Origin of the sequence: Nonomuraea sp. NPDC049504 (genome assembly GCF_040676845.1) — a bacterium.
Classification (GTDB): Bacteria; Actinomycetota; Actinomycetes; order Streptosporangiales; family Streptosporangiaceae; genus Nonomuraea; species Nonomuraea salmonea.
The window spans coordinates 1-56605 of the sequence record NZ_JBFAPT010000044.1 but is presented as its reverse complement, the minus strand read 5'-3'; the positions used below and the strand labels follow the sequence as shown (position 1 = coordinate 56605).

52 protein-coding genes (1 of these 52 cut by a window edge) are annotated in these 56605 nt (G+C 71.3%); 20 read left to right on the top strand and 32 right to left on the bottom strand.

Annotation, left to right across the window (positions count from 1 at the left end; genetic code table 11):
- Together AB0K28_RS47470 and AB0K28_RS47465 are read left to right on the top strand one after the other, a co-directional pair.
- A protein-coding gene (locus AB0K28_RS47470; RefSeq protein ID WP_364384105.1) for an NAD(P)-binding domain-containing protein crosses the window boundary here: on the top strand, positions 1-934 show its 3' portion. It extends 323 nt beyond the left edge of the window; 934 of the gene's 1257 nt are visible here — the last part of the coding sequence; its start codon lies beyond the left edge, outside the window; its stop codon occupies positions 932-934.
- 85 nt (positions 935-1019) lie between these two features.
- Positions 1020-1328, top strand: a complete 309-nt coding sequence (locus AB0K28_RS47465) for a YbaB/EbfC family nucleoid-associated protein (RefSeq protein ID WP_364384083.1) — start codon at positions 1020-1022, stop codon at positions 1326-1328.
- A 4-nt stretch (positions 1329-1332) separates the two neighbouring features.
- Here AB0K28_RS47465 and AB0K28_RS47460 read toward each other — a convergent pair whose 3' ends face one another.
- The 3 genes from AB0K28_RS47460 to AB0K28_RS47450 form a co-directional block, all read right to left on the bottom strand.
- Positions 1333-2283 (bottom strand): hypothetical protein, encoded by a 951-nt coding sequence (locus AB0K28_RS47460; protein WP_364384080.1) that lies wholly within the window; start codon positions 2281-2283, stop codon positions 1333-1335.
- Between the two features lie 10 nt (positions 2284-2293).
- The gene (locus AB0K28_RS47455; protein WP_345385227.1) at positions 2294-2695 is read right to left on the bottom strand and encodes a hypothetical protein; all 402 of its coding nucleotides are present in this window, start codon (positions 2693-2695) and stop codon (positions 2294-2296) included.
- A 297-nt stretch (positions 2696-2992) separates the two neighbouring features.
- Positions 2993-3943 (bottom strand): teichoic acid biosynthesis protein C, encoded by a 951-nt coding sequence (locus AB0K28_RS47450; RefSeq protein ID WP_364384077.1) that lies wholly within the window; start codon positions 3941-3943, stop codon positions 2993-2995.
- Positions 3944-4154: 211 nt separating this feature from the next.
- On the opposite strand from AB0K28_RS47450, the gene AB0K28_RS47445 reads away from it, so the two are divergent.
- The gene (locus AB0K28_RS47445) at positions 4155-5660 is read left to right on the top strand and encodes an alkaline phosphatase D family protein (protein ID WP_364384074.1); all 1506 of its coding nucleotides are present in this window, start codon (positions 4155-4157) and stop codon (positions 5658-5660) included.
- On the opposite strand, the gene AB0K28_RS47440 is transcribed toward AB0K28_RS47445, so the two are convergent.
- Positions 5650-6672 (bottom strand): zinc-dependent alcohol dehydrogenase family protein, encoded by a 1023-nt coding sequence (locus tag AB0K28_RS47440; RefSeq protein ID WP_345385226.1) that lies wholly within the window; start codon positions 6670-6672, stop codon positions 5650-5652. The genes AB0K28_RS47445 and AB0K28_RS47440 overlap by 11 nt on opposite strands.
- Before the next feature lie 181 nt (positions 6673-6853).
- Here AB0K28_RS47440 and AB0K28_RS47435 point away from each other — a divergent pair, with 181 nt between their 5' ends.
- From AB0K28_RS47435 to AB0K28_RS47415, 5 genes are all read left to right on the top strand, one after another.
- Complete coding sequence (locus AB0K28_RS47435; RefSeq protein ID WP_364384070.1) at positions 6854-8704, top strand: serine hydrolase domain-containing protein; 1851 nt, start codon at positions 6854-6856, stop codon at positions 8702-8704.
- Between the two features lie 60 nt (positions 8705-8764).
- Entirely contained in the window at positions 8765-9679 is a 915-nt protein-coding gene (locus tag AB0K28_RS47430) for a hypothetical protein (RefSeq protein WP_364384067.1), read from the top strand.
- A gap of 132 nt (positions 9680-9811) precedes the next feature.
- Complete coding sequence (locus AB0K28_RS47425) at positions 9812-11035, top strand: Ig-like domain-containing protein (RefSeq protein WP_364384064.1); 1224 nt, start codon at positions 9812-9814, stop codon at positions 11033-11035.
- Positions 11036-11060: 25 nt separating this feature from the next.
- The gene (locus AB0K28_RS47420; protein ID WP_364384061.1) at positions 11061-11351 is read left to right on the top strand and encodes a hypothetical protein; all 291 of its coding nucleotides are present in this window, start codon (positions 11061-11063) and stop codon (positions 11349-11351) included.
- Positions 11352-11827: 476 nt separating this feature from the next.
- On the top strand, positions 11828-12448 hold the full coding sequence (locus tag AB0K28_RS47415) for an SLATT domain-containing protein (protein WP_364384058.1): 621 nt from the start codon (positions 11828-11830) through the stop codon (positions 12446-12448).
- 303 nt (positions 12449-12751) lie between these two features.
- On the opposite strand, the gene AB0K28_RS47410 is transcribed toward AB0K28_RS47415, so the two are convergent.
- Together AB0K28_RS47410 and AB0K28_RS47405 are read right to left on the bottom strand one after the other, a co-directional pair.
- Positions 12752-13027, bottom strand: a complete 276-nt coding sequence (locus tag AB0K28_RS47410) for a hypothetical protein (protein ID WP_364384055.1) — start codon at positions 13025-13027, stop codon at positions 12752-12754.
- The gene (locus AB0K28_RS47405) at positions 13024-13659 is read right to left on the bottom strand and encodes an SPFH domain-containing protein (protein WP_345385215.1); all 636 of its coding nucleotides are present in this window, start codon (positions 13657-13659) and stop codon (positions 13024-13026) included. Before AB0K28_RS47405 ends, AB0K28_RS47410 begins: the two co-directional genes overlap by 4 nt.
- A gap of 215 nt (positions 13660-13874) precedes the next feature.
- Here AB0K28_RS47405 and AB0K28_RS47400 point away from each other — a divergent pair, with 215 nt between their 5' ends.
- Together AB0K28_RS47400 and AB0K28_RS47395 are read left to right on the top strand one after the other, a co-directional pair.
- Positions 13875-14645 carry an alpha/beta fold hydrolase gene (locus AB0K28_RS47400; protein ID WP_364384052.1) on the top strand — a complete coding sequence of 257 codons (771 nt, stop codon included), beginning with the start codon at positions 13875-13877 and terminating at the stop codon, positions 14643-14645.
- Complete coding sequence (locus AB0K28_RS47395; RefSeq protein ID WP_364384049.1) at positions 14638-15546, top strand: GIY-YIG nuclease family protein; 909 nt, start codon at positions 14638-14640, stop codon at positions 15544-15546. The genes AB0K28_RS47400 and AB0K28_RS47395 overlap by 8 nt, the downstream gene beginning before the upstream one ends.
- Here AB0K28_RS47395 and AB0K28_RS47390 read toward each other — a convergent pair.
- Positions 15543-17036 (bottom strand): phosphoesterase, encoded by a 1494-nt coding sequence (locus AB0K28_RS47390; protein ID WP_364384046.1) that lies wholly within the window; start codon positions 17034-17036, stop codon positions 15543-15545. The two genes, AB0K28_RS47395 and AB0K28_RS47390, sit on opposite strands and share 4 nt — an antisense overlap.
- Positions 17037-17189: 153 nt before the next feature.
- On the opposite strand from AB0K28_RS47390, the gene AB0K28_RS47385 reads away from it, so the two are divergent.
- Positions 17190-17984 (top strand): GNAT family N-acetyltransferase, encoded by a 795-nt coding sequence (locus AB0K28_RS47385; protein ID WP_364384043.1) that lies wholly within the window; start codon positions 17190-17192, stop codon positions 17982-17984.
- A gap of 104 nt (positions 17985-18088) precedes the next feature.
- Positions 18089-18520 (top strand): nitroreductase family deazaflavin-dependent oxidoreductase, encoded by a 432-nt coding sequence (locus AB0K28_RS47380; protein WP_345385208.1) that lies wholly within the window; start codon positions 18089-18091, stop codon positions 18518-18520.
- 106 nt (positions 18521-18626) lie between these two features.
- Here the strand turns inward: AB0K28_RS47380 and AB0K28_RS47375 are convergent, their stop codons facing one another.
- From AB0K28_RS47375 to AB0K28_RS47340, 8 genes are read right to left on the bottom strand one after another with little or no spacing between them, the layout of a single operon-like run.
- Positions 18627-18911 carry a YciI family protein gene (locus AB0K28_RS47375; protein ID WP_345385207.1) on the bottom strand — a complete coding sequence of 95 codons (285 nt, stop codon included), beginning with the start codon at positions 18909-18911 and terminating at the stop codon, positions 18627-18629.
- A gap of 31 nt (positions 18912-18942) precedes the next feature.
- Positions 18943-19836: an amidohydrolase family protein gene (locus AB0K28_RS47370; RefSeq protein WP_364384039.1), complete on the bottom strand. Its 894-nt coding sequence runs from the start codon at positions 19834-19836 to the stop codon at positions 18943-18945.
- A 5-nt stretch (positions 19837-19841) separates the two neighbouring features.
- Positions 19842-20993, bottom strand: coding sequence for a VWA domain-containing protein (locus AB0K28_RS47365; RefSeq protein WP_364384036.1), 1152 nt, complete (start codon positions 20991-20993; stop codon positions 19842-19844).
- Entirely contained in the window at positions 20986-21870 is an 885-nt protein-coding gene (locus AB0K28_RS47360) for a MoxR family ATPase (protein WP_364384033.1), read from the bottom strand. The genes AB0K28_RS47365 and AB0K28_RS47360 overlap by 8 nt, the downstream gene beginning before the upstream one ends.
- Positions 21860-22870 (bottom strand): molybdopterin cofactor-binding domain-containing protein, encoded by a 1011-nt coding sequence (locus AB0K28_RS47355; protein ID WP_364384030.1) that lies wholly within the window; start codon positions 22868-22870, stop codon positions 21860-21862. Before AB0K28_RS47355 ends, AB0K28_RS47360 begins: the two co-directional genes overlap by 11 nt.
- 10 nt (positions 22871-22880) lie before the next feature.
- Entirely contained in the window at positions 22881-24263 is a 1383-nt protein-coding gene (locus AB0K28_RS47350) for a molybdopterin cofactor-binding domain-containing protein (RefSeq protein ID WP_364384027.1), read from the bottom strand.
- Complete coding sequence (locus tag AB0K28_RS47345; protein WP_364384024.1) at positions 24260-24823, bottom strand: (2Fe-2S)-binding protein; 564 nt, start codon at positions 24821-24823, stop codon at positions 24260-24262. Before AB0K28_RS47345 ends, AB0K28_RS47350 begins: the two co-directional genes overlap by 4 nt.
- Before the next feature lie 11 nt (positions 24824-24834).
- The gene (locus tag AB0K28_RS47340; protein ID WP_364384021.1) at positions 24835-25632 is read right to left on the bottom strand and encodes an FAD binding domain-containing protein; all 798 of its coding nucleotides are present in this window, start codon (positions 25630-25632) and stop codon (positions 24835-24837) included.
- 83 nt (positions 25633-25715) lie between these two features.
- On the opposite strand from AB0K28_RS47340, the gene AB0K28_RS47335 reads away from it, so the two are divergent.
- The 4 genes from AB0K28_RS47335 to AB0K28_RS47320 all read left to right on the top strand — a co-directional run bounded on the left by AB0K28_RS47335 (position 25716) and on the right by AB0K28_RS47320 (position 30335).
- The gene (locus AB0K28_RS47335; protein WP_364384018.1) at positions 25716-26417 is read left to right on the top strand and encodes a GntR family transcriptional regulator; all 702 of its coding nucleotides are present in this window, start codon (positions 25716-25718) and stop codon (positions 26415-26417) included.
- A 258-nt stretch (positions 26418-26675) separates the two neighbouring features.
- Entirely contained in the window at positions 26676-27071 is a 396-nt protein-coding gene (locus tag AB0K28_RS47330; RefSeq protein WP_364384015.1) for a hypothetical protein, read from the top strand.
- Positions 27072-27133: 62 nt separating this feature from the next.
- On the top strand, positions 27134-27475 hold the full coding sequence (locus AB0K28_RS47325; protein WP_345385197.1) for a hypothetical protein: 342 nt from the start codon (positions 27134-27136) through the stop codon (positions 27473-27475).
- A gap of 118 nt (positions 27476-27593) precedes the next feature.
- Positions 27594-30335 carry a toll/interleukin-1 receptor domain-containing protein gene (locus AB0K28_RS47320; protein ID WP_364384012.1) on the top strand — a complete coding sequence of 914 codons (2742 nt, stop codon included), beginning with the start codon at positions 27594-27596 and terminating at the stop codon, positions 30333-30335.
- Here AB0K28_RS47320 and AB0K28_RS47315 read toward each other — a convergent pair.
- Positions 30326-31156, bottom strand: a complete 831-nt coding sequence (locus tag AB0K28_RS47315) for an alpha/beta fold hydrolase (protein ID WP_364384009.1) — start codon at positions 31154-31156, stop codon at positions 30326-30328. The two genes, AB0K28_RS47320 and AB0K28_RS47315, sit on opposite strands and share 10 nt — an antisense overlap.
- An 81-nt stretch (positions 31157-31237) precedes the next feature.
- On the opposite strand from AB0K28_RS47315, the gene AB0K28_RS47310 reads away from it, so the two are divergent.
- Complete coding sequence (locus tag AB0K28_RS47310) at positions 31238-31957, top strand: hypothetical protein (protein WP_364384006.1); 720 nt, start codon at positions 31238-31240, stop codon at positions 31955-31957.
- A 139-nt stretch (positions 31958-32096) separates the two neighbouring features.
- On the opposite strand, the gene AB0K28_RS47305 is transcribed toward AB0K28_RS47310, so the two are convergent.
- From AB0K28_RS47305 to AB0K28_RS47290, 4 genes are all read right to left on the bottom strand, one after another.
- Positions 32097-34589, bottom strand: coding sequence for an Hsp70 family protein (locus AB0K28_RS47305; protein WP_364384003.1), 2493 nt, complete (start codon positions 34587-34589; stop codon positions 32097-32099).
- Positions 34586-35011 (bottom strand): hypothetical protein, encoded by a 426-nt coding sequence (locus AB0K28_RS47300; RefSeq protein WP_364384000.1) that lies wholly within the window; start codon positions 35009-35011, stop codon positions 34586-34588. The genes AB0K28_RS47305 and AB0K28_RS47300 overlap by 4 nt, the downstream gene beginning before the upstream one ends.
- A gap of 4 nt (positions 35012-35015) precedes the next feature.
- A complete protein-coding gene (locus AB0K28_RS47295; protein WP_364383997.1) occupies positions 35016-36917 on the bottom strand; it encodes a hypothetical protein in 1902 nt (633 codons plus the stop codon).
- Between the two features lie 127 nt (positions 36918-37044).
- Positions 37045-37656: a tetratricopeptide repeat protein gene (locus tag AB0K28_RS47290; protein ID WP_364383994.1), complete on the bottom strand. Its 612-nt coding sequence runs from the start codon at positions 37654-37656 to the stop codon at positions 37045-37047.
- Positions 37657-37826: 170 nt separating this feature from the next.
- On the opposite strand from AB0K28_RS47290, the gene AB0K28_RS47285 reads away from it, so the two are divergent.
- Positions 37827-38642, top strand: coding sequence for an FHA domain-containing protein (locus AB0K28_RS47285; protein WP_364383991.1), 816 nt, complete (start codon positions 37827-37829; stop codon positions 38640-38642).
- A 30-nt stretch (positions 38643-38672) separates the two neighbouring features.
- Here the strand turns inward: AB0K28_RS47285 and AB0K28_RS47280 are convergent, their stop codons facing one another.
- Both AB0K28_RS47280 and manD read right to left on the bottom strand, forming a co-directional pair.
- Complete coding sequence (locus tag AB0K28_RS47280) at positions 38673-40223, bottom strand: glycoside hydrolase family 31 protein (protein ID WP_364383988.1); 1551 nt, start codon at positions 40221-40223, stop codon at positions 38673-38675.
- A 45-nt stretch (positions 40224-40268) separates the two neighbouring features.
- Positions 40269-41477: a D-mannonate dehydratase ManD gene (gene manD / locus AB0K28_RS47275; protein ID WP_364383985.1), complete on the bottom strand. Its 1209-nt coding sequence runs from the start codon at positions 41475-41477 to the stop codon at positions 40269-40271.
- A gap of 623 nt (positions 41478-42100) precedes the next feature.
- Between manD and AB0K28_RS47270 the strand changes: the two genes are divergently transcribed.
- On the top strand, positions 42101-42847 hold the full coding sequence (locus AB0K28_RS47270; RefSeq protein WP_345385186.1) for a class I SAM-dependent methyltransferase: 747 nt from the start codon (positions 42101-42103) through the stop codon (positions 42845-42847).
- Positions 42848-42852: 5 nt separating this feature from the next.
- Here AB0K28_RS47270 and AB0K28_RS47265 read toward each other — a convergent pair whose 3' ends face one another.
- The 10 genes from AB0K28_RS47265 to AB0K28_RS47220 all read right to left on the bottom strand — a co-directional run bounded on the left by AB0K28_RS47265 (position 42853) and on the right by AB0K28_RS47220 (position 50449).
- The gene (locus tag AB0K28_RS47265; RefSeq protein ID WP_364383982.1) at positions 42853-44304 is read right to left on the bottom strand and encodes a dihydroorotase family protein; all 1452 of its coding nucleotides are present in this window, start codon (positions 44302-44304) and stop codon (positions 42853-42855) included.
- A 16-nt stretch (positions 44305-44320) separates the two neighbouring features.
- Complete coding sequence (locus tag AB0K28_RS47260) at positions 44321-45097, bottom strand: ABC transporter permease (protein WP_364383979.1); 777 nt, start codon at positions 45095-45097, stop codon at positions 44321-44323.
- On the bottom strand, positions 45094-45879 hold the full coding sequence (locus AB0K28_RS47255) for an ABC transporter permease subunit (protein WP_345385182.1): 786 nt from the start codon (positions 45877-45879) through the stop codon (positions 45094-45096). Before AB0K28_RS47255 ends, AB0K28_RS47260 begins: the two co-directional genes overlap by 4 nt.
- Positions 45876-46853, bottom strand: coding sequence for an ABC transporter substrate-binding protein (locus tag AB0K28_RS47250; RefSeq protein WP_364383975.1), 978 nt, complete (start codon positions 46851-46853; stop codon positions 45876-45878). The genes AB0K28_RS47255 and AB0K28_RS47250 overlap by 4 nt, the downstream gene beginning before the upstream one ends.
- Before the next feature lie 115 nt (positions 46854-46968).
- Positions 46969-47730: an ABC transporter permease gene (locus tag AB0K28_RS47245; protein WP_345385180.1), complete on the bottom strand. Its 762-nt coding sequence runs from the start codon at positions 47728-47730 to the stop codon at positions 46969-46971.
- Positions 47727-48503: an ATP-binding cassette domain-containing protein gene (locus AB0K28_RS47240; protein ID WP_364383971.1), complete on the bottom strand. Its 777-nt coding sequence runs from the start codon at positions 48501-48503 to the stop codon at positions 47727-47729. The genes AB0K28_RS47245 and AB0K28_RS47240 overlap by 4 nt, the downstream gene beginning before the upstream one ends.
- 1 nt (position 48504) lies before the next feature.
- Complete coding sequence (locus AB0K28_RS47235) at positions 48505-48909, bottom strand: DUF1048 domain-containing protein (RefSeq protein WP_364383968.1); 405 nt, start codon at positions 48907-48909, stop codon at positions 48505-48507.
- A complete protein-coding gene (locus AB0K28_RS47230) occupies positions 48906-49241 on the bottom strand; it encodes a PadR family transcriptional regulator (RefSeq protein ID WP_345385177.1) in 336 nt (111 codons plus the stop codon). Before AB0K28_RS47230 ends, AB0K28_RS47235 begins: the two co-directional genes overlap by 4 nt.
- 130 nt (positions 49242-49371) lie before the next feature.
- A complete protein-coding gene (locus AB0K28_RS47225; RefSeq protein ID WP_364383965.1) occupies positions 49372-49956 on the bottom strand; it encodes a hypothetical protein in 585 nt (194 codons plus the stop codon).
- A gap of 13 nt (positions 49957-49969) precedes the next feature.
- On the bottom strand, positions 49970-50449 hold the full coding sequence (locus AB0K28_RS47220; RefSeq protein WP_345385175.1) for a hypothetical protein: 480 nt from the start codon (positions 50447-50449) through the stop codon (positions 49970-49972).
- 502 nt (positions 50450-50951) lie between these two features.
- Between AB0K28_RS47220 and AB0K28_RS47215 the strand changes: the two genes are divergently transcribed.
- Positions 50952-56605: RHS repeat-associated core domain-containing protein (locus tag AB0K28_RS47215; RefSeq protein WP_364383961.1), on the top strand; the 5654-nt coding region annotated here is incomplete at its 3' end.

The window sequence follows — 56605 nt, the reverse complement described above, 5'->3', positions numbered from 1 at the left end:
CGTACGGCCGTCCGGTGACGGCTACCACGTCACCACGGACCGCGGCGAGATCGCCTGCCGCACGGTGGTGATCGCCAGCGGCGCCTGCAACCTGCCGTCGGTGCCGTCCTTCAGCACGGCGGTGCCGCCGCAGGTGAAGCAGCTCACGCCGTACGACTACCGCGAGCCCGGCAGGCTGCCCGAGGGCGGCGTGCTCGTCGTCGGCGCCTCGGCGACCGGCGTGCAGCTGGCCGCCGAGCTGCGCGCCTCGGGCCGTCCGGTCACGCTCTCGGTGGGCGAGCACGTCCGGCTGCCCCGCACCTACCGCGGGCGCGACGTGCTGTGGTGGATGGACGCCTCCGGCGTGTGGGACCAGCGCCACGACGAGCTGGACGACCTGACCAGGGCGAGGCGGCTGCCGTCGCCCCAGCTCGTGGGCACGCCCGAGCGGGCCACGCTCGACCTCAACGCGCTGACGGCGACGGGGGTCGAGCTGGTGGGCCGCTGGGCCGCCCTGCGCGACGGGAAGGCGCTGTTCTCCGGCGGGCTGCGCAACGTGTTCTCGCTGGCCGACCTGAAGATGAACCGGCTGCTGGACGCGTTCGACGCATGGGCGCGCGAGAGCGGCCGCGACGGCGAGGCGGGGCCGCCCGAGCGGTTCGAGCCGACCCGGGTGCCCGCCTCCGCGCGCTGGCAGCTCGACCTGAACTCCGGCGAGATCGCCACGATCGTCTGGGCGACCGGCTTCCGTCCCGACTACGGCTGGCTGGACGTGCCCGTGCTCGACGAGAAGGGTTTCCTGCGCCACGACGGCGGCGTGGTGGACGCGCCTGGACTGTACGCGCTGGGCCTGCCGGTGCTGCGGCGGCGCAGGTCGACGTTCATCAACGGCATCGAGGAGGACGCGCGGGAGGTGGTCGCGCACCTCGCCGGCCACCTGGCGGAACGGGCGTGACCGAGAGGGATGTCCGTTCTCACACCCGCTGATGCCCGATATTTACTCATTGCCACCTATATGGGTGTTCTGTAGATAATGCGGGATGGCAGAACGCGATCTACGGACCGGTGACCCCCAACTCGACCGGGTCATGGCGGAGTTCAAGGCGAACTCGCGCGAACTCTCCGACGTCATGGGCCTCGTCGGCGACGTCTCCGGTGAGGCGGCGAGCCCCGACGGCAAGGTCAGGGTGCGCGTCACCGCGTCCGGCCAGCTGACCGGCCTGCGGATCGACCCCCGTGCGATGCGGCTGGGCTCGCAGGAGCTGGCCGAGGCCATCCTGGAGGCCTCGCGGCGGGCTACGGAGGACGCGGCCCGCCGCGTCATGGAGGTCACCCGCCCCTACCTGTGAGGCGTCAGACGCGGGGGATGAGGCTGCGGGTGCCGTGCACGATGAACTTCTGGTACATCTCCTCCTCGGTCAGCCCGTGCTCGGTGCCCGGCAGCGGGTTGTCGCCGTGCTGGACGTCCACGGTCATCGAGTACGCCGTCGAGGCCGTCATCCTGGGCAGGAAGTTGCCGGTGTTCAGCGTCACCCCGTTCGGCAGCTCGACGTTCTGGGCGACCGCGCGCAGGCCCGGCACCTTGGTCATCAGCGCGGAGCCGCCGTCGACCACGCTGTCGAAGATCATGTTGGCGTAGAAGTGCTCGCTGAACGTCGTGAGGTTGTGCTCCAGCGACTGCACTTCGTTGCCCGACATGTCGGTCTTGATGCCGCCCAGCTTGTTGATGGCCAGCGGCAGCACCACCTGCCCGGTGGCGTAGGTGGCGCTGTCGAGCACCCAGTACAGCCACGTCGGGATCAGCATGGCGATGAACCAGTGCGCGGTCTGCTGGAACAGCAGCGCCTGCCGCTTCATGATCGCCTGGAAGATCTTCCAGGTCAGCACCTGGTAGCCGATCGTGAACATCATGTCCACGGTCAGGATGTAGCACAGAACCTTGATCGCGTGGTTGACCTTCTCGATCACGTCGGCGTAGGCGCGGCAGGCGACGGCGGCCTTGCGGTGCCTGAGCGACACCTCCAGGACGACGGGGCCGTACTGCTCGGTCCAGAACTTCTTGAACTGCGACACCGCGGGGCCGGCGCTGGTGGTCCACACGGCGGTGGCGGCCGCGTTCGCGGTTCTGAAGTGCTCGTCGATGGTGTCGGCGACGTCGTCGAGTACGTCGGCCGCCTTCCTGATCGTGGCGGGGTCGCCTTCGAGGTAGGAGATGCCGAACAGGAACTCGGGCGCCAGGATGCCCGCCGCACCCGCGCCGGCCATCCCGCCCGCGGCGACCTTGGTCGCGAGTCCGATGGGCACGCGCGGCTCCTCAGTCGCGCTCTACCGGAGTGGACGGCACGGCGAGCGGTCGGTCCTCGCGCTCCGCGAACTCCTTGAGCGCCTTGAGGTGCTCGTTCCTGACCATCATGCTGGCCCACTCGGCGTCCTTGACGTTCGAGCTCATCGCCACCACGGCGTCCCCGATCGCCTTGTACGACTCCGTCAGGTCGCGCAGCGCCGTGCCCAGGTCGTCGCAGGCGGCGTCGAAGCCCGGGTGACCGTCCTGGCCACGGCGGAAGATACGGGCCGCCTCGTCGCTGTCGGGATTGCCGAAGTAGGGGACCAGCGGCCCGAGCGTCTGCCAGGCCCTGTTCACGGCCTCGCCGAACTCGCCACCGCCGTCGTGGATCGCCCGGCCGCTCTTGCGCATGCTCGAATGATCGATGTCCACGTGGTCTCCTCCCCGTACAACGCCTGAGCGGCCAGTCTCTGCACTCTTCGTTTCGGTCAGATGACCATTTGGTTGCCGTTCGCGCAGTTTGATGATCGAAGGGGCCTTGTGACGCCTGGTCAGAGAGCCGGCCGCGCTGCGTTCGCGGACGCTGGCCACTCGCGTCCGCGAACGCCCGGGCGTCAGGTGGTGGGGTCGACGATGACCTTGCCCACCGCGTGGTTCTGGACCGCGTTCTGGGCGGTGGCGGTTTCCGACAGCGGGGCCGGGCGGCGGTCCGCCCGGCCCCGCAGCGGGTCAGATCAGTTCGCTCTTGTAGAAGATGTTGGCCACCCGGGCCCCTGACTCGCCCGACGCCAGCCCCAGGCACAGCCGGGGACGGCCGGCGGCGATCTGGATGCCCATGCCCTCGGGCTCGCGGAAGTCGAGTGACCGGCCCGCCTCCGTGCGGGCCCGCTGGACCTGCTCGCCGGTGCGCAGGTCGAAGCAGGTGACGTGGGCGTTGCCGGGCGGCGGGTTGCTGTCGCTGTAGGCGGTGCCGTCCAGCATGTAGGCGAAGTTCCCGTAGACGGCGTACCCCTGGAAGGTGCCGAGCCCGCCCGGCTGGGCGACGTGGAAGATCGGTTCGTACCGGCCCGCCTTGAACTGCCCCAGCGGGTAGACGGCGTAGCGGAAGGTGCCGTTGTCGTTGTAGCGCATGACGATGCGGTTGGTGGAGGGGTCGATCGTACAGGTGACGTTGCGGACCCCGGCGATCGGCTCGTGCTTGGTGAGCTCCGGCGACGAGGGGGTCAGCGTCTGCCCGTCGACGAACCTGAACCGGGCGAGCTTGGTGCCGCGCGAGCTGGTGCCGTCGGGGATGCCGTCCGTCTCCGTCCACAGGTACGCCGACGTGCCGGACGGCTCCACCCCGCACTGCACGCCGTGCCCGAACCCCATGAGGTACATGTGCCCGAGGATCGCGCCGGACAGGCTGAGCTTGGTCAGGCAGAGGTCGCCGGCCGCGTTGGAGCCGGAGCCGTTCTTCACCTGCAGCGTGTAGATGTGGCCGTTGCGGTTGTCGAAGGCGAAGGACTGCAGGACGGTCTCGTCGTACAGGGCCTTCTTCCAGATGAGGGAGGTCGAGGGGGCGGTGAGCTGGAAGCGGCCTTCTGCGGCGAGCGCCGGCTGGGAGGCCAGCGCGGCGGCAGCGGCCGTACCTGCGCCGATGGTGAAGAGGCTCCTACGGGAAACGTTTACAGGGGGCATGCGTAACGGTCACCTTCCTGGTGCTGGAAGCCGAGCGGACAGGCGCGCCGTCAGGTTAACACCGGGGTGTCAGAGGGGGGAGGGGTTGGAGTTACCTCTGTAACATTCGTGACATATACGGCGAAAGAGGTCGGGTGGAGTGTCCAGATCTCGGGTGGCTGGCGTGTCCTCGTCCGCATAGGCGGTGGCCGCGGCAATCATGCTTGCTGTGTTGAGCAGGAGGTCCTTCCTGGCGGCGGGGTTCACGACCGGCCTGCCGTCCCTGGTGCCGTCAGCCGATTTCGGCGAGCCGTTCACGCTGGGCGTCGCCAGCGGCGACCCCGACCCGGGCGGGTTCGTGCTGTGGACGCGGCTCGCGCCGGACCCGCTGGCCGAGGACGGGTTCGGCGGGATGCCGCAGGAGCCGGTGCCGGTCCAGTGGCAGGTCCTCGCCGACCCGGCGGGCAGGACCGTCGTCCGCAGCGGCACTGAACTGGCCGTCCGCGACTGGGCGCACAGCGTGCACGTCACGGTGACCGGGCTGCGGCCCGGCCGTCCGTACTGGTACCGCTTCAAGGCCGGCCCGTACGTCTCGCCCACCGGCCGCACGCTCACCGCCCCCGCCCCCGGCACGATCGGCCGCCCGCTGCGCATGGCGGTCTGCTCCTGCGCCAACTACCAGCACGGCTACTTCACCGCCTACGCCGCAATCGCCGCCGAACAGCCCGACCTCGTGCTCAACCTCGGCGACTACATCTACGAGCAGGGCAGCGACCACCTGCTCGGCCCCGGCGGCAACGTCCGTGACCACGGCGGGCCCGAGGCCGTCACGCTGGCCGACTACCGGCGCCGCCACGCCCTCTACAAGACCGACCCCGACCTGCGCGCCGCCCACGCCGCCGCGCCCTGGGTGGCCGTCATGGACGACCACGAGGTGGTCAACAACTGGACCAACCTGATCCCCGCCGAGCGCCGTCAGGCCGCCTTCCGCGCGTACTACGAGCACCTGCCGCTACGCCCCGCCGCCCGCCCCGGTGGCACCGCCGTCCAGCTCTACCGGCGGCTGCGGTGGGGCGGCCTGGCCACCCTGCACGTGCTCGACACCCGGCAATACCGCGACCCGCACCTGTGCGGCGCCGGCTTCAACGACTGCCCGGCGCCGGACGGGCCCAGCCGCACGATGCTGGGCCTGGACCAGGAGCAGTGGCTGCTCGACGGTTTCCACCGCTCGCGCGCCCGCTGGGACCTCGTCGGCCAGCAGGTCTTCTTCGGCCAGCGCGACCGCGACCCCGGCCCGGGAAGGCTCGTACGCCAGGACGCCTGGGACGGCTACACCGCCGCCCGCATGCGCGTCAGCGAAGGCTGGGTGGAGGCAGGCGCGCGCAACGTCGCCGTGCTGACCGGCGACGTGCACGCGCATTGGGCGGGCGACCTCGTCCTCGACTACGACGACCCCGCGGCCCGCCCGATCGGCGCCGAGTTCGCCGTCACCTCGATCACCACCGGTGGCGACGGCACCGACGTCGACCCGGTCACCGATCCGCTGCCCGCCGTCAACCCGCGCCTGAAGCTGCATCTGCGCCACCGCGGCTACCTGATGCTGGAGATCACGCCGAGCACGCTGACCGCCGCCTTCAAGATCGTGCGGTACGTCAGCCGCCCCGGCGCGACCGCCGAGACCGCGGCCACCGTCCGCCTGCACGACCGGGTCCCCGGCCTGGGCGCGGCTACGGCGTGAGGAGCACCTTGACGGCGCGGCGCTCGTCCATCGCCCGGTAGCCCTCGGCGGCCTGCTCCAGCGGCAGGGTCAGGTCGAAGACCTGCCCGGGGTCGATGACGCGGCGCCAGATGAGGTCGATGAGCTCGGGCAGGTACTCGCGTACGGGGGCGGGGCCGCCGTGCAGGTGGACGAGGGAGAAGAACAGCTCGTCGCCCGGCAGCGCCACGTCGTGGGCGTACCCGACGAACCCGATGTGGCCGCCGGGCCTGGTGGAGCGCATGGCCTGCGTCATCGAGCTCTGTGTGCCGACCGCCTCGATGACGCTGTGGGCGCCGAGCCCGTTCGTCAGCTCCATGATCCGCGCCACGCCCTCGTCGCCGCGCTCGGTCACGATGTCGGTGGCGCCGAACCGGCGGGCCAGCTCCTGGCGGGACTCGTGGCGGCTCATCGCGATGATCCGTTCGGCGCCGAAGTGCCGGGCGGCCAGTACCCCGCACAGGCCGACCGCGCCGTCACCGACGACCACCACGGTCTTGCCCGGGCCCGCCGCGGCGGCGACGGCGCCGAACCAGCCGGTGCCCAGCACGTCGGAGGCGGCCAGCAGGCTCGGGATCAGCTCGGGTTCGGGCATGCCCGGGGTGGCGACGAGTGTGCCGTCGGCGAGCGGGATGCGGGCGAACTGCGCCTGGGTGCCGATCGAGGCCATCAGGACACGGTTGACGCAGCCGCTCTGGTAGCCGGCCCGGCAGATCTCGCAGGTGTTGTCGGAGGCCCAGAACGAGCCGACCACGAACTGGCCCGGCCGGACCGTGGTGACCTCGGGGCCGACCTCCTCGACGACGCCGACGTACTCGTGGCCCATGGGAGCCGGGTCGCCGTTCTCCTCCAGGCCCCGGTAGGGCCACAGGTCGGAGCCGCAGACGCAGGCCGCGGTCAGGCGGATGATCGCGTCGGTGGGCGCGACGATCTCCGGGTCACGGCGCTCCTCGACGCGGACGTCGCCTGGACCGTGCAGCACTGCTCCGCGCATCGTGGCTCTCCTTCGGACGTTCTGCCCTACGCCGTACTTGTTTCCGTACGCGGCCGGCCGGTGGCCGGGAAAGGCGAAGTTTGGCCTGTTCGAGGGGCTTCGCCGACCTGTGCGTGACAGACGCCGGGAGCGGGCGTTCCGCCCAATAGGATCATGGTCTGCCCCGAAGGGAGTCATTGTGATGGATCGTCGTCGTTTCCTGGCCCTGGCCGGCGCCGCCGCCGGTGCGGGCGTCGCCGGCCCCGCGTACGCCGCCGCCCCCGCGTACGCCGCCGGCTACCCCTCTTACGACAGCGGCGTCCCCGCGGAGGCGCACGGCAAGCTCGGCGAGCTGGCCCCGTACGGCATCACGGCGCTGGCCTTCACGCCGTCCGGCGGCTGGGTGATCGTCACGCAGGACGGCCGCTACTTCGCCCGCGGCATCCCCGACGCCTGCTTCACCGAGCTGGGCGCGCTCGTCAAGGCCGGCCGGCGCATCCACTGCGTGGCCTTCCCGCCCGAGGGCGGCGACCGCTGGGTGATCACCACCGACAAGGGGCTGTCGGCGCGCGGACTGCCCGAGGAGTGCCGGCAGCGCATCGCCGCCTACTATGACGCCGGGCAGCAGGTCATGTCCGTCGCGTTCCCGCCGGCCGGCGGCAACCGCTGGGTCGTGGCCGCCACGAACGGCTTCTACGCGCGGGGGGTGGACGACGAGTGCTACCAGATGATGCGCAACCTGACGCAGGGCGGGCGGCGCGTCACCCACGTCGCCTTCCCCAAGGCCAAGGGCTGGGTGGTCGTGGCGCAGGACGAGTACTTCGCGCGCAACATCCCCGACGCCTGCTACACCCGCATGAACACCCTGCACGGCGGCGGCTGGCAGGTGCACGCCCTGGCCTTCGCCCCGTCGGGCGGCTGGGCGCTCGCCACGCGCGGCAAGGTGCCGTCCCTGCCCGCCGACCGGGTCAGGCAGGTCGAGAACGCGGTCGCGGGCGGCACGATCTGGCAGCGGATGAGCGCGTACAACACGCCCGGCGTCTCCGTCGCGGTGGTCACCGGCAACAAGACCACCTGGTCCACCGGCTACGGCTGGCTGGAGGCCGGCAGCGGCGCGGCGGCCCACCCCGAGACGGCCTTCCAGGCCGCCTCCATCAGCAAGGCGGTCGCGTCCGTCGGCGTGCTGCGCCTGCTGCAGACCGAGAAGATCGCCCTGAACGCGGACGTCCGCCCCCTCCTCAACTGGACCCTGTCGCGCCGCTCCTGCCTCACCTCGACCGCCGTGCCGACCATCGACCGGCTGCTCACCCACCGCGCCGGCGTCATCGGCCGCAGCTCCACCTCGCCCGCGGACGTCTGCTCCGGCTTCGACGCCGGGGGCGGCGGCTTCGCCGGCTACGGCCCGGGCGCCACCGTGCCGACGCTGCTGCAGGTCATGAACGGCGCGGGCAACTCGCCGAAGATCGAGCTGACCACCGCGCCCGGCGCCGAGTACCACTACTCCGGCGGCGGGTTCGTCCTGCTGCAGCGCATGGTGGAGGAGCAGAGCAGCATGCCGTTCGACCAGTACATGACCGAGCAGGTCCTCGCCCCGCTCGGCATGAGGACCAGCTCGTACGCCGCGTCCCCCGGCTTCGAGCTGGCCGCCGGACACACGACCACCGGCGCCGTCATCGCCGGCAAGCGCAACCGCTACCCCGAGTCGGCCGCCGCCGGCCTCTACACCACGGTCCTCGACCTGAGCCGCCTCATCTCCTACCTCAACCGGGCCTGGAAGGCGTCCGGCGACATCGCCGGCCCGCTGACCAGGGCCTCGGTGCGTACGCTGCTCAGCCAGGGCCCGCAGCCCGGCATGGGCCGCGGCCTGTTCATCGCGAACGCCGGCACGAACCGCTTCTCCTACACCCACGACGGCTCCAACTACGGCTTCAGGTCGCTGTTCCAGGGCTATCCGGAGCTGGGCGCCGGCTACGCGGTGCTCGCCAACGGCAGCGACACGGCCCTGGTGACCGAGATCGGCGCCGCCATCAGGAAGGTGTACGGCTGGTCGTGACCGTACGCGCTGGATTCCCCCCGTCCCATCCGTGATCTTCTCCTCGTCCGGAGGTCCCTCATGCATGCCGTCAACGTGGCCTTAGCCCTTGTCACCGCCTTCCCCGCGCACGCCGTCGCGGCCGAGCCCGACCCCGTCGCCGCCCTGCGCACCCTGCTCGCGCGCGGGGCCGGGGCGACGACCGAGTTCTACGGGCAGGCCTCCACCGACATCTCGCGGGAGGTGGTGCGGAACGGCAGGCGGACGTTCATCGGCAGCGGCATGGCGCTGCGCGGCACCGGCAAGGTGAAACTGGGGCGAGCCGGCGTGGTCGCCTCCGAGCACGTCCGTCACCTCAGCATCGGCAACAGGCACCTGGTGGTGGACGAGGCCGCCAAGGACCCCTATTACGCCGGCCTGCTGCCCACCGTGGGCACGCTGCGCACGATCAGCGTGGGCGGGCGGCAGTACCAGCTCGCGCCGGGGAAGAGGTCGTGGGTGCGGGTCGGGCGGGCGAGCGGGGCCGCCGCCGCGTTCGGCGACCAGTTCGTCAATGTGCTGGAGCCCGCCACGCTGCGCAAGCTGCTGTCCGGGAAGGTGAAGAAGACCGTCTCGTCCTGGCAGAAGGACCATACGACCGGCCGCCGCCAGCGCATCTACAACTTGACTGGGACGATCACCCTCAAGGAGCTCTACCGCGTCTCGCCCAGCTTCCGTGAGGCGGCGGGGTCCGGGGCGGGGCTGGGGACGGCCGAGGTGACGTGGACGTACATGTACGACGACCGCGGCTGGCCGTACCGGGTCGGCTGGCGCTTCTACGCGCATCCCCGGCCGCAGGTCAAGGGGCTCGGCGACGACCGGATCCTGCGCGGCCACTTCGCCACCCAGTACCGGTACTGGGAGAAACCGATGCGGATCACCGCGCCCAAGGCGCGGCCGGGCCGGGGGCTGGAGACCGACGACCTCGCCGACGTCCTGAGCGCTCCCAAGCGCTGACCTGTACGGGATGTACGCCGGCATCCCACATGATCGCCTACCCGATCACAGAATGTCAGCATGATTACTCTCAGTCACGGGCATAACGCTCATCGTCTCACCAAGGGGCTACCTAGTCGGACATATGCCTAAGTGTCGGGGAAATCGGAGGCGTCGGCGATGCGGAACGGCGGCACCCTACTCATCAGCACGTGCGCGGTGGTGCTGCTCTGCACCGCCGCGTGCACGTCCTCGAGCGGCCCGGGCGGGCCCGGCGGCGCTGGCGGCGCGCTTGAGCGGGCGCCCCTCCCGCCGCCCCGGCTGGTCATCACGCCGGCGCACGGGGCCAAGAAGGTGCCGCCGGACACCGGGATCGGCGTCAAGGTCACCGGCGGCAAGATCACCGCGGTGTCCGTCGTCGATGCCAAGGGCCGCGCGGTCGGCGGCGCCCTGACCTCCGACGGGACGTGGCGGCCGACCTGGCCGTTCAAGCCCGCCGCCGCGTACACCGTGCGCGTCCAGGCCGCCGCGCCCGACGGCGGGAACGTGATCACCGAGCGGGCCGCGTTCACCACCCTGAAGCCGAAGCGCGTGCTCGAGACCGGCATGTCGCCGCTCGACGGCGAGAAGGTCGGCATCGGCATGCCGATCCAGCTCCTGCTGTCGAAGCCCGTGACCACGCAGAAGGACCGCGCGGCCGTCGAGCGGTCGCTCACCGTCCACATGTCCAAGCCGGTCGAAGGGGCCTGGAGCTGGGTGAGCGACCGGGAAGTGCAGTACCGGCCGCGCATGTACTGGCCGACGGGCGAGAAGGTCACCGTGGTCGCCCACCTGGCCGGCCTGCGGATCGGCCGCGACCTCTGGGGCCTCAAGAACCGCACCGTGCACTTCACCGTCGGGCCCCGGCACATCACCACGATCAACAGCAACACCCACCGGGCCGTCGTCCGTGACAACGGCAAGGTCGTCAAAAGGATCCCGGTCAGCCTCGGCAAGCCCGGCTACGAGAGCTGGTCAGGCACCATGATCGCCCAGGAGAAGGCGCCCGACTTCCTCATGGACTCCGCGACCATCGGCATCCCGGGCGAGTATCTGCACCACACCAAGTGGAACGTCCGGATGACCTACAGCGGCATGTTCTTCCACGCCGCGCCCTGGTCGGTCGGCGACCAGGGCCGTCGCAACGTCAGCCACGGCTGCGTGAACGCCAGCACCACCAACGCCCACTGGTTCTACAACTTCACCCAGCGCGGCGACATCATCCGCGTCACGGGCACCTCGCGCAAGCTGCAGTTCGGCAACGGGCCGACGCCCTGGACCAAGTCGTGGCAGGAGTGGCTGGCCGGCAGCGCACTCAAAACCTCAACCGACGCCTGACCAGCCTTTCTCTTGGAGTGCCACGATGCTCAGAACCATCACCGGCGTAACCGCCCTGGCCTGCGCCCTCACCCAGACCCCGGCCTGGAGCGCCGCACCGGCGGGCAACGCCCCGATGTGCGTCGCCGTCTGGCAGACGACCGGCCGCATCACACAGACCGGCTACGCCCGCAACGACTGCCAATCCCGCCTCCGCCTCAAAATCATCTGGGGAAGAGGCGGCGACGGCGACTGCCAGACAGTGGACCCAGGCAAGACCATCTCCTCCCAGGTGTTCAGGGGAGTACGCGCCTTCGACGGCGCGAACACCTGCTGACACTGGGGCGTGGCCTCGTCCTGGCCGCCTTTGGGGCCGCGTCACCGTCGGTGACCGGCCCTCGGCGAATCGTGCCTGATGGCTCCGACGTTTGCTCACCGCGGCCTCTTGATATCACCGTGCAGGAGACATGGTTATCCACCATAGGCAAGCGCGGGCCATGGACGGCGGGACCGCCTGCTTCGCTGGCCGGACAGGGTGCGGTAGAGCTCGGATGGTCATCGAGCTGCGGAAACGGGCGTCAGTATGCATCAGACTTGCATGGGAACAAAGTGTACGATCACTGCTATCGTTGAATGCGGCTCGGCCGCTTGCCCATGCGCCCGCCGCTTCGGGGGATGTATCCGCATGGGTGGCAGTAGTAATATGCCGTAATACTGCGGTATTACGGTTTGCCCTCGATCTTGATCTAGGGCAATGCTCGCGCCCATAGGATCGCGGGTGATTGTGTCGAGAGGTCGGTGCAAGGGAGACCAGTGGCCGGGCTGTCAAACGACATCTCGCCGGCGATCGAACGGCTGGAGAAAAGAAGTTACATCACATATTTGAGTCGACTCAACGCCTACCGCCGACTGGCTCATGCGAACATAGCTTGGAATGCTGCGCTCGTTGCGTTGTCGACCTCGACGGTAATCGCTTCCGTTGGGATGCTCGTCGAGAAGAATATGTACGGCAAGGGCGGCGACGCCCTGATGGTCGCTTTAGCAGTGTTTTCTTTATCGATCTCGCTCGTGGTTTCCAGTGTTGGGTATGGAACAAGGGCGAAGGCGATGGAGGAGAATTATAAGAGAATACAGCAGATCTCTGTCCTTGCGGAGAATTTGAAAGAATACACCGGCCCGGACAGGTCTGAAAAATATCAGAAGTTGCTGGACGATTATCATGCGGCGATGGCGTCTTCGGAAAACCATACCGAGCATGATTATCGAAGGGTCCAGCCCGTGCCGCCCCACGCCGGATCTGGCTTCTGGCGCCGCGCGCGTGGGCTCTTCGTCTGGCTGAGGCATTTCACCGCCATGGCCTTTCCATATGTGACCCTGGTAGTTCCGGTCGCACTTCTGATCCCATTCGGCGTTTGGTTCGCCAATGGTCTATGAAGTAGCCGGCGAAGGTGTCCACACCGCCGGCCACTTCGCTGATCGGGCGGTGCCGGGTGTAATGGAGGTCATCGTCGTCCTGTCGTCTTGACCGGGGGGCAGGGCGGCACGCACCGGCCGGGCAGCGCGGACAAGACAGTGATGGGGCCTCTGGCCAGGCTCCTATGAAGTCACCGACGCCGCGTCCGGTGAGCGCACTTGAGCGCTTCCCGGCCAGGGCCGACAGATCCCGTTGAGGACCCGAGGTCAGTCAGTCGCTGGGCCGAACTCTGGCGGGAAGCGCTCACCCCTCCATCGTCACTGTCAGTCGCGGACGCCCTGGAGGAGGCTCTCCAGGCGTTGTTCGACGGCGGCGAGGCGCTCGGCCAAGGGGCGGCTGTGCAGGAGGCCGGCCACCTGGTCGGCCTCCTGCTGGTCGAACTCGACGGTGGCGATCGGGGTGTCGGGGACCTGCCGGTCGTACACGATGAGGGAACGCTGTCCCGTCGGGCTGATGATCACCGCGAGGTGGTCGCCTCGGTGGGTGTCGAAGTGGTGGATGACCCCGCCGCCTGGGACGGGGGTGTGGGTGATGTTCACCGGTGGATGTCTCCTTCCTTGAGGGGTACGGCTGCCGCGGGACGCGGGGGCTCCCTGCGCCGGACGCGGGCGATCAGCTCACCCCGGAGCGGGACCTGGACGTCGGCGACGTCGAGCAGGGTGACCTGGACGCCCCACCGGCGGGTGCTCCGGCTCACCCGCTCGGCGAGCTCGGCGCCGGCGTGGGCGACCAGACCGGGCAGGTCGGCCAGGTCCCGTCGGCCGACCTCCCGGCGCAGCTCCGCCTCGGCGGCGATGGTGGTCGCCGTCAACGGGTCGTCCGCCGTCGTCGCGTACCGGACGGGGTCGTCCACGGCCGCCACGGCGGTGGCCTTGACCCGTACGCCCACGCCGTCGCGGGTGACCAGCTCCTTGGCGAACAGGTCCAGGTACGTCAGCCGCAGCGACACCCGTACCCCTCGTTCCAGGACCGGCCACACGACGACGAGGCCGGGGCCGCGCACGCCGGCCGCGCGCCCCAGCCGGCGCACCACGAGCCGCTCGTCCTCGCCGACCACGCGCAGCGTCCGCGCCGCGAGCGCCGCGAGCGGCAGCAGGCCGAGAACCAGCCACATCACGGGCTCGGCCACCGTGAACGCCTGCCAGAGGGAGGCCGTCCGGCCGTTCGTCATGCCCTCTCCCCTCGACCGCTCGTCCGATGGGCCCGGAATCGGGTTCGCTCACTTACCAGCTTGGCCGCCGCCCCGCCCTGGCACCATTGGGCGCAGCACCCATCTCCACGGGTGGACACCATGCAGAGGCGTGGCCCCTGACTAGGGGGTCTACGGACGGAAGCGCTCCCGGTGAGGCGCGCGTCGGCGAGGGACGGTGTGCCAGCATGGCCGGTATGACGATCTTCGTCCACGAGGCCGGCCCGCACGACGCCGACGCCGTGGTGCTCCTGCACGCCGTGGGCACCACCGGCTGGATGTGGGAACGGCAGGTCACCGCGCTGAAGAGCGACCTGCGGGTGCTGGTGCCCGACCTGCCGGGACACGGGCGCAGCGCCGCCGTCGCCTGGGAGTCGATCGGCGGCACCGCCGCTCTCGTGGCCGAGCTGATCGCGGCGCGGGCGCCGTCCGGCCGGGCGCACGTCGTCGGGCTCTCGCTCGGCGGCTACGTGGCCGCGACCCTCGCCGCGACCGCCCCCGACGTGGTGGCGAGCGCGATCGTGAGCGGGGTGAACGTGCTGCCGTTCCCCAACCCGGGCCGGTTACGCCTCATGGGCGCCCTCATGGCCCCTGTCATGAAGTGGGGGCCGGTGCTGCGGGCCAACGCCCGCGCGCTCAACGTCCCCGACGCCGACGTGGACGGCTACCTGACCGCCGCCCGCACCACCGACCGCCACGCCTTCCGCAAGGCGAGCAACGACGCCATCGACTTCCGGCTGCCGCCTCGGACGTCGCCGTGCCGGGTGCTCGCGGTCGCCGGCGCGAACGAGCACGACCTCACCAAACGCTCCCTGGCCGAGATCGCCACGGCCTTCCCGAACGGCGAGGCCCGCCTGGCGCCCGGCGTGGGCCACGCGTGGAGCGGCGAGAACCCGGACCTGTTCACCGCCATGATCCGCGCCCACCTCTCCGGCTCCGCCCTCCCCGACGCCTTGACGCATGCGTGACGACTGGGGGCAGCGGGGGCGCGAGGTGCTGCGTGTCGCGGCGGGGGAGGCGCCGCGCGGTGCCGGGGTGTACTTCTTCCTGGGGGAGGGGGACGAGCTGCTGTACGTCGGCAAGGCCGGCGATCTGCGGCAGCGGCTGCGGCAGCATGCGGGGGTGCGGGTTCCGGTGTCGCGGCTGCATCAGCGGTACGACCTCGTGCGCCGGGTCGCCTGGGAGACCACGGTGGATGAGGAGGCGGCGGCCTGGCGGGAGGCGGATCTGATCTTCGCCCTGCGTCCGCCCTACAACGCCGATCCCGGGTTGCGCGCGACGGATCCACTCGGGAAGGACGCGCCGGTGCCGTACGTGGTGGTGAGTGAGGAGGCGGACGGGCGGGTGCGGTTTCACCTGACGCCCGACCCGGGCAGACACGGCCGGGCTTATGGGTGTTTTCCGCATCTCGGCAAGGGGGTGGCGTCGCGACTCGGGGTTGCGTGCAGTGACGGGTACCCGGCTCTGCTGCGGCTGCTCTGGGCGGCCGGGGGTGAGGGGGAGCGGGTGCCGGGGGCGATCACCCGGCCGGCGCCCGCGTCGTTCGCGGTCGTGGTGGCGGACGAGGTGCGTGAGAAGGTGCACCGGTTCCTGGCGGGGGCGCGGGCGCGGCTGGTGGACGAGCTGTTCGACGCGGCCTCGGAGCGGCCGGCGTTCATGCGTCCCGCGCTGCGCCGCGACAGGGAGGCGGCGCTGGGGTTCTTCGCGGCGGGGCCCGCGCTGGTGCGGGCGCGGCGGCTGCGGCACGGGGTGCGGGCGAGGGCGCTGGACGCCGGCACGTACCGGCGGCTGGTCGCGGCCGAGGTGGAGACGCTGATCGGGCCGGTGGGGGCGGCCCGGTCTGGGGCCGCCCCACGTGTGGAGGGCTAGCGGACGCGGATGAAGACCGGGTTGGAGTAGAACCACAGGTCCTCCCAGGGGCTCTCCTTCCCGTCGGCCTGCGGCTCCATCTCGTCCGTGCTGGTGCCGCGCACCCGCAGGTAGCTGTCGTGCCCGACGTCGCGCAGCGTGTACCGGATGACGCGGTCCTGGCCCTGGCGGCGCCAGTCGTTCGGGCCGAAGCGGGCGACGACCTTGGTGGTGGGGTTGGTGTCGGCGTCCAGGTTCGAGCTGACGCCGGTGACCTGGCCGACGATCAGGTCGACGCGCCGCACCTCGGGGTGGTCGCCGTTGCCGTTCTTGCCGTCCAGCGGGCGGAAGCGGATCTCCACCTCCACGTCGTTGCGGCCCCGGCTGGTGACGACGAGCGTCTCGCTGACCGTGGCGCTGCGGCCCTGGCTGCTCGCGGTGACGTCGAGCGCGGTGACCAGGTCGCCGGTGGTGACGAAGATCCGGCCGTTGCGCAGGGCGTCCATGATGTCGCCGTAGTCCTGGCGGGCGGCCACGTACGTCTTGCTGTACTCGCCGGGCCAGAAGTCGGAGCCGCCGCGCGTCCAGTGCACGTGCGAGTCGGAGGTGGCGGTGATCCACCAGTGGCGTCCCTCGCCGAGCAGGGAGTCCCACAGGCCGCCGACGCGGGCGGTCATCTGGTCGAAGCCGCCGTACGTGGGGTGGTTGCCGTAGCCGCCGCGGGCGCCGCCGTTCAGCGGGCCGGCCTGGTGCCCTGGCGCGCCCTCGAAGCCGACGTACACGTCGGGGGCGACGTTGTTGCCGTTACGGAACTCGCGCGGCGTGTCCTGGCCCCACACGCCGAGCCCGGTGGCCGACCGGGAGCCGTGATGGGCGATCACCAGCGGTTTGCGCGGCATGCCGCGGGCGGCCTTGAGGAACTCCACCATCTTGGCCTCGGTGTCGTGGCCTGGGTCGTTCGGGAAGGCGTCGAACTTGGCGAAGCGGCTCTCCAGCTCGAACAGCTGCTGCGCCTCACCGTCGTGGTGCGGGATCATCAGCGTGTGGTGGTCGAGTGCGGGCGCGTCGAACTCCATGCCCCAGAACTGCAGCACCTCGGGCACCAGCACGCGCGAGCGCAGCAGGTCGGGGTAGGCCTGCTCGAGGTTCACCTTGGAGTGCGTGGGGCCGCCGTGGTCGGTGCACATCGCCCAGGTCAGGCCGAAATGCTTGGCCATGATCGCGTTGGTGACGATCGGGTAGACGGCGTCCGCGCCCTTGTGGAAGGTGGGCGGGTTCGTCTTGGTGTCGAACTCGCCGCTGTACTCGGAGTGGACGTGGTGGTCGCCGGCCCGCCACATGCGGCCCTTGTTGCCGCCGTTGCCGAACCTGCGCTCGTCGTCGGCCTGCGCGGGGGTGCCGCCGACGAGGGGTGCCGCGGCGGCGAGCGTCGCGCCGACGCCCGCGTACTTGACCAGCCGGCGGCGGGAAAGCCCGGAGTGCTCGGTCTCCTCGGCCTTCTTGTTCTTCACAGTGCTGCCTTTCCTGCAAATGAGGGTGACAGCCGACAAACCTCCAAGACGGGCATGAACGCCGCATGAACCACCATCGGCGGCAGCGAGAACAGTGCACGCAGGGTGAAATGCGTTTGAGGAGGTACGGGGGCGCCGGTTAGCGTGCCGTTCATGACCCCCCTCGTACGGCACCGCCTGACCCGCGAGCAGACCGGCCCCGCGCTGCGCGCCCTGAGCGAGTGGACCCCGGCCGACCTGCCGGGCGGCGGCCTCCATCCCGGCGACGTGGGCTGGTACCTCCGCTTCGACGACGCGGTCGTGCACCTGTGGAGCGCCGGCGGGACGCCGGTGGCCGTCGGGTTCCTCGACGGGCACGTGCTGCGCGTGACCGCCGCGCCGGACGCCGACCTGGCAGCCGTCGCGGCGGACGCCGAGGAGGTGCTGGGGCCGGACGACGACCGTACGGACGGGCTGCCCATGCCCGGATGGACCCGCGACACGGACGAGCCCTGGACCGCGCTGACGTGGACTCCGCGCCCGGTCACCACCCGCGCCGAGCTCGTCGGCCCCGGCACCGCCGCCGACCGGGTGCTCGTGCAGCGCGCCGCGTTCGCCGGCTCCACGTTCACCGTCGAGCGCTGGCAGGCGATGAAGCGCTCGCCGGCGGGCGGGCTCGTGGTGGAGACGCTCGTCCGCACCCCGTCCGGAGCGCCCGCCGCCGCCGCGACCGGCTGGTTCGCCGGCGAGGGCAGGTGCGGGCTGCTCGAACCGGTCGGCACCGACCCCGGCCACCGCGGCCACGGCTACGGCCGCGACGCGGTGCTGGGCGCCTGCGCCGCGCTCGCCGAGCGGGGCGCGAGCGCGGTCGCCGTCGTCACCCCGTCGTCCAACGAGGGCGGGGTGGCGTTCTACCGCTCGGTCGGCTTCACCGTCGTCCGCGAGAACCTCGACTGGGCACGCGCCTGACGAAAACGCGCCTCGGCGGGCCGAAGGTCTCTGGGGCGCGCGGGCTTTCGGCCCGTCGTCCAGCGGCGGGAATGAGCGCGGCGGGCCCGTTGTTGATCTCGGGCATGGCTGATCAGAGCGTTGAGCTGAGCCCCACCGACTGGGTACGCGACCAGACGAAGAAGATCCTGGAGGCGGGCACCACCGAGGTGGCCGACATCCGGGGCTTGAAGGTGGTGCTGCTGACCTTGCGCGGCGCCAAGACCGGCAAGCTGCGTTACACGCCGCTCATGCGGGTGGAGCACGAGGGCAGCTACGCAGTCGTGGCCTCCAACGGCGGCGCCGCCGAGCACCCGACCTGGTACCACAACCTCAAGGCCCACCCGGAGATCGAGCTCCAGGACGGCGCCGTCACCCGCACCTACGTCGCCCGCGAGGCCGACGGCGACGAGCGGGCGGCCTGGTGGGAGCGGGCGGTCGCCGCCTTCCCGCCCTACGCCGAATACCAGGAGAAGACCGACCGGCTCATCCCGCTGTTCGTGCTCGACCCGAAGTGACGGTGACCGCCGCCGTCGCCCGTCCGGCACTAGGAGGCGACGGCGGCGGAGCTCATCAGGCGCCGGCGTTCATCAGGTGCCGGCGTTCATCAGGTGCTGGCGTTCATCAGGTGTCGGCGGCGAGCGCGCCGACCGTCACCCGCCACTCGCGCAACCGGCGGTCCTTGGTGACGTCGAGCTGTGTGTAGGGGTCCTGCTCGACGAGCGCCTGCGCCGCGCTCTCGTCCTCCGCCCGCAGCACGATCATGCCGCCCGCCAGGTCCGTGTACGGGCCGGCGGCGACGAGGCTGCCCTGCTCCCTGAGCTTCTCCAGATGGGCGACGTGGTCATCGCGGCGCTCGGCGCGCAGCGGGGTGTCGTGGTAACCGTAGGTCAGAACGAACAGTGCCATAACGGTGCCATTCCTTTCAGCGTTGTACCTGTCAGCTCTCCAGCCCGTACACCCGTCGGGCGGTGCCGGCGAAGACCGCCTCCTGGTCGCCGGGCGGGAGGTGGGCCAGCGCGTCCTTCCACGCGCCGACCAGTGGGGGCATGGTGGTCCAGAGCTTCTCCACGGGGAAGTTGGTGCCGAACATGGCGCGCCCGGCGCCGAACCGGCCGATCACCTCGTCGGCGACGAGCGAGATGAGGCCGGGGTCCACCCGGTGCACGAACGTGCCCTGCCCGGTGAGCTTGACGACGACGTTCGGCAGCCCGGCCAGCGCCGCCAGCCCGGAACGCCACGACGGCACGTCCGCGTCGCCGATGAGCATGCCCGCGTGCACGAGCACGAACGTGACCTCGGGGAAGTCCGCCACCAGCTCGGCCGCGTCCGCCATCTGCTCAGGGAAGACCTGCAGCTCGAACAGCCAGCCGAGACCGGCGAGCGCGCCGACGTTCTTCCTGAACACCGGGTTCTTCGTCCGGTCGGGGGCGTCGGCGAAGCGGAACTCGGGCCGCTCGTGCCAGTGCAGCTGCTGCCGCACGCCCCGCACCAGCGGGGTGAGCGCGGCCTGCCGCCGCATGACCTCGGGGGCGTCGTCGGCGAACATGTCGGCCGCCGCGACGACCGCCGTCGGCCAGCCGCTCTGCTCGTGCACCTCGCGCAGCCAGCGCACCTCGTCCTCGACCCGGTCGAGCGGCCAGTTCGTCTGCACGTAGACGGACTGGGTGATGCCGCAGGCGGTGGCCTCGGCGACGTACTCGTCGATCAGGTAGTCGCGCCTGATGGGCTCGTACGGGCCGAAGATGCGCGGCACCATCGGCCCGGACAGCCACGGCTGGTCGGCCACCCGCCAGATGTGGTGGTGCGCGTCGACGATGGGGCCCGTGTACATGACCATCACTCCCTGCCCAGAAGCCGTACCTGCTCGTACGCCGTGCGCAGGTCACGGACGCCGGCCAGCGCGTCCAGGTGGCCCAGCACGGCCGACATGCCGCGGGTGACCGGCCGGTACGCCGGGTCGCAGGCCAGCGGCGACCACCACAGCAGCCGGTGGCCGAGCAGCGACAACCGCCGTACGGCCGCCCGCATCGGCTCGCAGTCGCCGCGTTCCAGGCCGTCCGACAGCACGATCACCAGGGCGCCGCGCGCCATCGTGACGTAGCGGGCGTTGCCCAGGAACTCCTGCAGCGCGGCGCCGATCCTGGTGCCGCCCTCGGCGTCCAGGACGACCTCGCTCAGCGCGGCGACGGCGGTGTCCACCTCGCGGGCCCGCAGCGCCGCGGTCACCCGGGTCAGCCGGGTGCCGAACGTGAACACCTCGGCCCGCTCAAGCCGGGCGGTCACCGCGTGCGCGAAGCGCAGGTAGGCGGCGCTGTGCTGCTTCATCGAGCCCGACACGTCGATGAGCAGCAGCACCCGGCGGTGCCTGCGCGGCCGGTCACGGCGGCGCAGCGTCACGATCTCGCCGTGGGTGCGCCAGGACTCGCGGCAGATCCTCGCCAGGTCGATCCACGGGCCGCGCCTGGCGGGCCTCCTGCGGCGTGAGCGTACGGACGGCACCGCGCGGGGCAGTTCCCTGCGCAGCAGCGTGAGCAGCGCCCGCTCGTCCTCGCTCGCCGCACCGAACATCGGACGCCGCTCGCGCTCGGCCCGCCCTGCCTCGCGGCCCGCCCGGCCGCCGAGCGCCGCCGCGAACGGCGACTCGTCCCCCTTGCCCTGCGGCGCGGGCGTCTCGTCCTCGGGGGACTCCTCGTCGGGGACGTGCCGGGTCCCTGCCGTCCCGAACCAGCGCTCGAACGTGGGGGTGTAGACGTCGAGGTCCTCGCGGGCGGCGGTGAGCGTGCTCGCCCCGATCCAGTACAGGTGCGTGACGTCGCGCGGGCCCACGGCCTCGATCGCCCGCAGGAACACCAGCCGCTGGGGGACCGGCACCCGCAGGCCCTGCTCGTGCAGGTCGCGCAGGAACCCGTGCACGTGCTCGGCGACTCCTTCGGCGAACTCGGGCCCAGTCGCGGGTGCTGTCGCCGGCCCCTTTCCGGGGTCAGTCACAGAACACCTCCGCCGCGTGCCGTTCGACCAGGGCCAGGTCCTCCTCGTGCTTGACGAGCAGCCCCGCCGACCTGCGCATCGCCTCAGGCCAGCTCGCCCCCTCACCGGCCAGCGTGCGCACGCCGCGCGCCCACGACGTGGACTCCGCGATGCCCGGCCGCTTGAGCAGCGCGAGCGCGCGGATGCGGTGCACGGCGTCCACCAGGCGGGCGGCGCTGCGCTCGTCCAGCCCCGGCTCCTGCGCCCGGATGATGGCCCGCTCGCGGTCCGCGTCGGGGAAGGGGATCCAGTGGTAGAGGCAGCGGCGCTTGAGCGCGTCGTGCAGCTCGCGGGTCCTGTTGGAGGTGAGCACGACGAACGGCACGCTCGCCGCCCGCATGGTGCCGAGCTCCGGGATCGTGATCTGGAAGTCGCCCAGGAACTCCAGCAGGAACGCCTCGAACTCGCTGTCGGCCCGGTCGATCTCGTCGATCAGCAGCACCGCTCCGGACGCCGCCCGCAACGCCCGCAGCAGCGGCCGCTGGAGCAGGAACTCCTCGCGGTAGAGCCGGCCGACCTCGCGCCCCTCCACCTCGGCGGCCCGCAGTGACAGCAGCTGCTTGGGGTAGTCCCACTCGTACAGGGCCTGGGAGGCGTCCAGGCCCTCGTAGCACTGCAGCCGGATCAGCTCGCGGCCGAGCACCCGGGCCAGCACGTTCGCGATCTCGGTCTTGCCGACGCCCGGCTCGCCCTCCAGCAGCAGCGGCAGCCCGAGCACGCCGGCCAGGTGCACGGCGGTCAGCAGACCCTCGCCCGCGAGATAGCCCTCCGCGCCGAGCCGGCGGCCCAGCTCGTCCTGGTCGGAGAGCAGCGCGTCAGCCGGCCCCTCAGGTCGCACGGCCGGCCCGCAGCTCATCCAGCCCGCGCAGCACCTTCTCCGGCGTGAACGGCATGCTCGTCAGCCGTACGCCCACCGCGTCGTACACCGCGTTGGCGATCGCGGGGATCGGCGCGTTCGCCGTCATCTCCCCGATCCCCTTCGCCCCGAAGGGCCCGTTGTCGGCGGGCCGTTCGAGGAGCACGCTGGTCTGCGCCGGGATGTCGGCGGGCCCCGGCATCAGGTACTCGGTGAAGTCGAGCGGGCCGTGCTCGCGCGAGTGCGGATAGTACGGCTCCGTCGACTCGAACAACGCGTGCGACAACCCCATCCAGGCGCCGCCCTCCACCTGCTGCGTCGCGATGGCCGGATTGAGCGCCCTGCCCACCTCGTAGGTGTTGTAGAGCCGCAGCACCTCGATGACGCCGGTCTCGTCGTCCACCTCGACCTCGGCCACCGTGCACGCGTGCGCCTGGCAGGAGTCGGGGTCCATCTCCCCGGTCTCCGGCACCACCGGGCTCGGCTCCTTCAGGAACATGCCCCGGCCCGAGATCGTCCGGCCCTGGCGGAAGTGCGCGGCCAGCGCCACCTCGCTGACGTGGATCTTCTTCTCCGCCGAGCCCTTGAGCCGGACGTAGCCGGTGCCGTCGGTCTCCAGGTCGCCCGCGTCCACCTCCAGCTCGTCGGCGGCCACCTGCAGCATGACCTCCCTGGCCTCGCGCGCCGCCATGATCACCGCGTTGCCGACGCGGTGCGTGCCGCGGCTGGCGAACGTCCCCATGCAGTGCGGTCCCGTGTCGGTGTCGGCGGTGTCGATGATGACGTTCTCGATGGGGATGCCCAGCGTCTCGGCCGCGCACTGCGCGACGACCGTCCGCAGCCCCTGGCCGAGGTCCACCGAGGAGAGCGTCACCACGAAACCGCCCATGGTGGTGGCGTGCACCAGGGCCTGGGACGGGTCGCCGCCCAGGTTCATCCCGGTCGGGTAGTTGACTGCCGCGTACCCACGTCCGCGCCGCAACGCCATCTGCTCAGCCCTCCGCTCGCTCGGTGGACGACATCGCCCGGTACTCGGGTGGCAGCTCGTGCCCCACCAGGTCGGCGGCTCGCTGGATCACCTCGACCAGCGCCGTGCCCGACGCGATCTTGCGGTGCGCCTTCATGTCGCCGTCGCGGTAGGCATTGAGCAGCCGCAGCCGCAGCGGGTCCATGCCCAGCTCCCTGGCCACCAGGTCCATGTGCGACTCCAGCGCGAAGTCGCCGATCGTCACGCCGAAGCCGCGCATGGCGCTGGACGGCGTGCGGTTGGTGTAGACGCAGTAGCAGTCCACGTGCACGTTCGGGATCGTGTACGGGCCCGGCATGTGCGCCGCCGCCTTGGTGACGCCGTAGGGGCTGTGCCGCGAGTACGCGCCCGCGTCCACGTACAGCCTGACCTGGCGGGCGACGATCCGGCCGTCGTCCATCACGCCGTCCTTGATGTAGATGCGCTCGGCGGCGCGCGTGGACGACACCTGCATCTCCTCGGCGCGGCTGTAGACGTACTTGGCGGGCCGGCCGGTCAGCAGGGCCGCCAGGCAGGCCAGCGGCTCCACGATGACGTCCACCTTGCCGCCGAAGCCGCCGCCCACGGTGCCGCCGACGACCCGCAGGTCGGTGGGCGGGACACCGAGGATGAGCGCGGTGTTGTCGAGGGTGAAGAAGGCGGCCTGCGTGTCGCTGTGGATGCGCAGCCGGCCGTCCCCCTGCGGGACGACCACGCAGCCGGTCGGCTCGGTCGGCGCGTGCTCGATGGGGGAGGAGTCGTAGCGGCCCTCGATGATGCGGTCCGCCTCGGCGAAGCCCCGCTCGACGTCGCCGAAGCGGACCCGGCGGCAGTGGTGGCCCTCGTAGACGAAGTGGTTGGTGCCGGCCTGCTTGATGATCGGCGCGCCCTCGGCCAGCGCCTCCTCGACGTCGAGCACGGCCGGCAGGTCGGTGTAGTCCACCACGACCCTGGCGGCGCCCTCGCGGGCGGCCTCCTCGGTCTCGGCGACCACGGCGACGATCGGCTCGCCCCGGTACAGCACCCGGTCCTCGGCCAGCACCGGCTCGTCGTCGGGGCCGACTCCGATCAGGCGGAGGACGACGTACCAGTTGTTCGGCACGTCCTCGTGGGTGATGACGCGCAGCACGCCCGGCACCTGGAGGGCGGCGGAGACGTCCACGCCGTTGATGCGGGCGTGGTGGCGGGTGGAGCGGTGGATCTTGACGTGGGTGAGGCCCGGCGGGGTCATGTCCTCGAAGAACGCCGTGCGGCCCGTGACGTGGGAACGGGCGTCAGAGCGCTGGACGGGGGCGCCGATGACGGTGAAGTCGCCCGTCCGCTCCTGGGTGAAGTACGCGGTGTCGATGGGGGTGAGGCGGGGCGTCATCGGTCGGCCCCCGCGGTCTCGGGCGTCGCGGTCTCGGGTGTACCGGGCCCGGGTGTACCGGTCTCGGGTGTACTGGGCTCGGCGGTCGCTTCGCGGCGGCGTTCCGCGGCCGTCAGGACGGCGGTGATGATCGGCTCGTAGCCGGTGCAGCGGCAGACGTTCCCGCAGATGGCCTCGGCGACCTCCTGGCGGCTGGGGTCCGGGTTACGGTCGAGCAGAGCGGTGGCGGACATGATCATCCCGGGGGTGCAGAAGCCGCACTGCGTGGCGAACCCGTCCACGAACGCCTGCTGCACGTCGCTGAGCCGCTCGCCGTCCGCCTGGCCCTCGATCGTCTCCACCGCCGCGCCGTCCACCGTCACGACGGGGATCAGGCAGGCGACCACCGGCCGGCCGTCCAGCAGCACCGTGCAGCTGCCGCACCCGCCCTGCGCGCACCCGCGCTTGGCGCCCATCAGCCCTAACGTCTCACGCAGCGCGGCCAGCAGCGTGGTCGAGGGCCGGGCGATCAGCTCGCGTTCGGCGCCGTTCACCTTGAGCGTGACGATCCTTGACGGCATGCGTTCCCCTTTCAAGCCCCGAGCAGGGCGCGACGCAGGTGGACGGGGTAGACCCTGGCGCGGTACCAGGCCGAGGCGTAGGCGTCGCCGACCGGCTCGAAGGCGTCCGCCTCCGCCGCGCGGGCGACGGCCTCGGGGGTCAGCGGCTCGCCGAGCAGCGCCCGTTCGGCCCCGGTGGCGCGTACCAGACGGTGGGTGAGCCCGCCGACGGCCAGCCGTACGTCGGCGACCACGCCGTCCTCGACCATGACCCTGGCCGCGACCGTGACGATGGAGCCCGAGTTGAGCCGCCGCCTGGCCGCCTTGTGGAAGCGGAACGTGCCCGGTGCCGGGGCGGTGAACCGGATCCGCGTCACCAGGTCGCCCTGGGGCAGGCCCTCGGCCGCGACGCGCTCCAGGGGCTCGCGGCGGGCGCCGTCCGCGCCCAGGACGTCCAGCTCGGCGTCCAGGGCCAGCAGGGCCGCCGCGAGGTCGCCGTACGGCTGCGGCACGAAGAGGTTGCCGGCCACGGTGGCGAGGTTGCGGACCGGCGGTGCGGCGATCGAGCGCACGCAGGGGGACAGGTAGGGGAGCCGGGGGTCGTCCTCGACGTCGGCGAGCGTGGTGGCCGCCCCCAGGGTGACCACGCCGTCCTCGGCGTCGATGCCGCGCAGGCCGGCCTTGCGCAGGCTGACCAGGCGTACGTCGGTGCCGGCGGTGTCGTCCAGCTTGGCCATCAGGTGGGTGCCGCCGCCCAGGGGGAGTGCGCCGCCTCGGAGGTAGGCGTGCGCCGCGTCGGCACTGTCCGGCATCTCGACCGATATCAGCATCTGCGCTCCAATTATCGATATCGATAATTTGAACGTAGATGAGATGATTCGAGAGTCAAGAGGGGATTTTGGAGGGAGGTCTGGTGCCAGAACCCACGGCCCGCACAGCCCATCCGTCCACCGCGCCGCGCTCCGCCCGGCCGACCCTGAGCCGGCAGATCCGCGACGGCCTGCTGCGCAGCATCGTCACCGGCGAGCTGGGCGAGGGGGAGCGGCTGATCGAGACGAAGATCGCCGCCGAGTACGGCACCAGCCAGGCCCCGGTCCGCGAGGCGCTGCGGCAGCTCGAAGGGCTCGGCCTCATCGAGAGCAGGCCCCGGCAGGGCAGCCGCGTGCTGCCCTTCGCCGAGCAGACGATCCGCGAGGCGTACATCATGCGGGCGGCCCTGGAGGAGACCGCGACCCGGCTGGCCATGCTGGCGGGGGCGCTCCCGTTCGACCTGCTGGAGGCGGCGGTCGGGGACATGTACGCCTGCGCCCGCGCCGCCGACATGACCGGCATCGGCCTGGCCAGCGCCCGCTTCCACCGCCACGTCGTCCAGGCCGGCGGCAACGGCCTGCTGACCCGCGCCTGGGAGGCCCTGCAGATCGAGGCCCGCACGGCCATCGCCCTGATGGTCACCGGCCCCGAGCTGGAAGGCGTCGCCGACGAACACCGCGACCTCCTGGACGTCATGCGCACAGGGGACGTCGAGTCGGCCTGCCGCCACGCCAGGGACCACCAGTGGGCCTACGCCGACACCCCCCACGACGCCTACGGCACCCCCCGCCCCCAGAAAACCTGACCCCACCCAGACGTGAACGGCCAGGACGAGGGCCGGCTGTCCGGCTTCGTCGCCAACGGCCAGGACGTGCTGCGCCGCAACCCGCTGAGCTCGTTCCCCGCGGGCCCGCCCACGCCGCCCTGCTGGTGACGGCCGACGTGGACGAGCGGTTCCGCGTCGCGGCCGACGTGGTGATCGACGGCTTGCTCGCCCGATCCGGCCGGACCGACTGTGGAGGTTGAATGCCCTTTTCGTACGGTCTGGGCTATGGTCGGGCTTATGACGGGACCGTGGGGCACCACGACACCACGAGGCTCCCTCGCGCGGTGCGGCGTGATGGGCCTGCTCCTGCTGTCCCTGCTGGCGGCCGGCCTGATGACCGGCGCCCACAACGGCTGGTACGAAGCCGACCAGGTCCCCCGATCGGCCCTGGCCCCCAGCAAGACCAGCGACGAACACGCCGGCGACGACGGCCTGTCGAGCCTGCCACCGCAGGCGTCCAGCGTCCGCGAACATCCCGTGCTGACGCTGTGGCCGCCCCTGCGCGGCATGCGGCACGCCGAGGCCGCCCACCTCGCGCTGCTGCCCGCGCCACGTCCCGAAGGGGACCTGACCGGCGACCCCCAGCAGTTCGGGCACCGCACCGCGGGCTCACGCAGCCCACCCCTGATCTGACGCCACCCCTGTCTTCACGATCACCGTCACTCCAGCGTGCCGCTGGAGCAACCCCGTATCCGATGGGGACGCCGTCCTTTCCCTTCGCGTCCAGCGAGGAGCAGATCAGCGTCATGGCCGACGACAGATCAGTCCACACCCACCTGCAGCACTACACCGAGCACCTGGAGCGGCTCGAGGAGCTGCGCGAGCTGCTCGACGACCGGCTCGCCGCCACCGACCCCGTGCTCGACCGGGCCGCCGCCGGCCGCATCAGGGCCGCACTCGAACGCATGGACCGCGGGCTCTACGGCATCTGCCGGGGCTGCGGGACCTTCATCTCCTTCGACCAGCTGCTCCAGGCGCCGGACCGGCCGTCCTGCGACGCGTGCTCGCAGCTGCGCGGCCAGGAGGAAGCCGCCTAGCCTGGGGTGTGACCTAGGAGGTTCCCCAGTCGAGGAGCGTTCCGGTGCCGGAAGGTGAGGCCGCGACCTAGGATGCCGGTCACCGACCTTCAGCGATCGGACGGCGGTGAGACGTGCGATGAAGCGGGACGCCTCCCAGCAGGCCGGCTACGACGTGTTCATCTCCTACAGCCACAGCCGGGACACCGGGCTGGCCGAGGCGCTGCAGTCCGAGCTGCAGCGCTTCGCCTGCCCCTGGTACCGGCCCAGAGCGCTGCGCGTCTTCCGCGACAAGACGGACATGGCGGCCAGCCCGCAGTTATGGCCGGAGATCGAGCGGGCACTTCGCGTGTCCCGGTGGTTCGTGCTCATGGCGTCCCCTGCCTCCGCCGCCTCCCCCTGGGTGCGCAGGGAGGTGGAGTGGTGGCAGACCAACCGGTCGCCTGAGCGCCTGCTGATCGCGCTCACCGACGGGACGATCACGTGGGCGGGAGGCGACTTCGATCAGGCACGTACCGACGCGATCCCGCCGTCCCTCTCACGATATTTCGCCTACGAGCCGCTCTGGATCGACCTGCGGTCGCTGCGCCCGCCGCCTGGCACGACGGGGCGTCCCCGGCTGGGGGACGTCGTCGCCGAGTTCGCCGCGCCCGTACACGAGCGGCCGAAGGACACGCTGGTCGGCGAGCACATCAAACGGCAGCGGCAGACCAGACGGGTGGTCCGTCAGGTGATCGCGGCGCTCGCCACGCTGGCCGTCCTCGCGACCGCCGCCGCCGTGACGGCCGTCGTGCAGCGCGACGAGGCGGTCAGGCAGGCGCTGATAGCGACCGCCGGGCGGGCCGCCGCCGAGTCCGCGGCCATGGCGCCGGACCGGATGGACGTCGCGCAGCTCCTGGCCGTGGAGGCGTACCGGATGTGGCCGGACGAGCAGACCCGCGCGGCGCTGCTCAGCGCGGTGACGGCGAGCCCCGCGCTGGTACGCCATCTCCAGGCGGGCGCCCCCGTCTCGGCCGTCGGCGGCTCCCAGGACGGGCGGGTCGTCGTCGCGGGCACCCGTGACGGACGGGTGCTGTGGTGGCGGGCGGTGGACGGGGCGCGGGCGGGCTCCGCCGAGCTGCCCAGGCCGGTCAAGGACGTCGCCGCCGACCGTACGGGCCGGGTCGTCGCCGCCACCGACGGCACCTCCGTCCTCACGACGCCCGCCACCCGCCTCCCGAAGACATGGGGCGGCCCCGTGGACGCCATCGCTCTGTCACCGTCCGGCCGCTTCCTGGCGGTGGTCGTCCCCGGCCGGCTCACCAGGGTGGATCTCACCACGGGCGCCCGGCGCACCACGCGTACGTTCGACAGGCCCGTGGACGTGGCGATGCCCAGCGCCTCCACGATCGTGGTGGGCGACGTGGCGGGGCAATGGGAGTACTACACGGGCACGAACCTGCGGCTCACGCTCAGCTCGCGCCACTCGGTGATGGGCGCGCACGGCTTCGCGCCCACATTCTCCAGCAACGGCGCCTACTTCACCCACACCCGCACCAATGGCGGGCCCATGCCGCTCTATCCGACCATCCGGCCGCTGTCGATCACGAACGACTCCGCACCCAAGGAAGCGCGGTCTCACGGCAACTCGCCCCAGGCGATCGCCCTGAGCGACGACGGCCTGCACTTGGCGGTGGCCGACGGCACCGCGATCTACGTCTCCTCCGTCGATCTGAGGGGCGAGCAGGTCACGCTGCCCGGCAGTGGTGCAGTGATCGAGGGCGGCCTGCGTTTCCTCGGCGACCGCGATCACCTCGTGTCGGCGGCCGGGGACGTCGTCACGGTATGGGATCTGCAGCACGCGGGACGCATCGGGGAACGTGCCAAGGTGAGCCTGTACCGCTCGTGCAGTGGTTGCGACGCGCCGCGAGCCGAGGTGAGCGCCGACGGCACCCGCGTGGCCGTGCAGACCGTGGGTGAGATCGTCGCCGTGCACGACTGGGATCGGCGGGGCAGCCAGACCTTCGAGGGAGTGGGATGGCTTCTCGGGTGGAGCGCCGACGACGTCCGGCTCTTCACCGCCCAGACCGACCACCTGGAGACGCTCGACACGCGGGACCTGACGCGCGCCAGGAGTCCCTTCAGAGATGAGCTGCCCGGCACTCCGATCGCCGTCACCCCGGACGGGCGTGACCTGCTGACCCTGAGCGACACGGGCGCTCTTGAGATCCGCGACGCCACGACCGGCGTCACACGCGCCAGGATCCCACCGCCGAAGCAGGTGACGGGAGCCTACCGGTCGGTCGTCGACTTCGAGCGGGGCATCGTCGTGGCCCAGGGCGCCGTCGGGACCACGGCGTACGCCGTCCTGTACGACCTCGCCGAGGGCACGAGCCGCGTCATCGGATCCGGCTCCTCCCAGTACGTCGCGACCGGCGGCGGCAACGTCGTCGTGCAGCGCCGTGACGGCCCCCTCGAAGTGTGGGACGACACCGGCACCACGCTGCGCCGCACGATCCCCCGCGACACGACCTTCAGCCCTCGCGAGCTGCCCCCGCAGAGCGTCCCCGCCGTCAACGACACCCTGGTCGTCCAGCGCAAGTCGGACGGGGTGATCGTGCTCACCGACCTCGGCACCGGCACCGACGTCGGCACCCTGCGCCTGCCCGGCTACTGGGTCCAGTTCAAGACCGCGATGCGGCTGACGGCCGACGGCTCCCACCTGATCACCGCGACCGACCCGGGCGGCTCCCCTGGGCTGCTCGTCCGCTGGCGCCTGTCGCCGTCCGCCTGGACCGCGGCCGCCTGCGCCGCCGCCGGCAGGAACCTGACCCCGGAGGAGTGGCGCCGCCACATCGGCACCCCGCCCCCGGACGACCTGTCCTGCACCCGTCAGAGGTAGCGGGCCAGGAAGCCGAGGAGCGTGCGGGCCAGGGTGACGCGGTGGTCCGACAGGGCGTGGTCGGTGGGCAGGACCTCGTGGTGCAGGCGCTTGACGGGATGGGCCCGGTACGCCGCCACGAGGGGGTCGTGGTGCACTTCGGACGGGGTGACGTCGTCGCGGCCGGTGCCGATGAGCAGCACCGGGCGGTCGGCGAGCAGCGGCGCGAGCCCGGCCAGGCGCCATGCGTCCCCGGCCGCCTCCATCTCCGCCACCAGGGCCTCGCCGCTGGTGCCCTGGAGCGGGCCGAGCGAGTCGGCGAACGCCTCCGTGTAGACCCCGCGATGGGAGGGATCGTCGCGGATGAGGGCGGCGACCGTACCGAAGTCGAACCCGGCGATCGAGGCGACGGCGGCGATGGACGGGTCCGCCGCCGCGGTCATCAGCGCGGCGAAACCGCCCAGGCTGTGCCCCACCACCGCGATCCGCCCGGGATCCAGGCGATGGGCGGAGGCGAGATCAGGCTCGCGCAGCCTGGACATCACGGTCGCGGCGTCCTCCAGCACGTGGGCCCATGACCAGGACCCGCCGACGCCCCACGAGCCGCGGTAGTGGAACACGAGCGCCGCGTACCCCGCCCGGCGCAGCGCCTGCGCGAGGTCGAAGTTGCGCTCGTTGCCGGGAAAGCCGTGCAGCAGCACCACGACGGGATGCGGCCCGGGCCCGGCGGGCACGTGCAGGACGCCCAGCAGGTCCGTGCCGGCGCTCTCGAAGGTCAGCGCCGGGGTGGTGGCCGGGAAGCCGGGGTCGAGCGGGGGGTCGTCGGCGAGGGGGTCGGTCATCGTTACGCTCCCAAAAAGGCGATTCGGTAGGGCCGGTAGCAGCATGCCCTACCCGGCCCCGATATAGAGGGAGAGGACCGCATGGTGAACACGCTGAACCTATGGCGCCGGCCGCTGGGCGAGGTGCCCGGCGAGGTCTGGGAGCGTACGGACCTGGAGGTGCTGATCCTCGCCGAGACCGGCCTCAAAGCCCTCCCGCCCGAGATCGGCCGCCTCCACAAGCTGGTCACCCTCGACCTGGGCCACAACGAGCTGACCACCGTGCCGGACGAGCTGGGCGGGCTGACCGCCCTGAGCGGCTGCCTCTACCTGCACGACAATCGCCTGCGCGAGCTGCCCGGCACGCTCGGCGGGCTGAGAGGGCTGCGCTACCTCAACGTCGGCGAGAACGAGCTGACCGCCCTGCCGGAGTCGCTCAGTGGCATGGCCTCGCTGATCGAGCTGCGCGCCCAGCACAACCGGCTGACCACGCTGCCCGCCGGTCTCGGCGAGCTCTCCCGGCTGCGCGAGCTGTGGCTGCGCGGCAACGCGATCGAGCACTTGCCGCCCTCGGTGGCGGGCCTGCGCGAGCTGCGCCACCTCGACCTGCGCGACAACCGGCTCGCCGAGCTGCCGGAGCCGCTCGCCGGCCTGCCGCTGCTGCGCCAGATGGACCTCAGGAGCAACAGCCTCACCGAGTTGCCCGGCTGGGTCACCCGCATGCCCGCCCTGGAGAAGCTCGACCTGCGCTGGAATCCCTGCGACCCCGACCCGTCCCTGCTGGCGGAGCTTGAGCAGGCCGGCTGCGTCGTCCTCACCTAGGTCTCACCGTCGGGCAGCCGCTGTCACGGCTGGCGGGCGGGCGCGGCCACCGCGTGGTCGCCGGCATGCCGCGAGCCCGTCGCGGTCTGACCGTCACCGCCGCCCGGCCGGCAGCACCGACAGCGCGGCGGCCGGGCGATCAGGTGGCCCGCACCGTACTCAGGCTGGGCGGCGGCGGAGGTTCGGGGAGCAGGGACCGCAGCTCGATGTTGATGGACCGCAGGCGTTCCTGCTCGCCGGTGTCCCGGGCGTGTTCACCGTCGCGGATGAGGCGATCCGCCCTGGCCTGGTGACGCATCTGTTTCCTGAGGCTCGTCAGGTCCTGGAACACCAGCGGCTGCAACACCCCGGCACGATCCAGCACTCGCAGGGCGTGATCACGCAGCTGATCGGTGCGCTGACGTAGCAGGTCGCCGTCGCGGGACCGCACGGCGTCGGCGATCTCCCGTTCCAACAGCGGCAGGTCGTCACGGTCTGAGGGACTGCCATGCGCGGCCACCAGGTCGCGGACCTCGGTCATCAGGGATTCGGCCGCGCGCACGAGCTCGGGCCAGGCCAGCTCGTCCTCCACGGCGTCGAGGGCGAGCTGCAGGTCCAGCAGGGCCTTGGCGGCATGGGCCACCTCTTCGGCACTGTGCAGGGCGGCCTGGACGGTGCGGTCCAGCTCTTCGAGCATGCCTTCGTCGTCCACGCGCTGGAGCAGCAGGGTGGCCACCGCGTTCTCCACGGAGCGGCATCGGTCACGCAGCGCCGTGTGCCTGGCCCGTTCCGCGTCCGCGTCCAGCACCAGCTCGGCATGGTCGATCACCGGCTCGCTGAGCAGGTTGATGGTGGTCTCGAACGCCTGGTCCAGCAAGGGGACGAACGCGCTGACCTTCACCAGGCGGGACGCGTCGATCTCGATGGTCAGCCGTACTTCGCTGCCGGCGGGGACGGCCCTCGCCACCTGGTCCGCACTCACCTCGATGCGGCCGATGATCCGGTTGCGGTCCGCCCGGCCTCGCTCTCCCTCGAGCACGGGGATGCGGATGAGCCCGCCGCTGTGCCCCTGCTGCACGGAGACGGTGGTCCGCAGCGGCGCGGTGCGCCGGACCGGCAGCCGCGCGCCGCGTTCGACTAGTTCGCGCACCTGGTTGTCGACAAGGCCGACGCCGATGGCGTGGGTGAGCATGGGCTCGGTCTCCACGGCTCCGACGGTGTAGGTGAGCCGGTCGGGGCTGAGGCGATGCCGCGTCCCCGTCGTGTCGGTCAGCAGGACGGCGAACGTGTTCCGCCGGCCGTGCTCGGCGCGCAGGGTGCTGCTGAACTCGCCGCTGCGGGAGAGGGTGATCCGTCCGCTGCGCCAGGGCGGGTCCGACTGGTCGTTGACGAGCTCGACGGACATGCCGGCGGCGGCCGCGCCGTCGGGCGCGCTCACCCGGCCGATCACGACCGGGTCCAGGTCCGGGCTGATCCGCGGATACTCGCAACGCAGTGCGTAGACGCCCGGCTCCGGCGCGGCCGCCGTCCACTCGTCGGGGAGTGCCTGAGCGCCGGCGAAGATCGCGGCCCCGCTCGCGACGACGGTCATCGGGTCGTGCCCGAAGTCCAGCGGGATACCGAGTCCCCGCCGGGGATCGGCGAGCCGCTCGCGAAGGAAGGGCATGGCGGTCTGGCCACCCACCATGATCACCTTCTCGATGTCGCCCGGCTCTGCGCCCAGTTCGGCGAGCGCCGTGCGGCACAGGTTCACCGACCGGGTGACGAGAGGCTCGGCGAGTCGTTCCACATCCGCGCGACTCAGCTCGTGGTCGAACTCGAACCGCTGGCCCGTGTCGTCGGCGAGTTCGACGTAGACGTCGGCCGTCTTCGCCCGGGACAGCCGGATCTTCGCCAGCTCCGCGGCCTGCTTCAGGGTGGCGACGGCGGCGCGCCAGCGCGGGTTGCCGCGCGCCAGACCGGAAAGCTGCGGAACCTGGCGTACGGCGGCCGGAATCAGCAGGTCTTCCACGACGCGCCAGTCGAGCAGCTTGCCGCCCAGGAAATTGTCACCGCAGTGCCCGACGACCGAGAACTCCCCGTCGCGCAGCCGGATCACGGCCGCGTCGAACGTGCCGCCGCCGAAGTCGTACACCAGCCACGTCGCGTTCTCGTCGGTGGCCTGGAAGCCGTAGGCGTGCGCGGCGGCGGTGGGTTCTTGGATCAAGCGGGTGTGCTCCAGGCCGGCCAGGCCGGCCGCGCGACGGGTCGCCTCGCACGCGCTCAGGTCGAAGGCGGCGGGAACGGTGATCACCGCGGCGCGTACCTCTTCCCCCAGCCGGGCGGCGACGTCGGACCGCAGCGAGGAGAGCACTTCGGCGGACATCTGCTCGGGCGTCATGGTACGGCCGGAGGCGGGGAAGTGCTTGTCCTGGCCCGCCGTGCCCATGCGGAGCTTGAACTCGACGCAGGTGTTCTCCGGGTCGCGCTCGCTGCGCTCCCGGGCCGCCCGGCCCACGAAGAGGCGATCCCGGCGGTCGATCCAAATCGCCGACGGTGTCGTCTCGTCGCCGTCGTTGTTTCTGATCACCTCGGTGTGCACGCCACGCAACAGGGCCACCGCGCTGTTGGTGGTGCCGAGGTCGATGCCGACGTCGATGGTGGTCCTGGTCACCCTTGCTCGCCTTCCTTACCGCCGGCCTGGCCCGGCTCGTCCTCCTGCGGCACGCCGACGATGACCTCACCGAGCGCGATGGGGGCGTCGCGCAGGTACACCGCGGGCCGGACGGTCTCCACGACCTCGTCGTGATCGAGGCCGGGCATCGGTTGGTAGGCCAGGACTCGCAGCCGCAGCCCGGGGTCGAATGCGGTGCCCTCGTACGACCGCGTCGTGACGCCCACCTCGGACAGGGCGTCCAGCACGGCCTGGAGGTGCCGGTGCACGCCCGCGGGCAGACCGGCGGTCGACTCGATCTTGTTCCCCAGCCGCCACACGGCTGTGGCAAGTTCCGCCAGAGTGGCGGCCTCCATCACGACGGGCGCGGTGACGGGGCCAGGCGTGGGAACCTCGCCTCCGGTCCAGGGCTTGGACGGCATCACTTCACCATCTCCTTCTCCGGGCTGTGACGAGAACCGGCCAGAGCAGGCAGCCCAGCAGCAGCACGGCGCCGGCGCCCAGCGCCTGCCCGAGGCCGGTGCCGAGGCCGGCCACCAGGCAGGCCACGAGCAGGGCCGCGACCGCCGACACGAGGAGCGCCCTGCCGGCCACCCTGGACCGGCGCCCGGCCGGGCGGACGTCCGCCCTGTGCGAGTCGAGCAACGAAGCGGAGCTTCCCACTTCGGTGAACAGATGGCGGCAGGGGATGCATGAGGTCACCTCGAAGAGCATCTCGCCGGCCGGTATCAGGACCGGGGCGACCGATGGAAGGACCCGCCGGTTGCAGCGGTAACAGCGGTCCGCGGAGCCCAGGCGGATCCGGGGTGCGGCCGGCCTTGCCGCAGCGGCCGGCTGATCGGACAGGGCGGTGATCACCGCGGTGGCCTGCTCCCTTGTGAGAGTGTCGATGTTCTTCTGGATCGCCGCCCGGCTCTCGCCGCTCACCGCGACCGGCAGCGCCCTGCGATAGCCGTCGAGGGCGCCCTCGATGTCTTGGGTGTCGTTGAAGTACCGGGTGAGCAGCCGGCAGGCCGTCATGGCGACGCCGTCATGGATTCGGTCCGTCTCCGGGTCGTCCGGACGCAGCTCCCGCAGCTCACGCAGACCCGCTTCGGTGCCGACGAGCAGCCGGAACGCCTCCTCGTCGCCCTGCCAGGGCGACGGCTCCGTCCTCCGCGCGGCCTCAGCGCAGGCCAGGAGGACATCATTGCTCAGCAGGACGACGAGGTTCTCCTCGACCATGGTGCGCACGTGCGTGCTGCCCGCGAGCCAGCGGGCCGTCCGCAGGTGGGCCGTTGCCCTGATGACGCTGGGGTCGCGCGTGGCGGACCCGTTTCGCGCCAGGCTGTTGGCGCAGGCCACCGCACAGCCGTTGACCGCGGACGCCACCGCGTCGGCCGCGCCGCTCACCACGGGATGTTCCGCACCCAGAACGGCACGCAACACCTGCAGGTCGGGCTTCGTCTCGGCCAGCAGCGACGCAGCCGACCGCTCCAGTGCCGCCGGCTCGTCGTCGGGGCCGGCCGCCGCCTCGTTGCGGTGCCTGATGGCAGCGACCGTCGGGGCGGTGGCTCGGCGGAGGACCGCGTCGAGCACACCTTCGTCCGCCATAAATTCCCGCATGAGCGACACGTGACCGCGGGCCGCCTTCTCGCCTCCCTGCCGCCGCGCGGCGTCCACGGTGATGCCCGCGTGCAGTTCCAGCAGCACCGTCGGCAGCGCATCCCGGAACGCATCGCCGGACACCGTACGTAACCGGGGGTCGCCGAGCGCCCGGATGCGCTCGTCCAGCCACCGCCAGCACCCCGCGTCGTCGAGCACCATGCGCCAGTGGCGGTAAGCCCGCTGCCACAACATCCGGCGCCCCGAAGCGCCGATGGAGCCCTTGGCCTCCACCGCGTCGGCATGGTAGACGACGGCGAGATTGTGCACGGCGATGCTACGGGCGTCATCGTCGGGGGAGCGCTCGGCGCCGGCGCGCGTGCGCTGCTTGGCGAGCCCTTCCCACGCTTGGCGGGCCTTCATCAACCCGGCCCCGTCGCTCTCCTCCAGCGGCCAGAACCAGAAGAACTCGTCCACGACCCGTCGCACCGGGTCCTCCAGCCGCCGCAGTGCCTCGCGTACGGCGGCGTGGTCGGCGGGGGGCTTGAGCGGCAGCCACCGTGACCCCGGCGCCGTGACGCCGGCGGTGTGCTCTGCCCCCAGCGCCTCGGCCGCTCGGGCCTCGGACACCCGGCGCCGCACCTCACGCGGGGTTGCCGTCACTGCCAGCCCGCTGATCCGGAAGGCGTTGTGGCGGTACAGATCTTTGTCCGTGGCCACCTGCAGCCACGCCGGCACCTCCACCCGGCTCACTCCACTCTCTCGGCGGCCGTCCGTCCCAAAGGCGTTCACGGTAGCGCCACCGGTCCGGGACCCCTACCGACCGAACGCGTGGCGGCCGGGCGCGACGGCGGCCCGGACGGTGCTCTCCTCACCACCGAGGTCCCGAGTTGCGCAGCGCTATCTCGAGGTTGTTCTTGATGTCGTGGCGTAGCGGGTGCGCGGCAGGGAGCCGCGAGCTCCTGGCATGAGCCTGACGAAGCAGGTCGATCCCCGGGCCGATGGCGCCGGTGCTGAACAACGTCGCGCCCAGCGTGTTGCTCGTGAGGAGGGTCTCCTCGTGGTGCGCGCCCAGCTTGCGGGTGCGGCGTCGCAGGGTGTCCCGCAGGATCTCGATGCTCTCGTCGGTTCGTCCCATGACCGCCAGAGCGGCGGCGTAGTTGTGGGCGCAGCTCAAGGTGAGTCGGTCGTTGCGGCCGAGAGAGCCGATGCCCAGTTCCATGGCCTCGCGGTGCAGCAAGGCCGACCCGACGAGTTCGCGCTGCTGGTACAGCACCGAGCCGAGGACATTACGCAGGCCGATGGCCTCCCGGTGGTCGCTTCCGACGGCGTCGTCGCAAAGGGGCAGCAGAGCCCGGATCAGCGCTTCCGCTCGCTCGTACTGCTCGTCATCGTAGAGGGCACGTGCCTGGTCGATTTGCCTGATCAGATCCTTGGGGACCGCGCGCTCGCGCTTCCACAAGATCGCCACTTCCTCGTGCACATCGTGAACCGGTCGTTGCGCGAGTCCATTGTGGAGGACGTATCCGGCCGTTGACAGAGCGCGACCGGAAAGATCACCGAATCGTTGTCAAGCGCCGCATTGCCTGTCTTCGGGCCAGCCGGTGAGGGCTCCCATTGACTTCGAGCAAGGAGGACGGCAAAGATCGCGGCATGGCGTGGATTCAGCACAGGCCCTCCCGCAGCAAGGTGCACCTCCTGCCCAAATCGCCGGCCGACGACGTGGCCGGGCTGCCGCCCGACGTGCCTGGCACCCTCTACGTCAGGGGCAGCGGCGGCGGGATCAGGGTGGCGCCCGACGCCGGGTTCGAGGTGGTGTTCGGGCGCAGCGAGCTGGACGTGCACGTCTGCGTCGGCCCCGACGACCCGTACGTCAGCCGCCGCCACGGATCCATCACCCGCGAGCACGGGCACTGGGTCCTGCGCAACCTCGGCACCCTGCCGATCCGCCTGCCCGGAGGCCGGCTGGTGCTCACCGGGCACCGGACGCCGCTGACGGCCGCGTACACGCCGCTGTTCATCGTCGCGCCGGAGCAGGAGCACCTGCTCGAAGTACGGGTCGTCACGGCGGCCCCCGCGGCGCAGGAAACGCGCAGCCGCGAGGAGGCCGACACCCGCGAGCCGAACGGCTGGGCGCTCAGCGACGTCGAGCGGCTGGTCCTGGCCTGCCTGGGCCAGCGCTACCTGCGTCCCGAGCCGTGGCCGCAGCCGCTCACCTGGTCCCAGGTCGCCGACGAGCTGAGCCGCCTGCGCCCCGGCGAGCAGTGGACCGCCAAGCGCGCCGCCCACGTCGTCACCCAGACCCGCAAGCGGCTCAGCGCCAAGGTGCCAGGACTGCTGGAGGAGGAGATCCCGCCGCCGCTCGGCAACGCGCTCAACCACAACCTCATCACCGCGCTCCTGACCAGCGCCACGATCGGCCCCGCCGACCTCCGCCTGCTCGACGACCCTGAGGACCCGCACCCGTAGACCGCCGGACGTGACCGCCGGCCGGAGCGGTCACGTGCCAGGCAGCCGCTCGAACCGGGGAAGGCGAGTGAGGCCGCAGGCCACCGTGACCCGGGCGGGTCCCTCGACCACCATGCCGTCGTCGGCCCGCCAGCTCCCCTCAGGCAGGACGACCGCCCGCGAGGTGGCGCCTTGCGCGATCACCGGTGCCACGATGAGGTCGGGGCCGAGGAAGAACTGGTCGGTGACGTCGTCGAGGCCGGCCGCGTGGTACGCCATCGGCCGCACGATCGGCTCGCCCGTGGCGGCGGCGTGGTCCACCAGGCCGAGGAGGCGGGGCAGCAGCGAGGCGCGGACGGCGAGCGCGTCACGGACGGCGGCCAGGTGCACCGGGTCCAGCACGCGGGTGGGCAGCACAGAGAACTGCGTGATGGGGCTGAGCGCGGCGATCTGGGCGTACCGGACGAAGAACTCCTGATCGGTCGTCCCCTGCGCGGACACCGACCCGATCTCACCACCGCCGATCATGTCGGGACAGACGAACGGATGCCCGATCATGCCCTGCGCGAGCATCTCGGGGATCAGCGACCCGATCCCGGAGGGCCCCCACAGCGGCGGCTTGTCCTGCAGCCGCTGGACGAGCGGCTGCCCGCCCATCCGCCAGCACGCACGGAACTCGTTGTACGGATACCGCAGCCCCACCCGCGCCCACGCCTCGCACAGGTCGACCGGCTCGGCGGGCTCGGCCGTGCGGTCGCCGGCCCGGTAGTCGCGCACGTCGCCGGCGTCGAACTTGAAGCCGTCGATCCCGGTCTCCTCGACGAGCGCGTCGAGCCGGCCGGTGATCCACGCGACCGCGCCGGGGTGTGTGAGGTCGAGGGTGGCGCTGAACCCGTTCCACCACCGCCGGATCGCGGTCTCGCCGGCAGCGTCGCGCAGCAGCAGCCCTCGCCCTTCGAGCTCGCGGAATACGGCGGAGTCGGGGCTGACGAACGGCACCACCCACACCATCACCGAGCAGCCCAGCGCGTGCAGTTCGGTGACCATGGCGGCGGGGTCGGGGAAGCGGGCCCGGTCGAAGCGCCAGGTGCCGTAGTCCTCCGCCCACAGGTCGTCGATCAGCACGACGCCGGGCGGCATCCCGCCCTCCAGCAGGTCGCGGGCGAAGCGCAGCACGCCGTCCTGGGTCGGCGTGTACGGGTGCTCGATCCACGTGTTGTACTGCGGCCCGGAGAACAGCGCGCGGGCGGGGGCCCGCCCGGACGGCGGGAAGAAGCGCCGCGAGGCCGACAGGAAAGCCTCGCGCAGCGTGCCGCCCGTCCTGCCGACCTCGATGCCGCGCCCCGACAGCCGCAGGACATCGTCCTCGAAGGAGAACGCGAACGGCCGCTCCGACCACACCACCCGCCCCCGCGTGGACAGCAGCACGGGGGCGCTCTGATTGGACGGGCCGAGAGGCTCCCTGGGCGCGGCGAGGTCGCGGGCGAACGGCCGCGCGCCGAACGGCATCGACAGCCCGTCGTCCACCGAGCCGCCCCACCACCGCTCACCCGCCTCGACGGCCAGCTCCAGCACTTCGGACGTAGAGGGGTGAAACGTCATCGAGGACCTCTCGGGAGGGGGTGGCCGGAAACGGAGGAACGGGAGCTACCAGTTGAACATCGTGCCGTCCTCCAGCCGGCTGACCGGCAGGTACGCCCGCCGGTACGGGAACCGCTCCGCCACGTCGTCCCGGTAGTCCACGCCGAGCCCTGGCGCGTCGCCGGGATGCAGGTAGCCGTCGGCGAAGGTGTAGGCGTGCGGGAACACCTCGTCGGTCTCGGCCGTGTGCCGCATGTACTCCTGGATGCCGAAGTTCGGGATCGACAGGTCGAAGTGCAGCGCGGCGGCCATGGTGACGGGCGACAGGTCGGTGGCGCCGTGGCAGCCGGTGCGCACGTGGTGGACGGCCGCGTAGGCCGCCGCCGTGCGCAGGTGGGTGATGCCGCCCCCGTGCACGACGGTCATGCGCAGGTAGTCGATGAGGTTCTCGCGCAGCAGCAGGGTCGCGTCGTGGATGGTGCTGAAGATCTCCCCGACGGCCAGCGGCGTCATGGTGTGCTGCCGGACGATCCTGAACGCCTCCTGCTGCTCGGCCGGCACCGCGTCCTCCAGCCAGAACAGCGCGTACGGCTCCAGCTCCCGCCCCAGCCGGCCGGCCTCGATCGGGGTCAGCCGGTGGTGGGCGTCGTGCAGCAGGTGGACGTCCCTGCCGTACTCCTCGCGCACCCTGGCGAACAGCTCGGGCACGGTGGCCAGGTACTTCTCCGTGCTCCACGCGTCCTCGGCGGGCAGCCCCTCGCCGGCGGGCTCGTAGAACAGCTCGCCCCTGCCCACCCCGTACGTGCCCTTGAGCCCCGGCACTCCGGCCTGCACGCGCACGGCCTTGTAGCCCATGTCGAGGTAGCGCCCGACGGCCTCCACCGCCTCGCCGACGCTCTGGCCGTTGGCGTGGCCGTACACCATGACGCCGTTGCGGCTCGCGCCGCCGAGCAGCTCGTAGACCGGCACGTTGAGCGCCTTGCCCTTGATGTCCCACAGCGCCATGTCCACCGCGCCGATCGCGGTCATCGTGACGGGGCCGCGCCGCCAGTAGGCGCCCCGGTAGAGGTACTGCCAGATGTCCTCGATCTGGAACGGGTTGCGGCCGATCAGACAGGGGGCGACGTGATCGCGCAGGTAGGAGGCGACGGCCAGCTCGCGGCCGTTGAGTGTGGCGTCGCCGATGCCGTACACGCCTTCGTCGGTGCGGATGCGGATCGTCACGAAGTTGCGTCCCGGGCTGGTGACGAGGACTTCGACGTCGGTGATCTTCAAGCGGGCTCCTTCTAGCGCGCACCCGGTCAAGGGGTTGTTCCACGACGGTAACGGGGGCCCGGAACCGGCCGCGCGGGACCCCCCGTCGGTCGCTGCCGGCGGCCAGGCGGGCCGGTGGTTCCAAGGAACGCGTGCCGCAGCGCCGCCCGCTCACCGTGGGCACCCACCTGCGGGAGTGCCGGCGCCGACGCCTGCTCCCTGAGCAGCCGGCGCTGCTGCACGTCGAGGCCGTGACGACGACCGCCTGACGGCCGTGTAGCGGGATTGTGGTGCCGATGTGGCGGCGGTTCCTAGGCTGGCGCACGCCATCAGGACCTCGGGAAAGGACACCTCGACGACCCCACGCTGACGGCGTTCCCCCCATCCCCTGAGGGCGACGCCACCTCCTGTGCTCTCTCTCAAGGCGCGGCTGGCCGCCCCCACCCCCTCCACGGCCGGCCGCGCCGGCCTCTTCCCCGGCGACCTGCCGTCGACCGGCCAGGCGGTGCCGGACCCGCCCTGGCCGTGGCCGTCGCGCCGGAAAAGCGCGGGCGCTCCGCAGCGGCGCCCGCGCTTCCTCCTTCCCGCCTCCTCCTTGCCGTCTCCTCCTTCCCGTACGCCGCCCGGGATGCTGGGATGGGGACATGTCCCAAGCGCAGCTGTACGACACCATCGGAGCCGGCTACACCGTCACCCGGCGCACGGAGCCGCGCATCGCGGCCCAGATCGAGGCGGCGCTCGGCGACGCCAGGACCGTGCTGAACGTCGGCGCGGGCACCGGCTCCTACGAACCGGCCGGCCGCCACGTCCTCGCGGTCGAGCCGTCGGCGCTCATGCGCGCGCAGCGCGCCCCCGGCGCGGCCCCCTGCCTCATCGGCACCGCCGACCACCTGCCCTTCGACGACGGCGCCTTCGACGCCGCGATGTCGGTGTCGTCCCTGCACCACTGGCCCGACCCGATCGCCGGGCTGCGCGAGCTGCGCAGGGTGGCGCGGCGCGTGGTGGTGTTCACCCACGACACCAGCCGCGCCGGGTGGCTCGACCGGTTCTGGCTCACCCGTGACTACCTGCCCGAGGTGGCCGATCTGCTGACCGGCCGCCCCTCGCTGCCCGAGCTGGCCGAGGCCATCGATGCCAGGGTGGAGCCGGTGCCCATCCCGTGGGACTGCGCCGACGGCTTCTTCGAGGCGTTCTGGCGGCGGCCCGAGGCGTACCTGGACGAGCGGGTCCGCCGCGGCGTGTCCGTCTGGACCAAGGTCGGGCCGGACGCCGAGCGGCGGGCCGTGCACGACCTGCGCGCCGACCTCGGCTCGGGCCGCTGGGCCGAGCGCAACCGCGACCTCCTCGACCTCGACGCGGCCGACCTCGGCCTGCGCCTGCTCATCGCCTGACGGTCTCAGCGGCCGGGCCGCCGCAGGTAGCGGCCCACCGGCGGGCCGACGATCTTGCCCGACTCCAGCACCCGATGCCCCCGGACGAAGGTGTCGGTGACCTTGGCCGTCATCGGGAAACCTTCGAACGGCGTGTACTCCTGCGCCGACTCCGACTCCTGCGCCCGCACCGTCCAGGCGTGCTCGGGATCCACCAGGCACAGGTCCGCGTCGTAGCCGGGCGCGATCGTGCCCTTGCCGCGCAGCCCGAACCGCCTGGCCGGGTTCCACGAGGTGAGCGCGGCGATCCTGCCGTAGGGCAGGCCACGGCGGCGGCCCTCGCTGATCAGGCCGGGCAGCAGGTACTCGGCGCCGCCGAAGCCGGCCTTGGCCAGGAACACGTCGTCGCGCGGTTCGCCGAACTTGGCCTCGTCCCTGCAGCAGGCGTGGTCGCTGACCACCCAGTCCACGGTGCCGCCGAGCACGTGCCCCCACAGCGCCTCGACGTCGGCGCGCGGCCTGATCGGCGGGTTCACCTTGCCGCCGATCCCGGCGGCGGTGGAGACGTCGGCCAGCAGGTGCCCGATCGTCACCTCGCGGCGGAAGTCGATCTCGGGGAACGTCGCGGCCATCCGTACGGCGGCGTCCATGGCCTTGGCGGACGACAGGTGCAGCAGGTTCACGGTGGCCAGGCCGGTCTCGTGCGCCAGGTACGCGGCCACGAACACCGCGAGCCCCTCGGAGTGCGGCGGCCGGGAGGCGCTGTAGGCGGCCAGCCCGCGCAGCTCGCCCGCCTCCTCCACCAGCCGGGTGTAGGCGGTCATGATCTCGGCCGTCTCGCAGTGCAGCGACAGCGAGATCTCCCCGGCCAGGTCGGGCCGCGCGCGCCGGAGCGCCTCGACGCCGCGCATCACGAACTCGAAGTGGGCGTGGTCGTAGCGCTCGCCCTCGGGGAGCATGAGGAAGGAGCGCTGGTCGTCGGAGCGGCCGTGCAGCCCGTGCCCGCCGTAGAACATGAAGATCTTGAACGACGGCACCCCGAACCGCTCGACCAGCTCGGGCAGCTCGGCGATGTGCGCGCCCGACATCGGCGCGAGGTGGAAGCCGTAGTCGACGTACGCCCTGCCCTCGGCCTGGGCCAGCACCTCGGGGAAGAACTCCGCGTACGGGCCGCCCCTGTTGAGGTAGTACTGCCCGGTCCGCATGTACGTCAGCGCGGTCGTCACCCCGCCCTGCGCGCTCGCCCTGCTCTCCGAGGCGGCGTCGGCCGGCAGCGGGTTGTAGATGCCCCAGTGCTGGTGGGCGTCCACGACGCCGGGGAAGGCCAGCCGGCCGCCCCCGTCGATCACCTCGGCGGCGCCGGACAGCCCGAGCCCCACCCGCTCGATGCGGCCGTCCGCCAGCGCGATGTCGGCTTCGACCGGGTCGTCCCGGTCCGGCGTGACGATCCTGACGTTCTTCAGCAGCAGGTCGGTCATGGCGGGGGAGCCCTCCTCAGGCGGGACGGCGGGCGTCGTGGTGCCAGGCCAGCACCTTGCGCTCCACCGTCAGGAACAGGGAGTTGAACGCGAAGCCGAGCACGCCGAGCAGCAGCACGGCCGCCCAGATGGCGGGCATGTCGGCGTTGCCCGAGGCCAGGTTGAGCAGGTAGCCGATGCCTTCCGTGCTGGCCTTCAGCTCGGAGATGACCATGAGGATGAGCGCCAGCGAGACGCTCAGCCGCAGCCCCGCGAAGATCTGCGGCGCCGCCGCCGGCAGGATGACCCGCCACAGCCGCAGGTGGGCGGGCAGGCCGAAGACGACCGCCGTGTCGATCTTGAGGGGGTCCACGTGGCGGGCGCCGTCGATGGCGTTGAGCAGGATCGGCCAGACGATGCCGAAGACGATGGTGGCGACCTGCACCTGCGGCCCGATCGGGAACAACACCAGGAAGACGGGCAGCATCACCGGCGGCGGCACCGCCCGCCCGAACGCGATGAGCGGCTCCAGGCAGTCGGCCAGCCAGGCGATCCTGCCGATCGCCACCCCCAGCCCGACCCCGGCCGCCACCGCGATGGCCCACGACCCGATCACCCTGACCAGGCTGGGCAGGAAGTGGCCGGCCGCCTCGTCGGTGAGCACGTAAGGACCCGAGAACCACATCTCGTACGCCCGCGACACCACCAGCACGGGACCGGGCAGGTACGGGGTGGCCAGCCAGGCCGCCAGCGCCTGCCATCCGGCCAGCACGACGGGCACCAGCCAGAGCCGCTTGACCAGGGTGACGATCATGTCTGCCGCCACCTGAACAGCCGCCGCTCGGCCCTGGCCAGCAGCGCGTTGGCGGCGAGACCGATCGCGCCCGACCAGATCAGCACCGCGATGACGTCGATCAGCGCGTCCATGCCGATGCCGGTGCTCGCCTGGATGAGGAAGCCGCCGATGCCGGTCGAGCCGCCCACGACGTACTCCACGCTGATGGCCAGGATGAGCGCGACCGAGGCGGCCAGCCTGACCCCAGTGGCCACGAACGGGGCCGCGCTGGGCAGCAGCACCCACACCACCACCGCGCCGCGGCCGAACCCGAACGACCGCAGCGTGTCCTTGGCCAGCGGGTCGGCGTCGCGCACGCCGTACAGGGTGTTGATGAGGATCGGCCAGGACGCGGCGAACGCCACCAGCGCGATCTCGGCGTTCAGCTCCGGCTGGATGAAGAACAGCGCCAGCGGGATCAGCGCCACCGACGGGATGGGCCGCAGGAACTCCACGAACACCCGCGTCATCTCCTCCAGCGCCGGCACCGTCCCCAGCAGCAGCCCGGCGGGGACGGCGATCAGCGCCGCGAGCGGCAGCCCGAGCGCCGCCGCGGTGAGCGTGCCGCCGAGCCCGGCGAGGAACTCGGGGTCGGCGGCCAGCTCGGCCGTCCTGCCCAGCGTGCCCGCGGCCGGCGGCAGCCAGCTCACCAGGCCGGACATGCCGAGCGCCTGCCAGGCGAGCAGGAAGGCCGCCACGCCCGCCACGTTGCGGGCGTACCTGGCGCGGGCACGGCGGCCCGCGGCAGGCGCCGCCGTCATCCCTTGGGCGCCGCGTAGATCATGGAGCTGACGTCCATCTTCTGCTTGAGCAGCCCCGCCTCCAGCATCAGGTCGGCCACCCGCTGGATGTTGCGCGCGTCCAGCGTGGTCGGGTAGGCGCCCAGGTTGATCGTCGCGGCCGTCTCGGCCGGGATCTTCGTGTACGTCGGCAGGATCGCCGTCACCGCGCTCTTGTCCGTGGCCGCGATCTGCTGGGCCTTGGCCATGGCGCGCTGGAACGCGGCCAGCGTCTCGGGATTGTCCTCGGCCCACTTCCCGGTGGCGGCCCAGCCGGTGATCGGCAGGTTGGCGGTCGGGCCCGACATGGTGTCGAGCAGCATGGTCGCGCCGAGCTGCCGTTCTGCCTGGCTGAGGTACGGGTCGGTCATCCAGACCGCGTCCACGCTGCCCTTGTCGAGCGCGGACAGCCACTCCGTCGTCGGGATCACCACGTACTGGACGTCGTCAGGGGCGAGGCCGGCCTGCTTCAGATGCGGGCTCATGGTGAGCGTGCCGAGCCCGCCGATCACGTTCACGCCGATCTTCTTGCCCTTGAGGTTGGCGACCTGCTTGATGGGGGAGTCCTTGGCCACCATGACGCCGAACGCGCCGGGCGCGCCCTGGTAGGAGTCGGCGATGTAGACGAACTTCTCGGTGCCCTGCTCCTGGATCGTCAGGATGGTGGCGTAGCTGCCGAGGACGACGTCCATCTGGCCGTTGGACAGTTTCGGGAGCACCGCCTGCGGCGCCTGGATGGGCTCCTGCTTGACGTCGAGGCCCTCTTCCTTGAAGAAGCCGCGCTCCATGGCGATGAACAGCGGCGCGGAGTCCGCGCCCGGATATTGCCCGACCAGCAGGCTGGTCTTCTTCTGCGGCGGGCCGCCCTCGTCGCCCGAGCCCCCGCCGCACGCGGTGAGGGCGAGTGCCATGGCCACGCCTGCTAACACGCTGAGTGCCGTACCACCTGGTCTCATGGCCTGACTCCTTGGGGCAAGGGAAAGTGACCGAGCTCGTGGTGACGCTGAGCCAAGAGTAGGCACGATCGGCGACCCCCGGTGTAACGATCATGTTCCATCCGGGGCCGCCGGGTCAGGTGACCTTGCGGCGGTAGGTGGCCATGGCGAGGACGTAGACGACGACGAGCAGGCCGGCGCACCAGGCGACGGCGGTCCAGACGTCGGCGGCGGCCGGATGACCGGCGAACAGGCCGCGGATGGCGTTGACGATGGCCGTCACCGGCTGGTGCTCGGCGAAGGCGCGCAGCGGGCCAGGCATCGTGGCGGTGGGCACGAAGGCCGAGCTGATGAACGGCAGGAAGATGAGCGGGTAGGAGAACGCGCTGGCCCCGTCGGCGCTCTTGGCGGTGAGCCCGGGGATCACCGCGAGCCAGGTCAGCGCGAGCGTGAACAGCACGAGCAGCCCGGCCACGGCCAGCCAGGCGAGCACTCCGGCCGGCGAGCGGAAGCCCATCAGGAGGGCGACGACCACGACCACCGCGAGCGAGATGAGGTTCGCGACCAGCGAGGTCAGCACGTGCGCCCACAACACCGACGAGCGGGCCACCGGCATCGACTGGAAGCGCTCGAAGATGCCGCTCTGCATGTCGAGGAAGAGCCGGAAGGCGGTGTAGGCGATGCCGGAGGCGACCGTGATGAGCAGGATGCCGGGCAGTAGGTAGTCGACGTAGGCGACCTGGCCGGTGTCGATCGCGCCGCCGAAGACGTACACGAACAGCAGCATCATCGCGATCGGCATGATCGTCGTGGTGATGACGGTGTCGGGGCTGCGGGAGATGTGCCGCAGTGAGCGGCCCAGCATGACGGTGGTGTCGGAGAGGAAGTGGCGGGTCATCTTGCGTCCTTGGAGTCAGCGCCGACGAGGGTGAGGAAGACGTCTTCGAGCGTCGGCTGCTTCTCGACGTACTCGACCTCGGCGGGCGGGAGCAGCCGCCTGAGCCCGTCGAGGGTGTCGTGCACGAGGATCCGGCCCTCGTGCAGGATGGCGATGCGGTCGGCGAGCTGCTCGGCCTCGTCCAGGTACTGCGTGGTGAGCAGCACCGTCGTGCCCCGGCCGGCCAGCTCCTTGACCGCCCGCCACACCTCGATGCGGGCCTGCGGGTCGAGCCCGGTGGTGGGCTCGTCGAGGAAGATGACCGGCGGATCGCCGATGAGGCTCATCGCGATGTCGAGGCGGCGGCGCATGCCGCCGGAGTAGGTGCTCACCCGGCGCCCGCCGGCCTCGGTGAGCGAGAACCGGTCGAGCAGGTCGTCGGCGATGGCCGCCGGCCCGTCGAGGTGGCGGAGCCTGGCGACCATCACGAGGTTCTCCCGCCCGGTGAGTATCTCGTCCACGGCGGCGAACTGGCCGGTGAGGCTGATCGAGGCGCGCACGTCGGCGGCCTGGGTGACGACGTCGAAGCCGTTGACGGCGGCGCCGCCGGCGTCGGGCTTGAGCAGCGTGGACAGGATCCGCACGATCGTGGTCTTGCCGGCGCCGTTCGAGCCGAGCAGCGCGAAGATGCTGCCGCGCGCCACCTCGAAGTCCACGCCGCGCAGCACGTGCAGCTCCTTGTACGCCTTCTCCAGGCCGCGCACGCTGATGGCCGGCCCCTGCTGAGCTGTCATGTCAGGTCCCTTCCGCGTCGGGCCTGTCGTCCGCGACGCCGTCGATGGAGGTGGTCAGCCGGGTGCGCTCGCGGCCCAGCCACTGGCCCTCGGGGTAGTTGCGCAGGAACGTCTCGGCGAACTCGACGGGGTCGTCCCCGACGGTCTCGCGCACCGACGTCCCGCTGGCCGCGCTCTGCTCGAAGAGGTCGGCGAGGTCCTCCAGCATCGCCAGCAGGCTCTCGCCGGTGCCGGGGCCGAAGTAGATCATGTAGCGCTGCAGCGCCTCGACGGCCGTGCGGTGGCTGGCGGGCAGCCGTTCGACGCGCGCCTTGTAGTCGCGGTAGCGCTTCTTGTGCTCGAGCGGGCCGGTGACGATTTCGACGTAGCGTCGCAGGCCCTTCCTGGGCTCGCCTTCGGTGGTCATGATGGGTGGCCTCCTTCGCGGAGCTGTTCGAGACGTTCGGCGAGGAAGCTCCAGGTCCTCCAGAACTCGTCCAGGTGGTCGCGTCCCCGCGCGTTGAGGGAGTAGACCTTGCGTGGCGGGCCCTTCTCCGACGGCACCTTCTCCACGTCCACGAGGCCGCGCTGCTCGATCCTGACCAGCAGCGCGTAGACGGTGCCCTCGGCGATGTCGGAGAAGCCCTGCTCGCGCAGCCACGCGGTGATCTCGTAGCCGTACGCGGAACGGCGGGACAGGATCGCGAGCACGATGCCCTCGAGCGTGCCCTTCAGCATCTCCGTCGCTTGTTTGCTCATGGACGCCCTTCATCTACCTAGCAGCGTTAGGTACTGGTACATAGTAACGCTGAATACCGGCGGCGGCGCAAGTCCCCGGCAACACGAAAACGGGCCCGTCCTTCCGGACGGGCCCGTCAGTGGCGGTGGATCAGGAGAGCTTCTCCAGGTCGGCACGGGTCAGCTTGATGGTGTTCTCCGGCAGCGGCGACGGGTTCTTCGCCCCGTCCAGCGGATACTTCCCCTGGACCGGGTTGAGCAGCGCGGCGGGGGAGTCGGGGTAGGTCTCCAGGAACAGCACGTAGCCGCTGTCACGCTGCAGCGCGGTCGTGTTCTCCTCCTTGTACGTCACCCCGCCGAAGACCCCTCCGAGCTCCTTGACCTCGACGGACTGCCCCACCTTGGCCTCGCCCTTGTAGACCTGGAGCACCTGGGCGGTGTAGACGGTGATGACGGTCGCCGGCGGCTCGGGCTCGTCGCCCGTCAGCTTGGCGGGGGCGCCGGCATTCGGGTTGAGCTTCGGATCCGTCGTCGTGGGGTCGGGTTCGGCCACCTCCTGCAGGTAGCGCGGCTCACCGACGATGCGCGCCTCGACCACCAGGTTCGCCCGGTCGAAGAGCGCGTCGGCGCTTTCGTACTGGGGGTAGTCGGCACGGTAGAGTACGGGCTCCTCGTGCATGGAGCACGCGGACACGAACAGCGCAGTCAGGACGAGCGCGCCGAGACGCCTGAGCATGCGGCGGCCTCCTTTAGTAATAGGCGTTGACGTCGGAGACATCGTGTGGCTGCGGCTTGATCATCCCGTTGCGATTGCGGCTGTGATTCATGATGGACGTCACGGAGTTGTGCGCCAGGTTCAGCGCGTGCCCCAGTTCGTGGACGAAGACGCTGGTGACGAAGTTCGCCCAATTGGACGCGTCCCTGTTGATGGTCCTCGAATTGAGCTTGACGTACATGCACATGCCGCCGCAGCGCGTGTAGTAGCCGTACCACGTGTTGCTGTACGACTTCACCGTCAGGGTCGATCCCGAATTGCTGCTCTTGTAGAAGTTGGCCGGGCTCGACGTGGCGTTCCAGTTGCTCAACGCCCTGTTCAGCGGCGTCTGCCAGGTGCTGTTGTAGCTGTACGGATAAATGTGGATGCTGGCGATGTCCTGGCCGGTGCCGTTCCAGTGCGCGAGTGCCGGAGTGGTGCTCGCGGCCATTGCCAGAACGAGGGCGGCCGCCACCGCGGTGCCCCGTCGTGTGATACGCCCTAACGCTCCCGAAGGCATGTTGAATGGTCACCCCTTGGGTGTCGGAGGAGCCGCGCCTGATTTCCGGTGATGCGCCTGAAAAGGATTCCACGGGCCCGTGAATATGTGCGGAAAAATCTGACCGAGGCGCGTTGATCGGAGTATGCAAGTGGGGTGATCTTGTGTCAAGAGGCGAAATCCCGTGCCGCTCGCCGAGCCGGAGGGCGCGGGGGCCGGCCCGCCGGAGCCGTCTCCGGCGGGAGGTGCGGCGACGGCATGACGGTGAAAATTTTCAGTGGAGTCAGGGTGGATGAAAAAATCTGTGAGCAGAAGGAGCAAAACTCTGGACCTACGGCTTGCCGCAGGTGACGATGCGATCACCATCGTGATCGTCTCCTCACCCCCGGCGAGACCCGCGAGGGTCTCGCACCTCCGCACGGTCCGCCGGGCACCGCACACTCGCCCGGCGGCCGTCACGTAGCCCTGGAGAGCCCTCATGGATCTGCCGGACGAGTTATCCCTGCCCGCCTCCCGATGGAACGGCCTGCGCCAGAGACCACCGGACACCCCTGAGAGCGCGGACCCGTCGTGGAACAGGTTCGCGACCGCGGAGGCCAAGCCGCCCTCCCGCTGGCCCCGCAGGCTGGCCCCCCTCCTCACCGTCGTCCTGCTGGTGGACATGGCCTACGCCGTGCCCGCCGAGGCGGCGCCCCGCACGGCGCCCGCCGTCCAGCGGGAGCAGCCCGTGCCCGGTGGCAAGGTCCCGGTCAAGGCCCCGCTGCCCGACCCCGCCGCCAAGCAGGCGTGGAAGGCGGCTCCGGCCGTCAGCTGGCCCAAGCCGCAGAAGGCGGAGCTGGGCGGAACCACAACCGGAACCACAACCGGCGCCACAACCAGTGCCACAACGGGCGACACAAGCGGCGACACCGCGAGGACCACCACGGGCGGCTTCCCCGTGCGGCTGGCCCCCAGCACCGGCAAGTCCGCGAAGGCCGCGCAGGCGGCGGACACGGCCCCGATCGCCGTCGAGCTGCTCGACACCGACCTGCTCGGCCTGGCCATGCGCGTCACACCAGGCCAGGGCGTCACGGCCAAGGCGGCGCAGAAGACCCGCGTGGAGGTCGACTACTCCGGCTTCCGCCACGCCTTCGGCGGTGACTACGGCTCCCGGCTGCGCATGGTGAAGCTGGAGGAGTGCGCGCTCACCGGAGCCGACGGCTGCGCCGCGCCGCAACCCGTCAAGAGCGAGAACAACGCGATGGCCGGCACGGTCACCGCGGAGGTCGAGACCAACGCCCTGTACGCGCTGACCGCCGCGCCGTCCGGACCGTCCGGCGACCACGCCGCGACCTCCCTGTCGGCGGCCTCCGACTGGAGCGTCGGCACCCAGTCGGGCGACTTCAGCTGGAGCTACGACCTGCGGTTGCCGCCGTCGCTGGGCGGCGAGGAGCCGGAGATCTCGCTCGGCTACTCCTCGCAGAGCGTGGACGGGCGCACGGTCTCCACCAACAACCAGACGTCCTGGGCCGGTGAGGGCTTCGAGCTCAACCCCGGCGGCTTCATCGAGCGCCGCTACAAGTCCTGCATGCTCGACGGCAAGAAGACCGGCGACCTGTGCTGGGACCAGGAGAACGCCATCCTGTCGCTCGGCGACTCGTCGGTCGAGCTGGTCAAGGACGCGAGCACCAAGCAGTGGCGGCCCAAGCGCGACGACGGCACCAGGATCGAGCTGCTCACCGGCGCCACCAACGGCGACAACAACGGCGAGTACTGGCGGGTCACCACGCCCGACGGCACCCAGTACACCTTCGGCCTGAACCGGCTGCCCGGCTGGGCCAGCGGCAAGCCGGAGACCAAGTCGGTGCAGACCGTGCCGGTGTTCGGCAACAACAGCGGCGAGCCCTGCTACAGCGGCACCCCGGCCAACGCCTGGTGCCAGCAGGGCTACCGGTGGAACCTCGACTACGAGGTGGACACGCACGGCAACGCCACCACGTACTGGTACGAGCGGGAGACCAACTACTACGGCCGCAACATGAAGCCGGAGCAGGGCACCCAGTACGTGCGCGGCGCGTACCTCACCCGCATCGACTACGGCTACCTGGGCACCGAGCTGTTCACCAAGCAGCCGGCCGCCCGCGTGGTGTTCGAGGTGGCCGAGCGCTGCCTGCCGAGCGGCTCGGTGACCTGCGCGCCCGACCAGCTCAAGAAGGAGACCGCGAGCCACTGGCCGGACGTGCCGTTCGACCAGATCTGCAACAGCGGGGTGAAGTGCACCGACCGCCTGGCGCCGACGTTCTTCACCCGCAAGCGGCTGGCCAAGGTCACCACGCAGGTGCGCGACTCCGCCGGCCAGTTCACCCCGGTGGACTCGTGGGCGCTGACGCACCAGTTCCCGGCTTCGGGCGACGGCATGAGCCCGGCGCTGTGGCTGGCCTCGATCCGCCAGACCGGCCTCGTGGGCGGCACGATCACGTTGCCGCCGGTGACGTTCACCGGCGTGCAGCTGCCCAACAGGGTCGACTCGGACGAGGGCAGGGCGCCGCTGGTCAAGTGGCGGGTCCAGGCCATCAACAACGAGTACGGCGGCGAGCTGCGCATCAACTACTCGGCCGCCGACTGCAAGCCGGGCGACGTGCCCACGGCCGACAAGAACAGCAGGCGCTGCTTCCCGCAGCGCTGGGCCCCGCCGGACGAGGCCGAGGTCACCGACTGGTTCCACAAGTACCTGGTGACCCAGACCGTCGAGGTGGACCGGGTGGCCGGCTCGCCGAGCGTGGTCACCGACTACGAGTACCTCGGCGGCGCCGCCTGGCACTACGCCGACAACATCCTGGTCAAGCCCGCGCACCGCACGTGGGCCGACTACCGCGGCTACGGCCGGGTCCGCGTCCGCCAGGGCGACGGGCAGGACGGCAAGCGCACGCTGACGGAGTTCCGCTACTTCCGCGGCATGCACGGCGACAAGCTGGCCGATGGCTCCAAGCGCAGTGTCCAGGTGGAGGACTCCGAGGGCGTCAAGAAGGACGACCTCGACCAGCTCGCCGGGTTCGAGCGGGAGGAGATCCTCTTCGACGGTGACGGCGGCGCGCTGCTGACCGCGACCGTCCAGGACGCCTGGTCGGCCAAGACGGCCGAGTCCACGCAGGGCGGCGTCACCAAGGCCGCGCACGTGGTGCAGCCCAAGTCCATGGTCACCCGCACCGCGCTGACGGGCGACAAGTGGCGGCGGACCGGCGAGGACCGCACGTACGACACCAAGGGCCTGCTGCTGCAGGTCGAGGAGAAGGGCGACCTGGCCACCGCGGACGACGACCAGTGCATCCGCTACACCTACGCCCGCAACGACTCGAGCTGGATGCTCGACTTCCCGAGCCGGGTGCAGAAGGTCGCGACGACCTGCGACACCGGCACGGCCAGGCTGGCCGCCGAGGAGATCCTGTCCGACGAGAAGATCCAGTACGACGGCCAGTCGCACGGCCAGGCCCCGACCAAGGGCGACGTCACCGCGGTGCAGGAGCTGGTCTCGCCCGACGGGCAGACGATCACCGGCACCGCGCTGACGTACGACGCCTACGGCCGCGAGCTCACCGAGACCGACCCGGTCGGCACCAAGTCCGTCACCGCCTACAACCCGGCCTCCGGCGCCCTGCCGACGGAGACCACCGAGACCAACCAGCTCGGCCACACCGAGCGCACCCTGCTCGAACCCGCCTGGGGCGAGCCGACCGCCGAGATCGACGCCGCGGGCAAGCGCGTGGACATGGAGTACGACGCGCTGGGCCGGCTGACCAAGGTCTGGCAGCCGGACCGCAGCAAGGCCGCGGGCCAGTCGCCCAGCACCGAGTACACCTACGTGGTGCGCAACGACGGCCCCAGCGTCGTCACCACCAAGACGCTCAACGCCGACGGCACCTACACGACCAGCCACGAGCTGTTCGACGGCCTGATGCGCGAGCGCCAGACCCAAGAACCAGCGCCCGTCGACGAGACGGCGCAGGACCCCGCGCTGCGCAACGGGCGCACGATCACCGACACCCTCTACAACTCCCAGGGCGAGGAGTACAAGGCCAACACCGGCTACTTCGCCACCGGCACGCCGTCCACCGACCTGTTCGGGGTGGCCGACGCCGCCGTGCCCACCCAGGTCGTGTCCGTCTACGACGGCGCGGGCGAGGTGACCGCCGAGGTCTTCAAGTCCAAGGGAGCGGAGAAGTACCGCGTCTCGGTCAAGGAGGAGGGCGACCGGCTGCACATCACGCCGCTGCCCGGCGACACCGCCACCACCAGGATCGGCGACGCGCACGACCGGCTCATCGAGCTGCGCCAGTACAAGGGCTCGACCCCGACCGGCGAGTACGAGGCCACCAAGTACACCTACGACCGCGCCGGCCGGCTGGCGACGGTGACCGACCCGGCGGGCAACGTCTGGCGGCACCACTACGACCTGCGCGGCCGCGAGATCAGGACGGAGGACCCCGACAAGGGCGTCACGACCACCACGTACAACGACGCTGACGAGGTCGTCACCACCACCGACGCCCGCGGCAGGACCCTCTGGTACGGCTACGACGCGCTCGGCCGCAAGACGCAGCTGCGCGAGGGCTCGGCCACCGGCACGCTGCTGGCCGAGTGGAAGTACGACGGGCTGGCCAAGGGCCACATGCACGCGGCCGTCAGGTACGTGGACGGACAGGCGTACACCGCCGAGATCAACGCGATCGACGCCGACTACCGCACGCTCCGCCAGACCGTGACCATCCCGGCACGGGAGGGCAAGCTCGCGGGTTCCTACCAGCTCAACACCCGCTACACGGCCGACGACCAGGTCCAGTCGATCAGCTTCCCGGCGGGCGGCGGCCTGGCCGAGGAGTCGGTCGTCTACAGCTACGACGGGCTCAGCCAGCCGGTCAAGGTCAGCGGCCTGTCGGCGTACGTGAGCGCGGCCCGCTACAGCAAGCTCGGCGAGACCCTGCAGTACGAGCTGGGCGAGGGCAGCAAGAAGACCTGGCTGACCTACACCCACGACGAGGCCACCCGCAGGCTCACCAGCATGCGGCTGGACCGGGCCGGCGCGCCCGCCAGCGACCTCGACCTGTCCTACACCTACGACGCGGCCGGCAACATCTCCAAGATCGCCGATCGGGCCGCCCAGGACACGCAGTGCTTCACCCATGACCATCTGCGCCGCCTGACCTCGGCGTGGACGGCCACCGACGACTGCGCGAGCGGCGCCCCGCAGTCGGGCACGATCGGCGGCGTGGCCCCGTACGCGGTCAGCTACGCCTACGACGTCACCGGCAACAGGACGAAGGAGACCGAGCACGCCTGGGGCGGCGCGGCCGAGCAGGTGCGCACCTACACCTACCCGGCGGCCGGCGGCAAGCAGCCGCACGCGCTGCAGAGCGTCGGCGCCGACCTGTTCAGCTACGACGCCGCCGGCAACACCACCAGGCGCAAGGTCGGCAACGCCGACCAGAGCCTGGTCTGGGACGCCGAAGGCAACCTGGAGTCGGTGACCGAGGGCGGCAGGACGACGTCGTTCATCTACGACGCCGACGGCGACCGGCTGCTGCGCAAGACGGCCACCGACGCCACCCTGTTCATCGACGACATGGAGCTGCGGCTCGACTACGCCAAGAACACCGTCGAGCAGACCCGGTACTACACCATCGGCGGCGAGGCCATCGCGGTCCGCACGCCGGACAACCAGGTCTACTTCATGGCCAACGACCACCAGGGCACCGCGCAGGCCATGGTGAACGCCGGCACCGGGGACGTGGCGATCCGCCGGCAGACCCCGTTCGGTGAGGATCGCGGGTCACCACCGCCGTGGTGGCCGGGACAGCGCGGCTTCGTCGGCGGCACGAAGGACGCCACGACCGGGCTCGTGCACCTCGGAGCCCGCGAGTACGACCCGGCCAACGGCCGCTTCCTCTCGGTGGACCCGATCATCGACGAGGGAGAGCCGCAGCAGCTCAACGCCTACGCCTACGCCAACAACAGCCCCGTCACGATGAGCGACCCCGACGGCCAGCTCGTCTGGTTCGTGGTCGGCATCGCGGCGCGGATCGCGGCGCGGGCCATCGCGAGGAAGCTGGCGCAGGCCGCGGCGCGGCGGGCGGCAGCGGCGGCGGCCAGGCGGGCGGC

Excerpts from the sequence above, each read along its gene's own strand:
- AB0K28_RS47250 (WP_364383975.1), bottom strand. The coding sequence starts at position 46,853 with ATGAGACCAGGTGGTACGGCACTCAGCGTGTTAGCAGGCGTGGCCATG.
- AB0K28_RS47240 (WP_364383971.1), bottom strand. The coding sequence starts at position 48,503 with ATGACAGCTCAGCAGGGGCCGGCCATCAGCGTGCGCGGCCTGGAGAAG.
- AB0K28_RS47315 (WP_364384009.1), bottom strand. The coding sequence starts at position 31,156 with ATGACCGACCCCCTCGCCGACGACCCCCCGCTCGACCCCGGCTTCCCG.
- AB0K28_RS47450 (WP_364384077.1), bottom strand. The coding sequence starts at position 3,943 with ATGCCCCCTGTAAACGTTTCCCGTAGGAGCCTCTTCACCATCGGCGCA.
- AB0K28_RS47310 (WP_364384006.1), top strand. The coding sequence starts at position 31,238 with ATGGTGAACACGCTGAACCTATGGCGCCGGCCGCTGGGCGAGGTGCCC.
- AB0K28_RS47345 (WP_364384024.1), bottom strand. The coding sequence starts at position 24,823 with ATGCCGTCAAGGATCGTCACGCTCAAGGTGAACGGCGCCGAACGCGAG.
- AB0K28_RS47380 (WP_345385208.1), top strand. The coding sequence starts at position 18,089 with ATGGCTGATCAGAGCGTTGAGCTGAGCCCCACCGACTGGGTACGCGAC.
- AB0K28_RS47260 (WP_364383979.1), bottom strand. The coding sequence starts at position 45,097 with ATGATCGTCACCCTGGTCAAGCGGCTCTGGCTGGTGCCCGTCGTGCTG.
- AB0K28_RS47255 (WP_345385182.1), bottom strand. The coding sequence starts at position 45,879 with ATGACGGCGGCGCCTGCCGCGGGCCGCCGTGCCCGCGCCAGGTACGCC.
- AB0K28_RS47300 (WP_364384000.1), bottom strand. The coding sequence starts at position 35,011 with ATGCCGTCCAAGCCCTGGACCGGAGGCGAGGTTCCCACGCCTGGCCCC.
- AB0K28_RS47405 (WP_345385215.1), bottom strand. The coding sequence starts at position 13,659 with ATGACGAACGGCCGGACGGCCTCCCTCTGGCAGGCGTTCACGGTGGCC.
- AB0K28_RS47265 (WP_364383982.1), bottom strand. The coding sequence starts at position 44,304 with ATGACCGACCTGCTGCTGAAGAACGTCAGGATCGTCACGCCGGACCGG.
- AB0K28_RS47340 (WP_364384021.1), bottom strand. The coding sequence starts at position 25,632 with ATGCTGATATCGGTCGAGATGCCGGACAGTGCCGACGCGGCGCACGCC.
- AB0K28_RS47370 (WP_364384039.1), bottom strand. The coding sequence starts at position 19,836 with ATGTACACGGGCCCCATCGTCGACGCGCACCACCACATCTGGCGGGTG.
- AB0K28_RS47395 (WP_364384049.1), top strand. The coding sequence starts at position 14,638 with ATGCGTGACGACTGGGGGCAGCGGGGGCGCGAGGTGCTGCGTGTCGCG.
- AB0K28_RS47325 (WP_345385197.1), top strand. The coding sequence starts at position 27,134 with ATGGGGACGCCGTCCTTTCCCTTCGCGTCCAGCGAGGAGCAGATCAGC.
- AB0K28_RS47245 (WP_345385180.1), bottom strand. The coding sequence starts at position 47,730 with ATGACCCGCCACTTCCTCTCCGACACCACCGTCATGCTGGGCCGCTCA.
- AB0K28_RS47330 (WP_364384015.1), top strand. The coding sequence starts at position 26,676 with ATGACGGGACCGTGGGGCACCACGACACCACGAGGCTCCCTCGCGCGG.
- AB0K28_RS47385 (WP_364384043.1), top strand. The coding sequence starts at position 17,190 with ATGACCCCCCTCGTACGGCACCGCCTGACCCGCGAGCAGACCGGCCCC.
- AB0K28_RS47430 (WP_364384067.1), top strand. The coding sequence starts at position 8,765 with ATGCATGCCGTCAACGTGGCCTTAGCCCTTGTCACCGCCTTCCCCGCG.
- AB0K28_RS47350 (WP_364384027.1), bottom strand. The coding sequence starts at position 24,263 with ATGACGCCCCGCCTCACCCCCATCGACACCGCGTACTTCACCCAGGAG.
- AB0K28_RS47420 (WP_364384061.1), top strand. The coding sequence starts at position 11,061 with ATGCTCAGAACCATCACCGGCGTAACCGCCCTGGCCTGCGCCCTCACC.
- AB0K28_RS47320 (WP_364384012.1), top strand. The coding sequence starts at position 27,594 with ATGAAGCGGGACGCCTCCCAGCAGGCCGGCTACGACGTGTTCATCTCC.
- AB0K28_RS47280 (WP_364383988.1), bottom strand. The coding sequence starts at position 40,223 with ATGACGTTTCACCCCTCTACGTCCGAAGTGCTGGAGCTGGCCGTCGAG.
- AB0K28_RS47435 (WP_364384070.1), top strand. The coding sequence starts at position 6,854 with ATGGATCGTCGTCGTTTCCTGGCCCTGGCCGGCGCCGCCGCCGGTGCG.
- AB0K28_RS47225 (WP_364383965.1), bottom strand. The coding sequence starts at position 49,956 with ATGCTCAGGCGTCTCGGCGCGCTCGTCCTGACTGCGCTGTTCGTGTCC.
- AB0K28_RS47375 (WP_345385207.1), bottom strand. The coding sequence starts at position 18,911 with ATGGCACTGTTCGTTCTGACCTACGGTTACCACGACACCCCGCTGCGC.
- AB0K28_RS47285 (WP_364383991.1), top strand. The coding sequence starts at position 37,827 with ATGGCGTGGATTCAGCACAGGCCCTCCCGCAGCAAGGTGCACCTCCTG.
- AB0K28_RS47440 (WP_345385226.1), bottom strand. The coding sequence starts at position 6,672 with ATGCGCGGAGCAGTGCTGCACGGTCCAGGCGACGTCCGCGTCGAGGAG.
- AB0K28_RS47465 (WP_364384083.1), top strand. The coding sequence starts at position 1,020 with ATGGCAGAACGCGATCTACGGACCGGTGACCCCCAACTCGACCGGGTC.
- AB0K28_RS47235 (WP_364383968.1), bottom strand. The coding sequence starts at position 48,909 with ATGACCACCGAAGGCGAGCCCAGGAAGGGCCTGCGACGCTACGTCGAA.
- AB0K28_RS47270 (WP_345385186.1), top strand. The coding sequence starts at position 42,101 with ATGTCCCAAGCGCAGCTGTACGACACCATCGGAGCCGGCTACACCGTC.
- AB0K28_RS47400 (WP_364384052.1), top strand. The coding sequence starts at position 13,875 with ATGACGATCTTCGTCCACGAGGCCGGCCCGCACGACGCCGACGCCGTG.
- AB0K28_RS47230 (WP_345385177.1), bottom strand. The coding sequence starts at position 49,241 with ATGAGCAAACAAGCGACGGAGATGCTGAAGGGCACGCTCGAGGGCATC.